Below are 57,512 nucleotides of genomic sequence, written 5' to 3'. Positions count from 1 at the left end.
GGTTGGTGATCGCCCTGCCCGCTTGCCGCATCGCGACGATCTCCGCATGTGCGCTGGGGTCGTGGTCGGCGATGTTGAGGTTCCAGCCTTCTCCGAGCACGCTGCCATCGGCACCGACCAGCACCGCGCCGACCGGGATCTCGTTGAACTCACGCTCGGCCCGCTCGGCCAGCCCCAGCGCGTGGCGCATCCAGTATTCGTCCTGGTCGTGCACCGGCACGCCCAGCGGCGGCGGCGGCGCGAGGCGCTCAACCATGGCCGTTGGCCTTGCGTACGAACGCGTCGAACGCGGCCAGGGTCGCCTCGCTCACGTGATGCTCGATCCCTTCGGCATCGCGGCGCGCCGAATCGGCATCCACGCCCAGCGCCAGCAGGAACTGCTCCACGGTCTGGTGGCGGGCGCGCATCTCCACCGCCAGCTGCTCGCCGGCCGGGGTCAGGAACACGCCGCGGTACGGGCGCTGGATCGCCCAGCCCTCCTTGACCAGGCGCTTGAGCGCCTTGGCCACCGTCGGCTGCGCAACCCCCAGCCGCGTCGCGATATCCACCTGCCGGGCCTCACGGCCATCGGCGATCAGGTCCGCGATCAGCTCCACGTAATCCTCGACCAGCTCGGACCGGCGCGCTTCACGCACCTGCACGAAGCCCTCGACATGCACCTGGGCGTCGATCAGGGGCGAGACGGCTTTACGGGTCGAGGACGGCATGGTGGCTCCAGCAATGGCCGCTGGCGAAGGGCTTCGGCGCCCGGACAGTTTACCTCACGGGGGTTTGCGACTGATCCGGGCGGCCCGGCGGGCGCCGCGCGCGCCGATCTTTCGATAGGCACCGACCAGAATGAAACCCATGTCTCATTCATAGGATCTTGTATTTGACAAATGATTTTTGTTGCCGGATACATACACCACCTACTCAGCCATGGACCCGGCCGAAGGCCAAGGAGCAGCATGGACGCATCCGCATTCCGGAAGTACGGCAGCCTCGCTCTCATCGTTGTCCTGGCCGTGCTGATGACCGCGCTGGCGGTGCAGAACCGGCAGCTCCGCCAGGAGCAGGCGCTGCTGGTGAGCAAGGTCGAACAGATCTCCAAGGCCGCCCACGGCCTTCCCGAGGGCGCCCAGCCCGAGGCCCTCACCACCATGGCACTCGACGGCCAGGCGGTTACCCTGGCCGGCCCGGCCAGCGGTCGCCAGGTCCTGTACTTCTTCTCCCCTGCCTGCAAGTTCTGCCTGGCCTCGGTGCCGCAGATCCAGGCGCTGGACGCGGCCGGTCGCAACAACGGCAACCGCGCCTTCGAGATGGTCGGCATCAGCCTGCCGCCCCACGAAACCGCTGCCGATTACGCGCGCCAGCATGGTTTCGCGTTTCCGGTGGTGAACGATACCGATGACCGGCTCCGGCAGCGCTACACCGCGACCATGGTGCCGATGGTGGTCGTCATCCAGGACGGCAAGGTGATCTACCGCCATGTCGGCCAGCTCAAGGAGCGCTCGGTGGATGCGATCACCGGCGCATTCGTGATCAACGCCGCCCGCAACCAGGCGCCCGCGCCGGCAGGCTGAAGCCATCCCACGTCGCTGCCAAGGCGACGTAACCAGGTCCCTCCGCGCCCGCTCGCCGGGGGCGGATCGACAGTTCCGTCCGTGTTCCCGTTGCATCCGCGTCACCACAACAGGAGAAGCACCATGAAGTCCAGGAAGTTCCTTTCGGTCTTTGGCGGTATCGCTGTTGTCTGCGCCCTGGCGTTCGCATCGAGCCAGGCAGTGGCGACCTCCAGCCAGCCCAAGCAGCTGGATGGCTGTCCCTACAAGCCCGGCTGCACCTATGGCGGGCACAGCGAGATCCGGTGCTGCCAGCCGGTGTAACGCGTGATTGCGTGGCAACACGCGCCCCGTCAGCCTCATCCACAGAAGGAAAGACAGACCATGAAGTCGAAAACGCGGTTGTTGTCAGCCCTCAGCGGCGTCACCCTGATCTGCGCGTTGGCCTTCGCATCCAGCCAGGCGCTGGCCACCTCCAGCCAGCCCAAGCCGCTGGCCGGCTGTGAAGACCAGCCGGGCTGCACCTACGGTGGGCACGGGCTGTATCTGTGCTGCGAGCCGCTGTAAGCACGTCCACCATCCCGGCCCTGCGCCGGGATGGTTCTTTCCGGCCTCAGCGCGGCCGGCGCTGCAGCGCGGTCTCGAAGATCACCGCGCCCTCGATGTTGTGGGCCACCAGTGTGCCGCCATGCGCACGGGCGAACTCGCTGGCGATGAACAGCCCCAGCCCCAGCCCGCGACTGTCGTGGAAACTGGCCTTGAACGGCTCGAACAACCGCGGCAGCAATGCCTCCGGAATCTGACCGGCATTGCGCACCTGCAGCCGCAGTGGCGCGCTGCGCTCGCCTTCCACCCGCACCACCACCGGCGCATCACCGCCATGCAGCACGGCGTTGCCGATCAGGTTGGACAGCAACTGCGCGAGGCGATCGGGATCGCCCTGCAGCTGGGCATCGCCCTGTACCTGCAGCTCGATGGTCGCCTGCGGGTGCGCACGGCTGATCTCGGCCACCACCGCCGAGGCCAGTTCAGCCAGGTCGCACTCGGTGCTGTGCAGGCGCAGGCCGCCGGTACGGATCCTGGAGAAATCCAGCAGCTGCTCGACCATCCGCACCATGCGCTGTGCGCTGTTTTCCAGATGGACCAGGGTCCGCTGGACCTGGCTGTCATCGGGCAGATCCAGCGACAGCTTGTCGGCACACAGCAGGATCGCCGCCAACGGCGTACGCAGGTCGTGCGTCAATACCGCCATCATCGTTTCATTGAGCTTGAGCGCGTGCTCCAGCGCCTCGTTGCGCGCCTTGAGCAGCTGCTTCTGCTGGTAAAGCTCGATGAACACATTGACCTTGCTCATGATCACCTGCGGCTCGATCGGCTTGTGCAGGAAATCCACGGCGCCGGATTCGTAGCCCTTGAAGGCCCGCACCGGATCATTCGGCGAAGCGGTCAGGAAGATGATCGGTACATCGCGGCTGCGTTGCGAGCCGCGCATCAACTCGGCCAGCGAGAAGCCGTCGATCTCGGGCATGTGCACATCCAGCAGGGCCAGCGCGACTTCATGTTCCAGCAGCAGCTCGAGTGCTTCAGCACCGGACAGCGCACACAGGATCTCCAGACCCGGGCGACGCAACAGCGCTTCCATCGCGACCAGGTTCTGCGGGATGTCATCGACAATCAGCAGCTTCACGCAATCGGTGGTGGCAGTCGACCCGGCGGGCTCGATCAGGTTCATCGGGTAAGGCCTTTCATACGCGTGCAGATGGAGGTGAGCGGGAGCACCGCGTCGGCGCCGGCGTGTGCCAGGGCCGATGCGGGCATCATCGAGGAATAGGCCTCCTCAGGGCATTGGATCCAGGCTTCGCCACCGGCCTGGCGGACCGCGGCGACACCGTCGCTGCCGTCACTGCTGGCGCCGGTCAGCAGGATCGCCAACACGCCGCCGCCGAACACATCGGCGGCGCTTTCAAACAGGGGATCGATCGCCGGGCGCGAGAACAGCACCGGTGGATCGACCGACAGTGCCAGCGTGTCACGGTCCTCCACCAGCAGGTGGTAATCCGGCGGCGCGAACGTCACCGTACCGGCCTGCAGCGGTTGTTTGTCCTCGGCCTCGCGCACCGGCAGCGGGCAACCGGCATCGAGCAGGTCGGCAATGCGGCTGGGGCGGTCGCGCGGCAGGTGCAGCACCACCAGCACCGGCAGCGCCAGCGTGGCCGGCAGCGCCGACAGGAGTGCCTGCAGCGCACTGACGCCACCGGCCGAAGCGCCGATGACCACCAGGTCGAACCGGCTGCGCTGGGAGGCCGTGCTCATCAAGCCAGCTTCCGGTACAGGCGCTGGTCGCGCGCGCAGGCTTCGAACAGATCCGCGTGCGCGCCGAACTGCAGCGACTCCTTGCTGCCCAGGCCCAGGAAGCCGCGATGGACCAGGGCCTCATGGAACAGGCCGATGGCGCGGTCCTGCAGCGGCCGCTGGAAATAGATCAGCACGTTGCGGCAGGACACCAGGTGGACTTCGGAGAACACCGTATCGGTGGCCAGGCTGTGGTCGGCGAACACGATGTTGCGCTTGAGGCGGCGATCGAACACCACGCTGCCGTAGCCGCTGCTGTAGTAATCCGAGAGCGAGCCGGTGCCACCGGCCGCCAGGTAATTGCGGCTGAACTGCGCCAGCCGGTCCAGCGCGAAGGCACCGGATTCGGCCGCCTGCAACGCTTCGGGATTGATGTCGGTGGCGTAGATGATCGCCCGGTCCAGCAGGCCTTCCTCGTGCAGCAGGATCGCCAGCGACCACACTTCTTCGCCGGTGCTGCACCCGGCGATCCACAGTTTGATCGAGGGATAGGTGCGCAGCACCGGCGCGGCATGCTCGCGCAGCACCCGGAAGTACGGCGGGTCACGGAACATCTCCGAGACCTGCACGGTGAAGTACTGCATCGCCTGGGCGAAGGTGTCCGGCTCGTGCAGCAGGCGGTGCTGCAGCGCGCCCATGGTCGGGCAGTCGAACCGGGCCATGGCATGGCGCATGCGCCGCCGCAGCGATGCCAGCGCATAGTCACGGAAGTCGTAGTGGTAGCGCTGGTACACCGCCTCCAGCAACACCTTCAGCTCCAGATCGAACAGCTCCGCTTCATTCATCGGCGCGAGCACCACACGCGGCACAGCGACACCAGCTTGTCCACGTCGATCGGCTTGGCGATGTAATCGTTGGCACCGGCCTGCAGGCAGTGCTCGCGGTCATCAGGCATCGCCTTGGCGGTCAACGCGATGATCGGCAGGTCGCGCCAGCGGTTGTCGGCGCGGATCTCGCGCATGGCGGTCAGCCCGTCCATCTCCGGCATCATGATGTCCATCAGCACCAGGTCGATTTCCGGGCGCAGCTTCTCCAGCGCCTCGCGGCCGTTGCGGGCGATGTCCAGGGTGACGCCGAGCGGCTCCAGCACGCTGGACAGCGCGAAGATGTTGCGCACATCGTCCTCGGCCAGCAGCACGGTACGGCCATCGAGCACCGCATCGCGGCGACGCGCTTCGCGCAGCAGGCGCTGCTGGTCGGTCGGCAGCGAGGCCTCCACGCTGTGCAGGAACAGGGTCACCTCATCGAGCAGGCGCTCGGGCGAGCGCGCGCCCTTGATGATGATGCTCTTGGAATAGCGGCGCAGGCGCTGTTCTTCATCGCGGGTCAGTGCGCGGCCGGTGTAGACGATCACCGGCGGGAACGCGACCGCATCATTGCCGGCCATGCGCTCGAGCAGGTCGTACCCGGTGCCGTCCGGCAGCGCGAGGTCGGTGACCATGCAATCGAAGGTGGACCCGGCCAGTTCGGCCATCGCCTCGGTGATGGTGCCCACCGCGGTGATTTCCAGCTGGTCGCGGCCAAGCAGCAGCTGCAGGTTCGAACGCAGCTCGCTGTCGTCCTCCACGATCAGCAGGCGGCGCATGTCGCGCTGGCTGGTGGCTTCCAGCTGCTGGATCGCCCCGACCAGGCGCTCGCGCGTGGCCGGCTTGATCACATACCCGATCGCGCCCAGCTCCATCGCCACCTGCGAGCGCTCCAGCCCGGAGACCACGTGGACCGGGATATGGCGCGTGGTCGGGTCGCGCTTGAGGCGCTCGAGCACGCTCAGGCCGGAGACGTCGGGCAGGCCGATATCCAGCAGGATGCCGTTCGGGCGCAGCTCGGCGGCCAGGCTCAACGCCTCTTCGGCGGTACCGGCCACTACGCAGTCGAAGTCCAGTTCGTGCGCCATAGAGACCAGGGCGCTGGCAAATGCAGTGTCATCCTCGACCACCAGGATCATCCGGCCGGCGCGGCTGCGGCGGCCGCGGTCATCGACCACCTTGTCCTGGGCCGGCGCCGGCGCGGGGGTGGGTTCGCCATGCGCCCGCCCCAGCGGTGCGGAAGCCGGCCGGGACGGCGCTGCTACGGCAGCCGGGCGGACGTCATGCACCACGTGCTGGGCGTTGCCGGTGCCGCCACCGGCCAACAGCGGCAGTTCAAGCGTGAAGCAGCTGCCGCGGCCCGGCTCGCTGGAGACGGTGATGCTGCCGCCCATGCGTGCAGCCAGGTCGCGCGAGATCGACAGCCCCAGCCCGGTGCCACCGTAACGGCGGCGGGTGCTGCCGTCGGCCTGGCGGAACGCCTCGAAGATGACCGCGGTCTGCTCTTCGGGAATGCCGATGCCGGTATCGGAGACGGCGAACTGGATCCGCCCTGCCCCCGCACTGCGCACCTTCAGCGAGACGCTGCCGTGCTCGGTGAACTTGACCGCATTGGCCAGCAGGTTCTTCAGGATCTGCTGCAGGCGCTGGCTGTCGGCCAGCAGCTGGGTCGGCGCCTCCGGGGCAGCGCTGATCTCCAGGGCCAGGCCCTTCTGCAAGGCCATCGGCTCGAAGGTTTCCTTCAGGCGCTGCAGCACGCTGGACACGGCCAGGTTCTCTTCAACCAGCTCCACATGGCCGGCCTCGATCCGCGACAGGTCGAGGATGTCGTTGATCAACGCCAGCAGATCGTTGTTGGACGAGTGGATCGCCTGGGCGTACTTGACCTGCTCGGCGGTCAGCGTGCCGTCCTTGTTGTCGGCCAGCAGCTTGGCCAGGATCAGTGCGCTGTTGAGCGGCGTGCGCAGCTCGTGGGACATGTTGGCCAGGAACTCGGATTTGTAGCGTGAACTGGCTTCCAGCTCGTTGCTGTTCTGGACCAGTTGCGCCTGGGCCAGCAGCAGCGCCTGCTGGCGCGACTCCAGCTCGTGGGTGCGCTCTTCGAGCTGCACGTTGGTCTGCTCCAGCTCGGCCTGCTGCTGCTCCAGGTTGGCCTGGGAATGCAGCAGGCTGCGGCTCTGCTCTTCCAGCTCTTCGTTGGCCACCCGCAGCTCTTCCTGCTGGGTCTGCAGCTCCTCGCTCTGGCGCTGGGTCTCTTCCAGCAGCTCCACCAGCTGCGCATTGAGCAGCGACGCCCGCAGGGCGATGCCGATCGGCTCGGCGCACTGCAGCAGCAGCGCCATTTCCAGGCTGCGCGCGGGCGAGACACCGGCACGGCCCAGCTCGATCACGCCGATCACCACGCCATCGGCCGTGATCGGCCCCAGCAGGCGTTGGTGAACGGTGGTGCGGCCCAGTGGCGTATCGATATCCAGCGGGCTGTCACTGTCCTCCAGGCGACGCGCGCGGCCTTCGCGGATGATCTCGCCCCATTGCCCGGCATGTGCCGGCAGGGTCTCGGGCAGCTGCGACGGCAGCGCGGAGCCGCCGACCAGCACCAACCGCTCGCCCTGCAGGCGGTACATCGCGCCGACATCGGCATTGAGCTGCGCGCACAGGGCGCGCATGGCCTGGTCACCCAGCTCGCGCGGGGTGGGATCGCCCTGCAGGCTGGTGCCGACCACGTTCTCGCCGGCCTGCAGCCACAGCGCATCGGCCGCTTCACGGCGCGCACCGATGGCCTTCATCACGGTCAGCGCCATCATCAGGAACGCGACGCCACCGATGCTGCGATTGACGAAGGAAAACGCCGAATTGCTGCTCGCCGGCGCCACGTTGTAGCCCACCGCAAGAAGGATGCACGAGCCGATCGCCACCAGCAGCGGCACTTCCATGCGACGCTGGAACAGCGTGATCCCGACCGCCATGAAGTAGGTCAGCCAGACCGCATAGCCCAGCGGCACCACCATCTCCGTGCCCAGCGTGGCGGCCATCAAGGCGGCCGACGCAAGCCAGATCCAACGGTCACGGGAGGTAGGCGCAGAATTCATGCCGTGTTCCAGCTCAAAAGGGGCCTGATGGTACCCGAAGCGGTAAACGGGTGTTAAGCGCCAGAAGTCAGCGTGATTGCGGCACGCTCTTGACATTTTCTTCACATCACGGCCCCTACGGTTCGGTCCCTTATCGGGGAGTCGATAACCGTCGTGGTCCAGGCCGTATCCAGCGTTGCACCGCTTGCCGACGAAAGCCGGCAGCTCAAGCTGTTGATCGACAACGTGAGCGATCACGCGATCTATCTGCTCGATACGCAGGGCAACATCTGCAGCTGGAACCGTGGCTGCGAGCGGGTCAAGGGCTATACCGCCGAGGCCGTGATCGGCAAGCATGTCGGCCTGTTCTATACCCCCGAGGATCAACAGCTGGGCGTGCCCCAGCAGGCGCTGGCGTATGCGCGTGACCATGGCCGCTTCGTCGGCGAGGGCTGGCGGGTGCGCTGCACTGGCGAGCGGTTCCGTGCCGGCGAAGTGATCGAGCCGGTCCGCGAAGACGGCTGCCTGCTCGGGTTCGTCAAGGTCACTCAGGATGTCACCGAGCGCTACCAGGCCCAGCGCCTGCTGCAGGATGCGCAGCGCGCGCATGTCCAGCAACGGCAGCTGGACAACGTGGGCCGGCTGACCCGCGGCCTGGCCCATGAATTCAACAACCTGCTGACCACCATCGGCAACGCACTGGACCTGATCGCCCTGCGCCCCGGCGCCGACGACCGCACCCAGGAGCTGGTGGACCTGGCCCAGGCCGCCGCCGACCGGGGCTCGCTGCTGACCCGCCAGCTGCTGGCGTTCTCGGCCGATCAGACCCTGGTGCGCGAGCCGGTGGTCGTGCAGGAGTTCCTGCGCGATGCCCTGCCCGTCCTGCGCCGCGCCTGCCCGGCCGGCATCGAGGTGCAGCTGGAATTGACGGCGGACCTGCCACCGATCGTCACCGATGGCGTACAGTTGCACAGCGCCGTGTTGAATCTGGTGCTCAATAGTGCCGAAGCGATGCCCCAGGGCGGCACGGTCACGATCACGGCCGAGGTCGAACAGCGACTGGCACCGGATCTGTCCCAGCCCATGCGCCGCCACTATGTCGCCATCGCGGTGACCGATGAGGGCGATGGTATGCCCCCGGACATCGCCGAGCGCGCCAGCGAGCCGTTTTTCACCACCAAGGAAGTCGGCAAGGGCAGCGGTCTGGGCCTGAGCCAGGTGTTTGGCTTCGTCTCGCAGTGCGACGGCTTCGTCGACGTACAAACCGCCCCCGGAAGGGGCACCACCGTCCGCCTGTTGTTACCTGTCATTGAGGAAGTCGAGCATGTCTGAGCCCCTACGCGTATTGATGGTCGAAGACCAGCAGGACCTGCGTGAACTGATCGGCCAGGCTTTGCAGGACTTCGGTATCGAAATCCACACGGCCGACGACGGTCCGACCGCCCTGCGCCTGATGCAGGACCCGGGCGGGTTCGATGTGGTGTTCAGCGATATCAGCATGCCCAACGGCATGAGCGGCGTGGAGCTCAGCGAGCACGTGGCCGACGTGCTGCCCAATGCGCGCATGATCCTGGCCTCTGGCTATGCGCGTTCGCAGCTGCCGCCACTGCCGGACCATGTCGAATTCCTGCCCAAGCCCTATCGCCTGCGCCAGCTGGTCACGTTGCTGCAGTCGCCGGACGCACCGCTCTGAGCGAAGGTTCCGCGCAGCCTGCGTGAACGCTTCATCCGCCTCGCCCCTGCTTCACATCGGTTCTGCATTGCCATCGTGATAGTAGCGATGAAGTCGGAACAGGGCGCGGTACATGCTGGACAGACGCAACGATGTTGACCGGATCGCGTTGATCGAAGCACTCAACGTGATGGACCCTGCGCTGGGCACGGCGCTGGACCCGATCACCGAACTGGCGGCCTTCACCTTCGGCGTGCCGATCGCGCTGGTGTCGATCTTCGATGCCGACCACCAGCACCTCATCTCGCGCGTGGGGCTGGCGCTGACCCGCAACGAACGGCATGCCTCGATCTGCGCGCACGCGCTGGGTTCCAGCCAGGTGCTGCAGATAGAGGATCTTCGCCAGGACCCGCGCTTTGCCGGCAATGCGCTGGTCGCTGGCCCCGAGCAGCTGCGCTTCCATGCCGGTACGCCGCTGATCACCAAGGGCGGCGTCGCGCTGGGTACCCTGTGCATCATGGGGCGTGAGCCGCGGCGGCTCTCTGCCGAAGAGCAGGTGCAGTTGCAGACGCTCTCGCGCGTGGTGGTCGCGCAGATGGAACTGAAGATGTCGCTGGGCCGCCGTGATCAGGTCAGCGGCCTGCCCAACCGGCAGCAGTTCCAGGCCGACCTCACCGCCTTGTCCCGCCGCGGTGAAGGCCGGAGGTTCACGGCGGTGCTGCTGGATGTGTTCGACCTGCAGAGCGCCAATGACGCCGGCCAGGCCCTGGGCATGAAACCCGTGGAAACCCTGCTGCGCCAGGCGGCGCTGCGCGTGCAGGACGTGCTGCGCGATGTCACGCAGGTCTACCACGTGGGAGTGACCCGTTTCGCCTTCCTGCTGGCGGACCACTCGCATCACCAGACCGAGGGCCTGCTCGACCGCCTGCGCGTGCGCATGCGCCGGCCGCTGATGGCCGGCAGCATCCCGATGTCACCGCAGTTCCATGCCGGCGTCTGCGACTTCCGCGCGGTGCGGGAGGAGACCGCGGATCTGGTCCGCAAATGCCTGGTCGCCATGCATCATGCCCTGCAGACCGATGCCTGCCTGTGCTGGTATTCGCAGGAACGCGACGATGCCCTGCGCCGCCGTTACCGGTTGGCCTCCGATGCCGGGCGCGGCCTGGCCCAGCACCAGTTCAGCCTGGTTTACCAGCCGCGCTTCGATCTGATCGATGGGCAGCCGGTGTCGGCCGAAGCCCTGCTGCGCTGGACCCATCCGATGCTGGGCCCGATCAGCCCAGGCGAATTCATCCCGGTGCTGGAGCGCACTGCGCTGATGCCCGCGCTCAGCCGCTGGGTCATCGATCACGCGCTGGCCCAGGCCGCGCACTGGCAGAAGACCGTGCCCGGCTTCAGCCTGTCCATCAATCTCTCCCCGCGCGACTTCGATGACCAGTGCGTGTGGAGCGTGCTGTCCGAGCGGCTGCATGCCTACGGCCTCGCCCCGGGCCTGATCGAAATTGAAATCACGGAAGGCCAGTGGCTCAACCACCATCCGGCGGCGCTGCCGCAGTTGCGTGAGATGGCGGCGGCCGGCGTGCGCATCGCGATCGACGACTTCGGCAGCGGCTACAGCAACTTCGGCTATCTCAGCGAGGTGCCGATCAGCCATATCAAGATCGACCAGACGCTGGTGACCGGGCTGGCGCGCTCACGCACCGCCCGGCTGAAGGTGGAAGCCATCATCAAGCTGGCCCGGCAGCTGGGCTACCGCACCGTGGCCGAAGGCGTGGAAAACGACGCCGAGCTTTCGCTGCTGCGGCTGTGGGGCTGCGATGAAGCGCAGGGCTACCAGCTGGCCCGGCCGATGCACCCCGACGCGGTGCTGCACCTGGTCAACGCCTGCCGCGCCGGCCCGTTGCCGGATGCCGGCTGACCCGACCGAACATCACCGCCAACCGGTGCGCGGGGCGATAATGGGCCGCCCGTCTTTGCTACCGCCGCCATGTCCGATCTTTCCCCGCTGCCCACCCTGCCGCTCGGCCACTACCGCCATTTCAAGGGCGGCAACTACGAGGTGATCGGGGTTGTACGCCACAGTGAAACGCTGGCGCCGATGGTGCTGTACCGGCCGCTGGATTCGGATGTCGGCCTGTGGGTGCGTCCGTACGAGATGTTCGTCGCACGGGTGGAGGTGGAGGGGCAATGGCGGGCGCGCTTTGCGCCGGTGGAGGCGGGCGACTGAGACGCCCCACGCCCTCCCTGACGGGCCTTCAGCCCGCCACAGCCCGCGCCCCGTCCACCAGCGCACGCAACTGCGTGGTCACCGCGCGGAACTGCTCCGGCAGCGCGGCCGCGTCGAGCGCGTCGAGCGCGTCCACCTGACGCGAGAGCACCGACAGCGCCTCGGCCATGCTGACCACCGGCTGCCCTTCCCCGGCCGGCGCATCCTGCACATCCAGCTGCGCGCCGATCAGCCCCGCCAGCACCTCGAAGCCTTTCACCGTCGCGGCGTCGAGTCTGGAAGGATTGGGATCCAACGCGCACAGCGTGCCGTGGAAGCCACCATCGCGGCGGAACATGGGGACCGAGATGTAGCTCTCGAACCCATACAGCGCGGGCGTGGGATGGCTGGAGAACACCGGATGGGTGCTGGCCTGGTCGAACTGGACCAGATGGCGATGCTCGCGTATCTCATCGCAGATGGTGGTCTCCAGCACCAGGTCATCGCCCGGGCGCAGACCGAAATCCAGACGATCATGCACGGCGCAGGCGGTCCACCGATCGGCGGTGACACGGGCCACCGCAACGAACCGCATGCCGGTCATCGCACTCGCCAACTCCAGCATGCCCGGCACGGCCGGCATCGCAAGCAGTGCGGCCACATCGTCCAGGCGCGGATCCGTGGCATGGGCCAAGGACGCCGCAGGCGCGCTGCCCGGACCATCGTCATCCAGCGGGTTCTCCATCGCGGCGAGGCGGCGGTCCAGCGCTTTCGCGTTGACCTCGTTGAACAGGCCACGCACCGAGGCCGACAACGCCCTGGCATCGGTGATCGCACCCACGAAATGGAGGCCCTGCCCGACCAGGCGGATCTGCTCGACGCCGTGATCCAGCCGCAATGATGGCCACGCCAGGCGGTGCAGGATGCGCAGCCAGTCAGCGCGCGGGGTGTCATCCAGCAACGCGGTGACAATCACCCGCTGCGAACGGGTCCCCGCCTGTGGGCCGGGCAGATCGAAACCGATAAGGGCAGGAAAGCCTGGACTGGAAGACATCGCAACCTCTCTGGCGGCATCGCGCAGCCATCGACGGGTGGCCTTGAAGCGAAATTGTCGCATGAATGGGCGAGACTGGCCGTGATCGACTAGTGATATGTCGTCTCCGCCCACCGGCCAATGCCGCTGGGCGCCCAATGCGGCCCGGGTGCAAAAGGCTACGGCTATCATTGAGGTGATCTAGCACCTCTCAACGACAGGGAAGTAAGACATGGGTCCTGCGGGTTCAGGGTTTTCGCTGCTGGTCGCGCTCATCGGCGCGCTGCTCGGGTTGTTGTGGCTGTTCGTTCCGTTTGCCATCTTCGGCATCAAGGGGCTGCTGCAACAGATCGTGGCCGAACAACGACGCACCAATGAGATCCTCAGCCGCGTGCACGGCGAGCGCCTTCCGCCGGCGGCGCCCGAGCCGCAGCCGTTCAGGGCGCGGCCGTATCCGTGAAAAGGCGGCGATAGCCAAGCGCGGCGGGCCTGTCCGCACGCTGCGGTACGCTGCTCACGGGGCAGCGCGCACCAGGCAGATCCAGCGTTCCATGGGCCCGGCTGATTAATGCTGCGTCGCAGCAGTACAATGCCGCGCTTCCCCGTTCGACGCGGCCGCCTGCATGAGCTCTTCCTCCGTCCCTCTGGCCGCCCGGCTCTCGCCGCGCGAGCGCACCCTGATCCTGCTGGCCTTGTCGCTGGGCGGCTTTGCCATCGGCACCAGTGAGTTCGCCAGCATGGGCCTGATGCTGGAGATCAGCCGCGGGCTGTCGATCAGCGAAACCCAGGTCGGCCACCTGATCAGCGCCTATGCCATCGGCGTGGTGGTCGGCGCCCCGGTCCTGGCCTTTGCCGGCGCCGGCTTCGCGCGCCGCAACCTGCTGCTGGCGCTGATGGGCTTCTACGCCATCGGCAATCTGGCCAGCGCGCTGGCGCCCAACTACGGCACGATGCTGCTGGCCCGCTTCGTCGCCGGGCTGCCGCATGGCGCCTACTTCGGCGTGGCGATGCTGGTGGCGGCGGCGATCAGCCCGCCAGCGCAGCGTGGCGCGGCGGTGTCCAAAGTGCTGCTCGGCCTCTCCGTGGCGATCCTGGTCGGCAATCCGCTCACCACCTGGCTCGGCCAGCAGGTCAGCTGGCGCACCGCGTTCGCCTTGGTGAGCGTGCTGGCGATCGCCACCGTGGCGATGATCGCGCGCTTCCTGCTGCCCGATCCGGATGAGGTGCGTACCTCGCCGATGCGCGAACTGCGTGCCTTCAATCGTCCCCAGGTGTGGCTGGCACTGGCGATCGGTTCGGTCGGCTTCGCCGGCATGTTCTGCGTGTTCACCTATCTCGCCCCGACGCTGGTGCAGGTCACCGGCCTGGCCGAATCGTGGATGCCGCTGGCCGTGGGCATCTTCGGCATCGGCGCGATCATCGGCAACGTCGCCGGTGGCTGGCTGGTGGACCGCTTCCAGTTCCGCGCCGCCGCCGTCGTGCTGGTCTGGTCGATCCTGGTGCTGCTGGCCTTCCCGCTGGCCGCGCAATCGGTGTGGAGCGTGTTCCCGATGATCATTGCGGTCGGCACCATGGGCGCCTTGGCGGCCGTGCTGCAGACCCGCCTGATGGACGTGGCCGGCGAAGCGCAGACGCTCGCCGCCGCCTCCAACCATGCCGCGTTCAATACCGCCAACGCACTGGGCCCGTGGTTCGGTGGCATGGCGATCGGCGCCGGCTTCAGCCCTGCGGTGACCGGTTACGTTGGCGCTGCCACCGCGCTGGGCGGGTTGCTGCTGTGGTGCGTGGCGATGCTGGTGGACCGCCGCGCGCGCAGCGTGCCGGTGCTGCAGCAGTAACGGTACGCCGCGAACGACCGCTCGATCCGATTCCCCGCCCAGGCGGGGATTTTTTTTATTTCCCCTATCATGGGCATCCGATCAAACCGCGCCACCCATGCTGTTCCGGCCACGGCCGCAACGAGGGCCGCACCTGGAACACCGATGACGTACGAATGGGCCCCGAGCGACTGGGGTCAACGCCTCACGCGATCGCCGCACTGGCGCCTGCGCCTGGAAGACGACCAGCTGCTACTGACCATTGACGGTCATCGGTATCACGCGCCGCTGGATGCACTGCAGGTGTACCCGCGCCTGCCCTGGGCACGACTGAGCCTCCATCGTGAAGGGCACCCACCATTGATCCTCGGCGGCCTGCCCGCCGCGTCCGCGCGCTTGCTGGTGTCGGCACTGGAGGAGCGAAGCGGCAAGCAGCGCCAGCGCGACCATGTCGCCTTGTTCCAGCAGTCCCTCACCGCCATCCAGCACTGGCTCGCCCAGGTGCAGGCGGCTACCGATCTGGCCGACGAGGAATCGCTGTGGCTGACCTGCGAGCAGCAGCAGGCACTGCTGCAGGCACGCCCCACCCTGCCCCTGGATGAGGACGCGCTGTGGACGGTGTTCGATGATGCCGACCTGCGCAGCCAGCTCGATGGCGACCCGGCCGCGATCGAAGAAGCGCTGATGCTGTGGCTGGCCGACTGGCCAACGATGTGGGCGCGCCGCAATGAGGTCCATCAGGCGCGCGAACGGGTCGCCAGCCGTGCGTTGCTGGACCGCGTCGAAAGCCGGCCACTCACCGATGAGCAGGCCCGCGCGGTGATCTGCTTCGACAACCGCGTCCAGGTGGTGGCCGCAGCAGGTTCGGGCAAAACCTCCACAATGGTCGCCAAGGCGGCGTACGCCATCGAACGCGGGCTGGTCGCGCCCGAGCGCATCGTCATGCTCGCCTTCAACAAGGAAGCCGCCACCGAGCTGCAGGCGCGTGCGGACCGCGCGTTCCAGCGCCTCGGCCTGGATCAGGTGCGGGTGGAAGCGCGCACCTTCCATGCGCTGGGCCGGCACATCATCGCCCAGGCCACCGGCCGGATGCCGCAGGTGCCGGACTGGGCGGTCGATGCCACCCAGGGTTTCCATCGGTTGGCCGAGATCATCGACCAGCTCAAGGACCGCTCGCTCGCCTTCCGTACCCAGTGGGACATGTTCCGGCTGGTGTTCGGCCGTGACCTGCCGGTCACCGGCGGGTCGCTGGACGCCGAGGAGTGGGACAAGGATGGGCAGGGGTATGTGCGTACCCTGCAGGGCGAGCGCGTGCGCAGCATCGAAGCGTGCGTGATCGCCGACTGGCTGTTCTACAACGGCGTGGCGTACACCTATGCACGCCGCGATGCATTCGATGCCGGGACCGATGCGTACCGCCAGTACCGCCCGGATTTCTATTACCCCGGCATTGCGCTGTATCACGACCACCTCGCCCCGGCGGGACACGACCGCGCGCCCGCGCCTCGCGCTGGCGAGCCGGGCGCCCGCGATGGCATCGAGCGGATCGAGACCACCCCGCTGCAGTTGCGCACCGGCGAACTGTTCGTGCGGTTGGGCGAGGCCTTGTCGCAGCGCGGTATCGAACTGGACCCGAATCCCGACCGCGACCTGCCCGAGGGCGGCGCGACGCCGATGCCGGACAGCGACCTGATCGGCCTGGTCCGCACCTTCATCAGCCACGCCAAGAGCAACGCGCTGGACGTGGAGGACATGGTCGAGCGCCTGCGCCGCCTGCCCGACGATCACTTCAAGCACCGCTACCGCCTCTTCCTCGCGCTGATCGTCCCGATCCTGGAAGGCTGGGACGATGCGCTGGTGGCCGAGGGCGGGATCGATTTCGAAGACATGCTCAACCAGGCCGCCGAGCACCTCGAACAGGGGCGCTACGTCGCTCCCTTCGACCTGGTGATGGCCGATGAATTCCAGGATGCCTCGCGCGCCCGTGCGCGGCTGTGCCGGGCACTGGTGCAGGCACCGGGAAAACACCTGTTCGCGGTCGGTGACGACTGGCAGTCGATCAATCGCTTTGCCGGCGCGGACGTGTCGGTGATGACCGGCTTCGTGGACTGGTTCGGTCAGGGCCAGGTGCTCAAGCTGCAGCAGACGTTCCGCTGCCCGCAGGCGCTGTGCGATGTGTCCAGTGCCTTCGTATCCCGTAACCCTGCGCAGATCCCGAAGGACGTCCAGTCGGTCACCCCGGCGTACGGCGCGGCGCTGCAGGCCTACCAGGTCGCCTCGCGCGACCGGCTGGCCGGAGCGGTCGAGCAGTATCTGGAGCGATTGCACCAGCAGCTGTTGTCCGGCCAGGCGCCGCCCGGCCGCGATGGCAAGGTCACGGTGTTCGTACTCGGCCGCTACAACGCAGACCGCGCGATGCTGCCGGCCACGTGGCGGGCACGGCATGGCCAACACATGGAGGTCAGCTTCCTCACCGCGCACCGCTCCAAAGGCATGGAGGCGGACTATGTGATCCTGCCCGGCATGCTGGACCGGCGCTTTCCCAACACCCGCGCCGATGATCCCGTGCTCGCGCTGGCGATGCCGGACAGCGATGCGTATCCACTGGGCGAAGAACGCCGCCTGTTCTACGTGGCACTGACGCGCGCGCGCCGCTCGGTGGCGATGTTCACCGTGCAGGGTCGGCGCTCGCCCTTCCTGACCGAGCTGGTCAATGACGGTGCGGTGCGCGTCACCTCGATGGCGGGTGAGACCATCCACGAGCAGGCCTGCCCGGCCTGCAGGGTGGGCGTGATCGTGCCGCGCACCGGGCCGTATGGCGCGTTCCAGTCGTGCTCGGGGTATCCGCGATGCGAGTACAAGCCGCCGAGGCACGCGCAGTGACGGGCTTCCAGGAATAGAAAACAACGATTGCAGACTCGGCAATCACCTACGAGAAAATCGTAGTTTGTGTATGGCGACAGGGCGCGATCCAGCTTCTTATTCATTTGCACGGCAGCCGCCGGCGATTTGGACAGGAACAGGTAACCCGCATGAGCAATGCCGTCAGCGCAGTACGCATCGCCGTCTTGCAGTTCGACCCTCAGGTCGGGGTGCATAACGGTCAGGTCAATCTGGGCAAGAGCCTGTCGCTGGCGCGGGAGGCGGTCGAAAACGGTGCCACGCTTATCGTGCTGCCCGAGCTGGCCAATACAGGCTATCTGTTCGCAGATCGTCAGGATGCCTATGCACATGCCGAGGTCATTCCCGACGGGCCCAGCACCCGCGCCTGGACCGATTTCGCAAGGGAACACCAGATCCACCTCGCCGCGGGACTGGCCGAGCGTGATGGGGTGCATCTGTATGACACGGCTGTCCTGATGGGGCCGGATGGCCTCATCGGCAAGTATCGAAAGGCGCATCTCTGGAACAAGGAAAAGCTGTGGTTCTCGCCAGGAAACCTCGGTTTCCCGGTGTTCGAAACCAGCATCGGCCGGATTGGATTGATGATCTGCTGGGATGTCTGGTTCCCGGAGGTGCCACGCCTGCTGAGCCAGCAGGGCGCCGACATCATCTGCAGCTTGAACAACTGGGTATGGACGCCCCCGCCGCTGTTCGACGACGCGGGAAAGTGCATGGCGTCGTACCTGACAATGACCGCAGCGCACGTCAACAACGTCTTCATCGCTGCCGCCAACCGCGTTGGCAGCGAGTGCGGTGAACGCTTCCTTGGATGCTCACTCATTGCGGGTACCAACGGCTGGCCAATCGCGCCGGTGGCCCCGGCGGAGCACCAGGCCATCGTCTATGCCGACATCGACCTGTCGACCGCCCGCAGCGCTCCCATCTGGAATGCTTTGAACGATCTGCATCGTGATCGACGCACTGATCTCTACGACCCGATGCTGGGCTATCGCCAACATCCCTCTCTGCCGCGGTGAGGCCGGACGAGATGCCGACGCCCTCCACTCTCGACCGGCGTGGCATCTCGGCCTCGCCGTGGGTCTTGATGATCGCCGCCACAGCGATCACGGTAGTGCTGCTCGGCGCGACGGCGCTCGCCCATCGCTCCAGTGGTGCGGGCGACTGGCCGGGCTACGACGACATGATGGCCGGCCTCAGCGCTTCGCCATGGGCAAGGTGGCGTTGGATAGCCGGTGACCTCAGTGAGGTCACCTTCTACAAGCACGAGTGGGCCTCGGCAGGCCTTCTGCTGGGTGCGGCGGTCGGGCATCTCGCCAGTCGCGGCGGACATCGCTGGCAGGGCTTCAGCATCTGCTATGGCAGTGGTTTGTGGCCCTGGGTAGTGTCCAGCTCGCTGCTGGGTATGCTGCTGAGCCATGCACTGTGGGGATGGTCACTCGGTACGGGGACTTGGCAGCCCACCTTTGTCGCCGCTGTTTCCTTGCCTGCCGCCATGGTTCTACTGTTCGGGCGAGGGTGGAAGATCGCTGTCAACGGGGCAGTGCTGGGCGCCGTGCTGGTGACTCCGTCCTGCCTGCTGCTGGTCAACTACGTATGCACCCCGCTCCAACTCCCGGCCGTTGTGGGCAATGTACTCGGCATGGCGCTGGGCAGCGCGGCCGCCTTCTTCCTGTGTCGGCGCATCCCGTGGCTGGTCAGCCCGCCTGCTCCGCAGCGGAAGCTTCCGGTGCCGTCAGCGCCGGTGGTCACGCAACGATATGGCATCACCTGGACCGTTCGTCGTGTACTGGCAGATTTCTCAGAAGCCCCCTTCTTCGGTAACGAATGGGCCAGCATCGGCCTGCTCGCGGGGGTATTTCTCGCGTACGCGCTGAATCCGCTCGCGCCAGCCTATGGCTCGGGCCTGCTGCTCCCTCTGATTGCCGGCCAGGCGCTTGCATCCCTCGTCGGTGTCATCCTCTGGCGCCGGCAATGGATGTCGCACGGCTGGTACCCCACCTATGTCCCACTGGTCTCCGTAGTCCCCGCCGCGGTTCTGACCCACGGCGGCGGAATGGCGGTGGTGATCAGCAGCGCGGTGCTGGGCGCCCTGATCGCCCCGCCACTGGCGAGAGCTCTTTCATCCCGGTTGCCCAACCATGTACATCCGTACCTCGGCAATGTCCTGTCGATGGCTGTCAGCACCCTGCTCGTCGTGCCGTCACTGGGCCTGGTTTTCCGCGGTTGAGTTCCCGGGTCGTCACGAATCCTTCCTGTTCCCTGAGGTCTGCCTTGCCGACACCCCGAATCTCCATCGCCACGCTTGGCGGCACGCTGAGCATGCAGCACCAACAGGGAGGCGAAGGAATCACACCCGCCCTGGCTGGCGACGCCTTGCTTGCCACCGTGCCTGCCATTTCCGATATCGCGCAGATCGGCGTGCAAAGCCTGAGTCTGGTCCCCAGCGCATCGCTGGACTTCAACCTGCTGCTGCAGGTGCTGGCGTGGGCGGACCGTCAGATCGAAGAAGGTGCTGACGGCGTGGTTGTCACCCAGGGCACGGATACCCTGGAGGAGACCGCCGCATTCCTCGATTACCTCTGGACTCACGATGCCCCCCTGGTCGTTACAGGGGCGATGCGCCCGGCGGGACAGGCCGGGGCGGACGGCCCCGGCAACATACTGGACGCCACCCTGGTTGCCTGCACTGCCGACAGTCGCGCACGCGGTGTCCTGGTCGTCATGAACGCCGAGGTCCACGAGGCCAGGCATGTACGGAAGTCGAGCACGCTGGCCCTTCATGCCTTCACTTCGCCCGTGGTGGGTCCCGTCGGCCTGATGATCGAAGGCCGCGCCTGCTTTCTTCGCCCGGCGCGCGCCCGCATGCTGGTGCCCTTGCCAACGCGTACGCACCAGAAGATTGCGCTCCTGGAAGCAACACTTGCTGCCGATACCCTGCTGTTGGAGCAGTTGCTGCCGCTGGGCTACGAAGGCCTCGTCATCGCGGGTTTCGGCGCAGGTCACGTCAGTGCATCCTGGTCCAACGTCCTGGCGCGCATTGCCACGAAGATTCCGGTCCTCGTGGGCACGCGTACGGGGTCGGGACCGACCGCACAGTGCACCTATGGCTTTGAGGGTGGCGAGATCGGTCTGATCCGCAATGGTCTCCGGATGTGTGGGCTGCTGTGTCCGCGCAAAGCCCGGCTGCTTCTCTGGCTGTTGGCAGGTAGCGGCCGACAGGACGACCTCGTCGACTACCTCCGCGAGTACACCTTGCCCACGCCAGGCCGACCCAGTTGAGCAGCAGATCGATACGGCGGCTCAGCTCAACCCAGCGCAGCCACCCCCTCCGCATCCATCTGCGCAAGCAGTGCACGGCGGCCCTCCACACCCGGCATCACCCGCACCAGGTTGCGCAGCATCCGTAGATCCTGCTGCCAGCCCAGCTGATCGCCCAGCGTGTGCAGTGCCCGCGCCTGTCGGCCCGGGCGGCTGCGCTTGATCGAGGCAGCCAGCGCGCTGTCCAGCGTTGGCAGTGCTTCCAGCTGCATGCGCAGGCGGCGTACCCGCCGGCGCCAGCGGTGCAGATCCTCGGTATCGCGGCTGCGTGCGGCGCGCTTTTCCGCCTTGGCGGTACGCCGCTCACTACGCGCCAGCCCCTTGCGCAGGTCACGCCTTCCAAGGGACTCCCATGGCTGGGCCTGGAGATCCCGCACGATACGTCCCAGTGCCGCGTGGCGGCGTGCAAACGCCGGGTCGCGTGCGAGCGCCTGGGCAAGGCGTGCGTCGCGGCGCACCGTCAGCCGTCTGCCGACCTCCGCCCATGGCAGGGCGGGCTGCCGCGCGGCCAGGCGCTGGCAGGTGTCCACCACCACGTGGGCATCACGCAATGCCGACAGCCCTTGCCCGAGGCGCCGCAGGGCCGCATCAGCCTGGTCTGTCTCAAAATGGCTGTTCTCCAGCAGTGCGAGCAGCGCGCGCAGGCGCCGGATGGTCTTGCGCGCGCGATGCACGGCATCGTGGACATCGGATTGGGGCGAAAGCGCCTCGGCGATGGCCGTGCACTCACGCGCCGCCAGTGCGCGGGCGGCCGGGCCGATTGCGGGTGGCGACATGGTGGTTTCCCCCGGAGGCGTCGGGGGATTGTACCCAGGCTGCGGGCGAAGCCTGTCAGCCCGGGTTGAACATCTGCCGCACGCCCCGCAGCAGTTCGTTGACACTGAACGGCTTGGGCAGCAGGGACATCCCCTGCCCGAGGAATTCATTGCGGACAGCGGCGCTTTCCGTATAGCCGGTGACGAACAGCACCGGCAGGTGCGGCCGCAGGGCCCGGGCCGCATCGGCAAGCTCGCGGCCGTTCATGCCGGGCAGGCCGACGTCGGACAGCAGCAGGTCCAGCTCACGGTCCGAATGCAGTTCCAGCAGCGCCTGCTGCGCGTTGATGGCCTCGACCACCTGGTATCCGGCTTCGACCAGCATCTCCCGGACCATCATCCGCACCGAATCGGTATCGTCCACCAGCAGGATGCGTTCGGCGCTGCCACGGGGCAGCTGTGCCGGTACCGATGCCTGGGTGACCGGCTGAAGCCGGCCCTCCGGCAGCAGCAGCTCGATTTCCGTCCCCTCGCCACGCTCGCTCGCGATGCGTGCGCTGCCACCGGACTGACGCGCGAACCCGTAGGTCATCGACAACCCCAACCCGGTGCCCTCGCCCTGCGGCTTGGTCGTGAAGAACGGCTCGAACACCTTGGTCAGCAGCTCGGTGGGAATGCCCACCCCGTTGTCCAGGACGGTGACCGTGATGTAGTGGCCCGGGGCCAGTTCGTGGTCACGCTCGATCTGCGCACGCCCGGCGCGGATGCGGATCAGGCCTTGGCCGGCCAGCGCATCGCGGGCGTTGATGACCAGGTTGAGGATCACGTTCTCGAACTGGTTCGGGTCGGCCACCGCGATCAACGGCTCCGGGCCCAGCTCCAGTTCAAGCTCGATGTTCTCCCCGATCGAGCGCTGCAGCATGTCTTCCAGCGAGCGCACCCGCGCAACGACGTCGAAGGTCTGCGGGTCCAGCGGTTGTTTGCGCGCGAAGGCCAGCATGCGCTGGGTCAGCGCCGCGGCACGGTGCGCCGAGCCGGTGGCGATCTCGACGTAGCGCGAGGCCTTGTCCCATTTACCGCTGGAGGCGGCGATCTCGATCATGTCCAACCCGGAGATGATCGTGGTCAGCAGGTTGTTGAAATCATGCGCGATGCCGCCGGTGAGCTGGCCGAGCGCATCCATCTTCTGCGCCTGCATCAGCTCGATCTCGGTGCGCTCGCGTTCGGCGATCTGGAAGGCCAGTTCGGACGTGGCGCTTTCCAGCTCCTGGCGCTGCTCGTTGGCACGCGCATGGTGCTCGGTCGTGTCTTCGATCAGCACCAGCCCCTGGCCGGCGGCCTGATAGGGAGTCACCCGCCACTCGGTCATGCGGATCGCACCGCCGACGCGAAGGCTGAAGGTTCCCTGCCAGCGCTCGCCCTCGGCGAGGGCGACCTTCAACGCACTCAGCGGCGCGGCCTGATCCTGAAGCAGCTGATCGAGTTGGCCCGGACCGATCTGCTGGCCCAGTAGACGGGTGAACGCGTCGTTGGCGTCGTGCGCGTTGAGGTCGGCATCGAGCACCGCGATGGGCGCATTGATATGGCGGAAGATTTCGCGGAAGCGCGCTTCAGTCTCGCGCAGCGCTTCCTCCGCGCGGCGGGCGCGCAGCAGGCTGCGCAGCGTGGCCAGCAGCACATCCGGGTCCACCGGATGGATCAGATACGCATCAGCGCCTGCGTTGAGGCCGGTGATCATGTCGCCGGTCGCGATCGAGGCCGCCGAGACATGCACCACCGGCAGCAGCTGCAGGCGTGCGTTCTCGCGCAGCTGGCGGACCACATCGAAGCCACTCATGTCCGGCAGGTTCACATCCAGCACCAGCGCATCGAAATCATGCTCGGCAAGACGTTCCAGCCCCTCCCCGCCGGTACCGGCTTCCTCGACATGGAACCCGTGATGCTCGAGCACCCGGCGCACCGCATAGCGGGTCGCTACGTTGTCGTCCACCACCAGGATGCGATCAGGGTTCGCCATTCGCGGCCTCCGTGGCCAAGGTCAGCGGCAACACCACATAGAAGTCCGAGCCTGCGCCGATTTCACTTTCGACCCCGACGTGCCCACCAAGCAGCTCGGCAAAGCGCTTGCACAGTGACAACCCCAGCCCGGTGCCGCGCAGGCGTTTCTGCAGCGGTGTATCCACCTGCACGAAATCCTCGAACAGGGTGGACTGCAGTTCGGCGGGGATGCCGATGCCGGTATCGCGCACACTGAAGCGCACGGCGCTCTCCCCTTCCAACCGGGTCGACACCACCACCTGCCCATTGGGCGTGAACTTCAGTGCGTTGGAAATGAAGTTGCGCAGGATCTGCGCCAGCTTCTTGTCGTCGGTGTACAGCAACGGCATCACCGGCGGATCTTCGAACACCAGGTCCACCTGGTTGCCTTCCACCAGCGGGCGGAACATGCCGCGCAGGGCCGAGAACAGGTCCATCAGGTCGAACCAGGCCGGTGAAATGGTGATCCGCCCGGCCTCGATCTTGGCCAGGTCCAACAGGTCGTCCACCATCTCGCGCAGCTCGCTGGTGGAGGCGCTGATGAAGCGCACCTGGCGGCGCTGCTCGTCGGTCAGCGGGCCGTCCATGCCGTCTTCCAGCAGCCGCGTCATGCTCAGGATCGAGCCCAGCGGCGTGCGGAACTCATGACTCATGTATGACAGGAACCGGCTCTTCAGCTCGGAGACCTCGCGCAGCTGCTCGGCCTGCTGATCCAGCTCGGCATACAGCGCGAGCACGCCCTGATTGGTTTCATCCAACTCGGCACGCAGCGCATCGGCTTCCAGTCGCAGCCGCTGCAGTTCCTCATCATTGGGGGTGACGCTCAATGCAGATCTCCAAGACGCAGGGCAACAATGCCGGCGTCATCCCGGCCACGATCAAAATCACGCTGCAGCACCGCCACGATCACTGCTGGATGACGGTGGAACAGGCCGGGGTAATCACGCAGGCTCCAACGCGCCTGTAGTCCATCGCTGTGCATGACCAGCAGCGTGCCTGTGGCCGCGTGAAAATGGAATGGTTGTGCCTTGCGGTACTGCACACCCACGATCCCCGGGTGCGAGGCCAACCCACGCGAACTGGTGGGCTCGCACAGGCTGGCGGCGATGTTGCCGATGCCGGCGAACTCCACCTGGCCCGTCGCCACATCCACGCAGGCCACCGCTGCCGCGCCACCCCGGGTACCGGACATACCGGCATGCAGCACGCCGATCAACGCCGGTGCGCCGCCCGCGGCAGAATGCGCGACCGCATCCACACCGGCCCACGCAGCATCGGCCGCAGGAAGCCCGTGGCCGAGGCCATCGATCACCGTGAGCGACACGGTCCGTGCGTCTGCGCGGATATGCCATGCATCGCCGCAGGCCAGCTCGTGGCGCATCGGCAGGCGCAGGGCGCCGTAGGCCACGTCGATGTCGCGCGGGGTGCGGCTGGCGTAGATCCGCGCCACGACCACCGCCCCCTTGGCATCGGACCAGGCATCGAGCACGCTGGCCTGGCGCTGGATCGCGCCCAGCCCGAGGCCCTGGGTGCCGCCGGTCGAATACCCGTCCGGAAGGCACTCGGCCAGGGAAAAGCCCGGGCCGGCGTCCACGGTGCACAGCTCCACCCCGTTGCCGCCGCGGCCGCAGACCACGGACAGGTACATGCGGCCACCGCGCCCATGTTTGAGCACGTTGGTCGCCATTTCGGTCGCCACCAGCGCCGCGCGGCCGGCGTCCATTTCATCCAGGCCGACATGATCGGCCAGTGCCAGCGCTTCGCGTCGCGCCTGTCCGACCTGTGAGGTTTCTTCGACCACCACGACCCGCGTTACCTGGCCTGCGAAGTTCAGCTCCATTTGGTGATCGTGATGCGGGTGCCCTGCCCCGGCGCACTCTCCAGCTCGAATTCATCCACCAGCCGGCGTGAGCCGGACAGCCCCAGGCCCATGCCCGAGCCGGACGACCAGCCATCGGTCAGCGCCTGCGCGACATCCGGAATGCCCGGCCCGTTGTCGGCGAAGACCAGCCGCACGCCCTTGCGCAGCCCCCTCTCGACCACGTCCCAGTCCATCGTCCCGCCGCCACCGTAGATCACGGCGTTGCGGGCCAGCTCACTGGCGGCAGTAACCAGCTTGGTCTGGTCGATCAGGCGCAGCTTGCAGGCCACGCACACCTGGCGCGCGGCCTGGCGGGCCAGCACCACATCCTGCTCGATGCGGATCGGCAGCGAACCACTGTTGGCACTCATGAGGCCGCTTCGTCTTCGTCGGTGCGCTGCAGCAGCTTCATGCCGCGCTCCACGTTGAGCGCGGTGCGCACGCCGCTGAGGGTGAGGCCGAGCTCCACCAGCGTAATCGCCACGGCCGGCTGCATGCCCACCACCACCGTGGTGGCATCCATGATCCGGGCCAGCGACGAAATGGTCGCGATCATGCGGCCGATGAACGAATCGACGATATCCAGTGCGGAAATATCGATCAGCACGCCGCGCGCGGAGGTGCTGCGGATCTTCTCGGTGAGGTCATCCTGCAGGGTCAGCGCGAGCTAATCGTGCATGTCCACCTGGATGGTCACCAGCAGCAGATCGCCCATCTGCAGGATCGGGATGCGTTCCATCTCAGCGGGCAGTCCGGGTCACGGTCTGGCCGGTGCGCTTGAGCGCCAGTGCCAGTGCGTCGGCGAGGTTGGCCTTGGTCACGATGCCCTGCAGGTCCAGCCCGAGGTGCACGATGGTCTGGGCGATCTGCGGCCGCACGCCACTGATGATCGCATCGGCACCCATCAGGCGGATGGCGGTCACGGTCTTCAGCAGATGCTGTGCGACCAGCGTGTCCACGGTGGGCACGCCGGTGATATCGATGATCGCGATTTCCGAACCGGTATCCACGATGCGCTGCAGCAGCGATTCCATCACCACCTGGGTGCGCTGCGAATCCAGCGTGCCGATCATCGGCAGCGCGAGGACGCCTTCCCACAGCTTCACCACCGGCGTGGACAGCTCCAGCATCTCTTCCTGCTGGCGCTGGATCACGTCTTCGCGCGTCTTCTGGAACACGCTGACCGTGTGCAGTCCCAACTGGTCGATCAGCTCGGAGATCGCCCACAACTGGTCGCCCAGCTGCGCCGGATCATTCACGTAGCCCTGCTGGATCACCTCGAACAGCGGTCGCTTCAGCGAGAAGATGAAGCTGGCGGTCTCCGACGAGTTGAAGCCCTTCAGCACGCGCTCGCGGGAAAGTTCCTCCAGGAAGCGGCGGATGTCCTGCCACTCGACCCGTGCGATGGAGCTGACCTCCGTAGCCGACAGCGCCTCCAGGAACAGACGCCAGAACTCGCGGACCTGCTGGTCCAGCTCGCGGGAGGACAGGCGGCCGTCCTGGGCCTGGCTGGAACCGGCCAGATTGCCGGCCCATGCGGCCAGCAGGGGCTCTTGATGGCTGCGAATGAGATCGATCGTGCGCTGCTGCAAAGCCGCCATGGAAAAGGTCCTGAAAGAAGGGAAACACCGGGTGGACAGACGCCCCATCACCGATATGAATGGGGGTCGCAATCGTCCAAGCTTAAATGAATTCAGGAAGATTGGGCATTACGGCAGATGCTGATGGCGTGAAGGTTGTTTGCACTTCCCTGACTCATTCAGAAAGACCGGACCTGGGCTGTTCACCTCGCCAGTTTCCCGGCCGGGCCGCCACAACGCATCAGGCCGCCCGAAGGCGGCCTGATGGTGGAACGGTCAGCGCAGCAGCGCGAACAGGAGCAGCAGCGGAATCGGAATGCCGAGCATCCACAGCAGAATGTACTTCATGGTGTTTCCTCCCTTGGGATGGTCAGGTTCACAGGTCGCGGCGACGGCCGCCCCAGGTGGCACTCAGGCTGGCGATGAAGGCACCGATCAGCAGCGTGATGAACAGCCACAGCGCGGCATAGGCGGTCGCCTTGCGGGCATCGTCGGCCGCCTCCTTGGCCTGCTGCTTGGCGTTGTCCAGCGCAGCGCGCAGGCGGGTCTGGACATCGGTCACGCGGGCCTGTGCCTCGGCCTGGCTCATGCCGGTCTGTGCCGCCACCAGCTGGCCCAGGTACTGGGTATCGGCCGGGTCCATGGTGTCGGACTTGAGGCTGTTGACGATGATGCGATTGACCTCGGTACGCACCTCACGGCTGTCCGCACGACGGTCGGCACCCGGCATCGGGCGCGGCGGCGGCGGTGCGCCGTTGACCGGCGGTGCCGGGGGCGCCGCTGCATCGGCCGGACCCACCGGCGGCGCGGGCTGCGCTGAGGTCGGGTTGGCACGGAACAGCGAATCCACCCAGTACTGCACGTCACCCTCTTCGTTGCCCATTGCGGCCGAGCCTGCGCCCGCTGCGGCAATACCGCCGGCAGTGGACGCCGCCGCACCTGCGGTGGCACCGGCCACCTTGGCGCCAGCGCCGAGAATGCCGCCGATCGCGGAGGTCAGCAGTGCGGCGGTCAGCAGGGTGGCCACCGCCCACGACACGAAACCATGTGCGGTATCGCGGAAGTAGGTCTCATCGCCGTGCAGGTTGCTCCACTTCGTGCGCAGGCGACCGGCCAGATAGCCACCCAGGCCGGAGGCCGCGATGGCGGTGAAGGTCAACCAGGCAATGCTGGACCAGCCGAAGGTCTCGGCAGTCACGCCCTCAAACGACCACGGCGAGACCGACGACAGGCCCAGGCCCACGCCGAGAATCACCAGGATCAACGAAAGCGCGGCTGCGGCGATGGCACCGGCCAGGATCGCGCCCCATGACACGGCGCTCTCGCGTGGAAGATCCACCACCGGCGGTGGGGTGACCACGGCCACGGTCGCGGCAGCGACGGGCTCGGGGTGGGCGTAATCGCCTCGGGTATTCATAGCGGATGGCACTCCTTTTCATGCGCTGCGGATGCAGCTCGCATCGGCAGGCTGCGCTTCAGGTCGTGAAATACGCGAGACGCTGAAAACAAGACCGTGTGGACGGCCGCGCCAGACTCACACCCGCCGGCCAAGCAGCATGACCACGCCGACCAGGCCACCCAGCGCGCCGACAACCGCCAGCTCGATGGACGGCTCACGCAACCGCAATGCCATGACCATGCACAGCGCGCCCAGCCCGATGATCACCGCACCGATGGCCGCCGCACGCGCCGAGCCATAGAAGTGAGTACGCCGGATCGGCTCGCTGGGCGCAGGCTGCCTGCGTTGCCAAGCCTCCAGTGCGTGTTCGAATTCGCGCAGCAGGCGGTCACGGCTCTGCAGATCGGCTGCACTCACCATCAGCGTCGTGCGGCCCGGCCGCACCAGTTTCAGGTAGTCATCGGTGCCCCAGCTGGACAACTGATCGAAGGGCACCGCGTCACGTCGCGAAAACATCAGGCCATCGGCCATGACCATCACTTCATTGCGCGTCGGAAAGCCCTGGAAGGCCAACAACGGCGGCAGCACCAGGCACAGCAGTGCCACCACGATGGCGATACCCACCGGACCGCGATTGAGCACGATGAACATGAAACTGCCCGCGGCCAACAGGAATGCGAGCGGGACGGCCAGCTGGTGCCAGCGGGTATAAACCGAGACCTGGATACCTTCCCTTGGCTTCACGATGGGTTCCCTCCTTAGTATCGGCGCGGGGCCGGGCGCCTCGAGCACCATGGTCTTCGATGCAGGCCACGGCGGCAAATGCGCTGATGTCAAAACGGTTATCAGCCTGCCATCGTCGCGCCGGTGAATATGCTGATGAACATGCGTTCCAAGCCACGATGAACTTTTACGACATTCACGTGGCAATAATCCAGTCACGCCACGGATGGCACGTGACCGGCCAGGGATGGCCTTTCAGCGGATGCAGTGGAACGGGGGCTGCATCGCCGGCGACTTGGCGCGTCCAAGGGGATTATCTGGAAGCACTCTCATGACACTGGCATTATCCGGTCGCGTCGTCGCGGCCCTGTTCCTCGCCTCAAGCCTGTCCTTGGCCCTGCCTGCAGCGGCCGCAGCCACCGCCCCATTTCCTGCCGAAGGCGTGTGGCGCGGCGAATTCAATATCGATGGCGATCCCATTCCGTTCAACTTCGAAGTAAAGGGAAAGCGTTCGCAGGACGCGACCTTTACCCTGCTCAACGGCAGCCGCACCGACAGATTCAAGGTCACCCCGCGCGATGACGGGACCTTCTCGGTGCGGATGAACACCTACGATGCGGTGCTCGAAGGCAAGGTCTCCGAGGATGGCAAGCACCTGGTCGGCCAGTACAAGGACCTGGTGCCCAGCCGCAACGGGGCGCGCAACCTTGCCTTCACCGCCGAACAGGGCGCGGCATGGCGCTTCGTCAAGCCCGGTCAGGACGAGGCACCGGCGGCGGACCTCAGCGGCAAGTGGGCCGTGCAGACCATCGACAAGGCCGCCCGCCAGGACAAGCGCAACCAGGTCGCCCTGCTCAAACAGGAAGGGAATCGCCTCTCCGGCGTGTTCATGACCGTGGTGGGTGATACCCGCGAGCTGGAAGGCACCGTGCAGGGCAACCGTTTCTACCTGTCCGGCTTCAGTGGGCCCAGCCCGCTGCTGATCCGCGGCACGATCGATGAAGACGGCAACATCCAGGGCGCGTTCGGCAGCGGCATCTACAACGTGGTGAAGTTCGAGGCCGAGAAGAGCGACAAGGTGGAGCTGCCGGATCCGTACAAGCTCACCTTCCTCAAGGATGGCCAGGAACGCATCGATTTCAGCTTCCCCGACCTGCAGGGCAAGCAGGTCTCGCTGCGCGACGACAAATACCGCGGCAAGGTGGTCATCGTTGAAGTGATCGGTACCTGGTGCCCGAACTGCACCGACCAGACCTATTTCCTGGCCCCGTGGTTCAAGCAGAACCAGCACCGTGGCGTGGAGGCGGTGGCGGTCGCCTTCGAGCAGGAAGACAACTTCGATTACTTCAAGAAGACCCTGACCACGTTCAAGGACTACTTTGATATCCGCTACGACATCGTGTTCGGCGGCATCGCCGACAAGAAAGTCGCTACCGAGAAACTCAAGGGCCTCAATTACATGGCCGCCTTCCCGACCACGATCATCATCGGCCGTGACGGCAAGGTCCGCGAGATCTACACCGGCTACACCGGCACCGTGACCGGGGAGTATCACCAGGATTATGTGGCCCGCTTCAACAGCCTGCTCGATGGACTGATTGCCGAGCCCGATCCGTATGCGGCAAGCGCCGCGACCGCAACCACGACGCCGGCACTGGCCGTCGCCCCGTAACCCTCCGCGGCGGCCTGCCCGCCCGCCGCGGCCATCCCTCCTGCGCTGCACGCCCGCACGGCCTCCCCGCGATGCCGCGGGCGGCTGCGCGCCACGACGAAGAGACCCGCCCCATGCGCACCACCGTGCTGTTGACCCTGCTCACCGCTGCCACCGCACCTGCCGTGGCGATCGCCGCGCCGGTGACCTACCAGCTCGACCCGACCCATACCGACGTGCTGTTCACCTGGAACCACAACGGCTTTTCTTTCCCGACCGGCCGCGCCGCGATCAGCAGCGGCACGCTGGTCTACGACGCCGCCAGGCCCGCCGCCTCGCAGGTACAGGTCGAGCTGCCGCTGGCCGAGCTGGCCACCCACGTGCCGAAACTCGACGAGATCGTGAAGAGCGACAAACTCTTCGATGTCGCCAGGTTCCCGCAGGCTGCCTTCCGCAGCACCTCGGTCGTGTCCCAGGGCGCCGGCCGCCTGAAGATCACCGGCGAGCTGACCCTGCATGGCGTCACCCGCCCGGTCGTGCTCGACGCCACCCTCAACAAGGTGGGCGAGCATCCCAGCCGCAAGGTGCCGACCATCGGCTTCAACGCCACGGGCGTGATCCGCCGCAGCGAGTTCGGGCTGGATGCGTTCCTGCCCAACATCGCCGACGAGGTGCAGCTGCGCATCACCACCGAGGCGCAAGGGGGCAAGGAGTGAGGTACGGCATCCTTCCCCTGGGCGTTGCGTTGCTGCTGAGCGGTGGCAACGCGATCGCCGCCGATACGCCAAAGGTCGCCCTCAAGCCGCGGCTGGAGGCCGCGCCCGACGGGTCCCGCGAGCTGGTCATCGATGCCCGCATCGAACCGGGCTGGATCCTGTACGCCTCGGACTTCGAGCAACCGCAGATCGGCCCGCGCGCGGCGCGGGTGATCCTGGCGGACGGGGCGCAGACGCAGGGCCCGCTGCGCTCGGTCGATGCCCGCGAAGGCCACGGCCGCAGTTTCGCCGGTGACTACCGCTACACCTATTTCAGCGAACAAGGGCAGCTGCGCCTGCCCGTGGCGGCGGGCGGCACGCCGGTGAACGGCACCCTGCGCGCGCAGGTCTGCTTCGAAGAGAGCGGCCTGTGCGAGCTGGTCCAGCAGGAGATCGTCGCGCGTTGAGCGCGGCGCCCGCCATGCCACGCCCTGCCCTGTCCCTCTCCCTGCTTGCGGCACTGGCCGGCGGCGCGTTCCTGGCGCCGGTGCTGTCCGCCGATGCGCCGACCTACGACGGCGATCTGTCCGACAACCCGCGCGCCCAGCTGGGCCGACAGCTTTTTTTCGATCCCATCCTGTCGCGTGACCGCACGGTGTCGTGCGCCAGCTGCCATCAGCCGGCCCGCGCCTTCGCCGATGACCGCGCGCTCAGCCTGGGCGTGGACGGTCGCCTGGGCACCCGCAACACGCCCAGCGTGATGAACAGTGCCGGGCGCACCCGCTTCTTCTGGGATGGCCGCAGCGAGACCCTGGAGGAACAGGCGCTCGCGCCGATCGCCAACCCGCTGGAGATGGACCTGCCGGTGGATGACGCGGTGGCGCGGCTGCGTGCCGATCCTGCGTGGGTGGCACGCTTCCAGGATGCCTACAGCGCCGCTCCCAGCGCGCGCACGCTGGGCCGCGCCCTGGCCGCCTACCAGAAGACTCTCAACACCGTGGACAGCCCGTACGACCGCTACGCGCTGGGCCAGGAGGACGCGATCAGCGACGCGGCCAAGCGCGGCCGCCTGCTGTTCATCACCAAGGCCCAATGCGTGAGCTGCCACGCCGGGGAGGACTTCACCTCGGACCGCTTCAAGAACATCGGCATCTACAACGGCCGCGAGTTCAACGACGAAGGCCGCGGCGGGATCACCGGCGATCCGGCGCAGAAGGGCGAGTTCAAGGTGCCGGGCCTGCGCAATGTCGCGCTGACCGCGCCCTACATGCACAACGGGATGTTCAAGAGCCTGCGCGAAGTGATCGTGTATTACGACGACCCCGGCAAGGTCATCCCCGATTCGATCGGCCGGGACGCGCAGCTGCGCGATCCGCTGCACCTGACCGAGGCGGAGATCGACGACATCGAGCAGTTCCTGCACACCCTTACAGACGACCGCTTCGCGTCGCGCGCGACTTCTTCGACGGCCTCACCTCCATGACCTCTTCCGCTTTGCGCCGCCTGGCGCTGCTGGCTACCGTGCTGATGATCGCGCTGCCCATGGCATCGTTCGCCGCCCCGCCCACCACGGCCGCGCCTGCCGGCCAGGCGGCACCGGCCCTGCACTGGACCGACCTCGGGGGTGCCCCGGCGTCGCTGGCGCAATGGCGCGGCCGCCCGGTGCTGCTCAACTACTGGGCCAGCTGGTGCGGCCCGTGCCTGAAGGAACTGCCCGACCTGCAGGATTTCTCGCAGGCGCAGACCTCGCGGCCGAACGGCGTGCACGTGGTTGGTGTCGCGCTGGATGATGTGGAATCGGCCAAGGCCCTGCGCGACCAGCTGCGCCTCACCTACCCGCAACTGGTGGAGGGCGACGGCCCGCCCGGCACCGCCGCCGCGTTCGGCAACCGCATCGGCACACTGCCGTTTTCGGTGCTGATCGATGCGCACGGCACCGTGCTGCAGGTCCACAACGGCCCGCTGCATCCTGCCGACCTCGCCCGCTGGGCTGCCGCCGCCGGCGGTGCGCCATGACCGGCACCGGACGTGCCGCCGCCGCTGCCGAGTGCTGTTGCACGGGTACGCCAGCCACCGGCTGATCCGGTCCATCCGCCCTCGCCTGCCTGCCGCATGCCGCTGTGCATCGGCCCTCCTTCTCCTGGGGATCTTCCATGCTGTCCACGCACCATCGCCTGCCGTTGGTTGTCGCCGTCCTGTCCGCGTTGTCCCTGCCCCTCGCCGCATACGGCGCAGCCGAGGTGGAGGTCGCCACCAGCGTGAGCACCGCCACCCTGGATACGGTCACCGTGACCGGCACCCGTGCACAGGGCCGCACCGTGCGCGAAAGCGCGGCGCCGATCGATGTCCTGTCCGCCGAGGACATCCGCGCCGCCAACGCAACCAGCCTGCTGGATGTGCTCAACACCACCGTGCCCAGCTTCAACCTGCCGCTGGAAACCGGGGATCTGAACAGCATGGTGCGTGCCGGGCAGCTGCGCGGCCTCAATGCCAGCCACGTGCTGGTACTGGTGGACGGCAAGCGCCGCCACGCCACCGCGCTGCTGGGCGCGGGTGGCTTCGGTGGCGCCGCGCCCGCCGATCTCGCCCTGATCCCCACCGGTGCGATCGAACGCATCGAAGTGCTGCGCGATGGCGCCTCGGCGATCTACGGTTCGGACGCCATCGCCGGGGTCATCAACATCGTCACCCAAAAGGCTGCCCGCGGCGGCAACGTCTCCTACCGCGATGGCACCTACTTCGCCGGCGATGGCCGCGCGCGCGTGGTGCAGGCCGATGCCGGGTTCGGGCTGGGCGACGGCGGCTATCTGCACCTGGCGGCGCAGCTGGACGACCAGGAAGCCACCGACTACACCAGCCCCGCACGCGATACATTCCTGTACTACTTTCCGCGCAACGCGGCCGGCAATGCGATCCGCCCCGGCGGCAACCAGGCCAGCAACCCGACGCTGCCACCCGTCGCGACGCCGGATCCGCGCGAGGCCACGCGCGACAACAATGCCTGGCGCAACCGGGGCATCCGCGCGTTCCGCACGAAGACCGCCACGGCCAATGCCAGTATTCCCCTCGCCGCGACGGTGGAGGCCTACGGGCTGCTGACCCTGGCCCAGCGTGATGCCTGGGCACCGCAGAACTTCCGCCAACCGCTGCGCAATGAGGTAGTACGCGCGATCGATCCGGATGGCTTTGCACCGACCGAGCACATCGACGAGAACGACGGCGCGCTCACGCTGGGGGTACGCGGCCAGTTCGGCGAGTGGGACTGGGACCTGAGCAGCGGCTACGGGCGCGATGCAATGGATATCAACCTGCACAACAGCATCAACCCCACCTACGGCCTGGACAGCCAGACCGATTTCTACATCGGCGACCTGCGCTACAGCGCCTGGACCCATAACCTGGATCTACGCCGCCAGCTGCAGACGGCGTGGCTGGCCGCGCCACTGGAACTCAGTGCAGGGGCGGAGTATCGCGACGAGCGCTACCGGATCGGCGCGGGCGACGTGCAGTCCTACACCCATGGCGGGCAGCGGGTGCTGGACGGCCCCTACGCGGGTACCGTGCTGGGGATCGGCCTGGGCGGCTCGCAGGCGCTGCCCGGCTACCGGCCCGAGGACGCGGTCGATGTCAGCCGCAACAGCGGTGCGCTGTACCTCGGCGTCGCGGCCGACCTGGGCGCGCGCTGGCGCGTGGACCTGGCCGGCCGGCATGAGCGTTACTCGGATTTCGGCAGCGAAACCACCGGCCGCCTCTCCACCCGTTTCGCGCTGCATCCCCGGCTCGCCCTGCGCGGCACGATCAGCAACGGGTTCCAGGCGCCGTCCCTGGCCGCGCAGGCGTACCGCAACACCTCCAACGGCAATTTCTACACCGACCACATCCTGCAGGCCGGTTCGCCGCAGGCCATCGCACTGGGCGCGCAGCCACTGCGCCCGGAAACCTCGCGAAGCCTCAGCCTGGGCATCGTGGCCGAGCCATGGCAGGGCGCATCGCTGACGGTGGATGCCTACCGCATCGATGTGGATGACCGGATCGCCCTGTCCACCACCTTCCGCGAGGGGCTGTATCCCGGCTCCGGCGTGCTGGTCACCTCGGTGGGACTCGGCGCACAGGATGGGGTGCGCTACTTCATCAATGCCGCCGATACCCGCACCGATGGCGTGGAAGCCACGCTCGAAGGCCGCGTCGATCTGGGCCGCAGCGGCACCCTGCGCTGGACCCTGGCCAGCAGCCATAACCGCGCCAGGATCACCGGCCTGGCCCCCACCCCCGCCGTGCTGGCCGCCTTCAATGTGCCGGTGTTCAGCACCGGATCGCAGAACGAGCTGCTCTACAAGGCGCCCAAGTCCCGGCAGGTGCTGGGTCTGGACTGGAGCCTGGGCCGCTACCGGGTCGGCCTGCGCCAGAGCCGCTATGGCGACATCCAGCGCTATGGTTCGCCGACCACGGTCGCCAGCAGTGGGCCGTATGCCGGCCAGGCCGAGATCGCCTATGACATCGGCGGCCTCTGGATCACCGATCTGCAGCTGGGGGCCACCCTGCCCGGCGGCTGGGACGTGGCGCTGAACGCCAACAACGTGTTCGACCGCAAGGTCACCAGACTGCCCGAGCCGCTGCTTGCCGCGAACGAATACTACCGGTATGCCAATGGCGGACCGGTCGATGGCTCGGGGGGGCTGTGGTCAGCCACCCTTCGTTACCGCTGGGACTGATCCGCGCGCAGCGCAAGGAACACCGTCGCATCCTCACAGATCCGGGCGCACGCCTATGCAAAAATAAGGGAACTGTGGCACACCGCGTCGCAGGTGACGGCGTGTGCTCCTGACAACCAGGCGCAGCCGTGCCATTCGTGCGGTGGCCAGTACTGGTAAAGATCAGGAGTCAATGAATGTCCTCGAGGAATTCCGGCGCAAGCGCCTTGGATCTGTCCAGCTGCGCGCGTGAGCCGATCCGTACCCCCGGTGCCATCCAGCCGTACGGATTGATCCTGGTCCTCGATCACACGACATTGACCGTCAACGCCCGCGCGGTGGCCGAGCCGGGCCTGCTGGAGGCGCTTGGCGATCCGCTGGGCCAGCCGCTGGATCAGGTGCTGGCCGGCACTCTGGCGCCATGCAGGCCGGTGCTGGAGGCATTGCAGGAGGGTGCCTCGCATTTCCTGGGCGCGCACCCGGTGGGCACAGCGGGCAACCACCACACCGTGGCCCACCGGATCGGTGATGACGTCATCATCGAGCTGGAGGCCCCGGTGCCGGGCGAACCGGGCTCGCTGGAGGACCTGTATCCGTCGATCCGCCGCTTCATGGCCGCGATCGAGCACGCGCCGACGACCCAGGCATTGTGCGAACTCGCTGCCACGCATATCCGCGAGCTGACCGGCTTCGACCGCACGATGATCTACCAGTTCGACAAGGACTGGAACGGCGCGGTGGTGGCCGAGGACCGCAACGACGTGCTGCCCTCCTACCTCGACCTGCGCTTCCCGGAATCGGACATCCCCGCCCAGGCGCGCGATCTGTACCGGCAGAACCGCGTCCGCCTGATCGCCGACAGCCATTACAGCCCCGTGCCGCTGGTGCGCGTACCGGCCCTCGCCGATGCGGCGCCCATCGATCTGGGCCCGGCCATGCTGCGCAGCGTCTCCCCGGTGCACCTGCAGTACATGCGCAACATGGGCACGGGTGCCTCGATGTCGGTCTCGGTGCTGTCCGAGGGCGAGCTGTGGGGCCTGATTTCCTGCCACAACCAGGTCGCCCGCCGGGTGCCCTACCACGTACGTACGGCCTGCGAGTTCATCGGCCAGATCCTGTCGCTGCAGATCGCGGTGAAACAGCGCGCGGTACTGGTCGAAGAGCGCATCGCACGCCGCGCGATCCAGGTCCGGCTGCTCGGGCGGATGGCCGGTGATACCGACTTCATGGCCGCACTCGGCCGCGACCAGCAGAGCCTGCTCGCGCTGACCCAGTCCACCGGCGCAGCGATCGTGCACCGTGGCGAGTGCATCCTGCATGGCCAGTGCCCCGGCCAGCGCCACGTGATGCAGCTGGTGCAATGGCTGACCGCGCAACAGATCGAGGGCGACATCTTCTGTACCGACACTCTGCCGCTGGATTGGAAGGAGGCCGAAGCCTTCGCCGGCGTGGCCAGCGGCGTGCTGGCCATCTCGATCTCGCAGATCCACGACAGCTTCGTGATCTGGTTCCGTCCCGAAGTGGTCCGCACCGTGCGCTGGGGCGGCGACCCGCGCAAGGAAGAGACCGGACAGCCCCTGTCGCCGCGCACCTCCTTCGAGGGCTGGAAGCAGACCGTGCGCCAGCAGTCGCTGCCCTGGAACGACGTGGACCGCGATGCTGCGCTGGAACTGCGCACGGCCATCGTGGATATCGTGCTGCGCAAGGCTGAAGAGATGGCGGCATTGAACGAGCAGCTGTTGCGCAGCAACAAGGAACTCGAAGCGTTTTCCTATTCGGTGAGCCATGACCTGCGCGCCCCGTTCCGGCACATCGTCGGTTACTCGGAACTGCTGTGGTCCTCGGCCGGCGAAAGATTGAACGATTCAGAAAAGAGATTTCTCGACACCATCGTGGAGTCGGCAAAATCGGCTGGGACCCTGGTCGATGACCTGCTCAGCTTCTCGCAGATGGGCCGCTCGACGATGGGCCAGATCGCGATGGACATGACCGCCCTGGTGGAAGACGTGCGCCACAAACTCGACATGGAGTACGCCGGGCGCGCCATCGACTGGCAGATCGCGGGGCTGCCCAAGGTGCAGGCCGACCCCGGCATGCTGCGGCTGGTCTGGCAGAACCTGCTGGCCAACGCGATCAAGTTCACCCGCGACACGCCCGAGCCACGCATCGAGGTCGGGCATGAACGCAACGACACGGAGGACATCTTCTTCGTGAAGGACAACGGCTGTGGTTTCGACATGCGCTACGTGGACAAGCTGTTCGGCGTGTTCCAGCGGCTGCATCACGTCGATGAGTACGAAGGCACCGGTATCGGCCTGGCCAACGTGCACCGCATCATCACCCGCCATGGCGGCCGGACCTGGGCGAGAGGCCAGGTCGGCGCCGGCGCGACATTCTATTTCACCATTCCCTTTGCTACTGGAGACCACCTATGAGAGATCTGCGACCGATCCTGCTCGTAGAAGACAACCCGAAAGACGCTGAATTGACCATGGCCGCGCTCGCCCGCTGCCAGTTGCTCAATGACGTGACCCATGTGCGCGACGGCGTGGAAGCGCTGGAGTATCTCCGCTGCCAGGGGCGTTATGAAGGGGCCATGCATGGCGGCCCGGTGGTCGTGCTGCTGGACCTGAAACTGCCCAAGCTCAACGGGCTGGAAGTGCTCAAGGAAATCCGTACCGACCTTGCCCTCAGCAGCACCCCGGTGGTGATGCTGACCTCCTCGCGCGAAGAGCAGGACCTGATCCGCAGCTACGAGCTGGGCGTCAACGCGTTCGTGGTCAAGCCGGTGGACTTCAAGGAATTCCTTGAAGCGATCCAGGGCCTGGGCATGTTCTGGGGCATCACCAACCAGCCGCCACCGCACGGCACGCTGTTCGGCGGGAAGAGTAGACACGATGGCTGAGGCCGCCACAGCAAAGACCATCAGGATCCTGATGGTCGAAGACAGTGCACTTGATGCAGAACTGATCACCGCGCAGCTCAAGCGCGCCGGGGTGCCGTTCACCGCCGAGCGCACCTGGTCGCACCAGGGCATGCTCGATGCCCTGACCACGACGCCGTTCGATGTGATCCTGGCCGACCACGTCCTGCCGGGCTTCGATGGTGATGCCGCGCTCGCCCTGGCCAGCGAGATCGCCCCCCAGATTCCCTTCATCTTCGTCTCCGGCACGCTCACCGAAGAACTCGCAGTGCAGGCGCTCAAGCGCGGTGCGCGCGATTACGTGGTCAAGTCACGCCTGCAGCGCCTGCCCGATGCCGTGCTCAGGGCCATCGGCGAAGCGCAGGAGCGCCGCCGGCTGCAGCGCATGGAGGCCGAGCTGCATGAGAGCCACCAGCGGCTGAGGCTGATCACCGATTCGCTGCCGGCGCTGATCGCCTACTTCGGTCACGACCATCGCTACCGCTTCGCCAACAACGCCTATGTCGAGTGGCACGGCCGTACGCCGGAGAGCCTGATCGGCCGGCACACCCGCGAGGTGATCGGCGAGGACACCTTCAACAGCATCCAGCAGCACCTGGACCGGGTCCTGCTCGGTGAGAAGGTGAGCTTCGACCTGCTCTCGCTGCGCAGCGATGGCACGCCCCGCCACGCGCAGGTGGACTGCGTACCCGAGCTGGCGCCGGACGGCGCGGTGCTCGGCTATTACGCGATGGCGCGCGACATCAGCGAGCTCAAGCACGCGCAGGCGCTGCTCAGGGCCAACAACGAATCCCTGGAACGCCAGGTCGACGAGCGGACCTCGGCGCTGCACCGCAGTGAAAGCCGGCTGCAGGCGCTGTTCGAATCCAGCTTCCAGCACCAGAACCTGCTGACCCTGGATGGCCACATCATCGACACCAATTCGGCGTCGCTGGCGGCCATCCTCGCCGACAAGGAAGACGTCCGCGGCAGCCTCTACTGCGAGTCTGCCTGGTTCGCCGATACCCCCGGGGTACCTGGCGTGGTCTGCACGGCCATTCTCGAGGCGGCGGCCGGTACCGCTTCCCGCCATGAACTGGAGCTGCGCCTGCCCACCGGCAAGCGGACCTTCGATTTCTCCTTCCGCCCCCTGTTCGACCATCAGGCGCGGATCACTGCGGTCGTCTCCGAAGCGGTGGAAACCACCGCGCGCCGGCAGGCCGAAGAGGCGCTGCGGCACAGCCAGAAGATCGAGGCCGTCGGCCAGCTGACCGGTGGCATCGCGCACGACTTCAACAACATCCTGACCGTGATCGCCGGCAACATCGAATACGCCAAGATGCTGACCGACCGCCTGGGTGACGCCGCGGGCAATTCCTCGCGCTCGCTGGACAACGCGATGAAGGGCGTGATGCGCGCGGCCAACGTCACCCAGCGCCTGCTGGCGTTCTCGCGCCGGCAGCCGCTGAAGAACATGCCGGTGGACCTGAACGAAGAAATGCGCGGCATGCAGGACATGCTCAAGCGTTCACTGGGCGAGCTGGTGCAGATCGACATGCTGCACAGCCCGGATATCTGGTGCGTGGAGATCGACCCGAACCAGCTGGAGGCCTCCATCCTCAACCTGGCGGTCAATGCCCGCGATGCCATGCCCGAGGGCGGGCGCCTGACGATCGAGATCGACAACATCCATCTGGACAAGGACTACGCAGCGCAGCACCCGGATGTGCCGCCCGGCCAATACGCCATGATCCGGGTGCGCGACAGCGGCCAGGGCATGTCCGCCGAGGTGATGGGCCGGGTGTTCGAACCGTTCTTCACCACCAAGGAGGTCGGCCGCGGCACCGGGCTGGGCCTGTCGATGGTGTACGGCTTCGCCAAGCAGTCCGGTGGCCATGTGCTGCTCGACTCCATCGAAGGCAGCGGCACCACGATCACCCTGCTGTTCCCGCGCTCGGCCTCGGCCCTGCCCGGCACCCGCCAGGCCGAGGCGCAGGAAGCCAACGCCTACGAGGTGGAGGAGGAAACCACGGTGCTGGTGGCCGAGGACAATGACGATGTCCGTGCCTACACCGTGGATACCCTGCGCCAGCTGGGCTACCGCGTGCTCGAAGCGCATGACGGACCCTCCGCCCTGCGCCTGCTGGAGCGGCCGGACGTGAGCGTGGACCTGCTGTTCTCGGACATCGTGATGCCGGGCATGTCCGGCTGGGCACTGGCCAAGCAGGCGATCGGCCGGAAACCGGGGCTGCGGGTCCTGTTCACCTCGGGCTATCCGCGCGATATCGACGCAAGCGGCACGGTCGGCCGGACCATCGCGCTGCTCGCCAAACCGTTCACCCGCACCGATCTGGCCCGCTCGATCCGGGCCTCCCTGCAGGACGAGAGCCCCGCCCAGGGCGGTGAGACCTTGGACCGAGGGTAATGAAGGAGGCTGCCGTCATCGGCGCCTCCCGGGGATCATGACGCCGGGCTGGCGCGCGATGCACGGCCGGCTAACGCGCGCGGGCGCTAAGGTGGAGCTCCGCACAGGTGGCTGCATGCCACGAGGATCCGCGTCCGCAATGACCGCTGCCAGTTCCCACCCACGATGCCGCGTGCTTCTCGTCGAAGACGATGCGCCCATCCGGGAGATGACCAAGGACATCCTCAACGACGATGGCTTCGAGGTCCTCGACGTTGCCGACGCCGAGGCCGCGCTGGGGTGCCTCAGGCATGACGGCCCGTTCGACCTGCTGGTCTCCGATGTCGGCCTGCCCGGAATGGACGGCCGCGACCTGGCCACGATCGCCACCACGCTGCACCCGGCCATGCCCATCCTGCTGGTCACCGGCTATGCCGGGGCGGCCGGGGCCCGGCCGGACTTTCTCGGCGAGGACATCAAACTGCTGCGCAAACCCTTCACGCTCAAACAGCTGGTGAGCTCCGTCAGGTCCCTGCTCTGAGCGCAGCCAACACCGTCACTGGCTGCTGCCTGCAGTCGCCAACAGCGCGCGCGCACGCCGCTCCAGTTCGGCAGTGGTGAAGGGTTTGGTCAGCACTTCCATCCCCTCCTCCAGCTGCCCGGCGCCCACCGCCGCCGACGCCGCATAGCCGGTGATGAACAACACCGGCAGCCCGGGCCGCACTTGGCGCCCTGCATCGGCGACCTGCCGGCCATTGAGCCCGCCAGTGAGGCCAACATCGGTGATCAGCAGGTCGATGGGCTGCCCGGAGTGCAGCAGCTCGACCGCCTGGCCGCCCTCCGGCGCCTCCAGCACCCGATAGCCGGCGCCGCCCAGCACCTCGCTGAGCAGCGCGCGGATCGCCCCCTCGTCTTCAACCACCAGGATCGTCCCGACGCTGGGCGTGGATGTGGCGGGCGCATCCTGCTCGGTCTCCTGCACCGCATTGGCCGCGGTTTCGCCGATGAAGCGTGGCAGGTACAGCTCCACCGTCGTGCCCTGGCCGACCTGCGAATCAATCCGCACCTGGCCGCCGGACTGGCGAGTGAAGCCATAGATCATCGACAGGCCCAGGCCGGTGCCCTGCCCGATCGGCTTGGTGGTGAAGAACGGCTCGAAGACCTTCTCGATCACCGCCGCCTCCATGCCGGTTCCGGCGTCCTTGACGGCCAGCCGCACGTAATCGCCCGGGGGCGTATCCAGCGCTGCCGCAGCCTCGCCCTGCAACGTCACGTTCGCCGCACTGATGGTCAGCGGGCCGCCCTCGGGCATCGCATCGCGGGCATTGATGCACAGGTTCAACAGCGCATTCTCCATCTGCGGCACATCCACCAGCACCGACCATGGATCGGAATCGAGCTGCGTGGCGATCGCGATCGACGGCCCCAGCGTGCGCGAGATGATGTCCAGCATCCCGCGCACCAGGGCATCGGCCACCACCGGCGTCGGCGCCAGCGTCTGCCGGCGGGAGAAGGCCAGCAGCCGCTGGGTCAGCGCGGTGGCGCGCGACGCGCTGGACTGCGCCATCTCCAGGTACCGGCCCACATCATCGTAGCGACGCTGATCGATGCGCAGCTCCAGCAGCTCCAGGCCGACCGAGATGGCGGTCAGCAGGTTGTTGAAGTCATGCGCCAGGCCGCCGGTCAACTGGCCCACGGCCTCCATCTTCTGGCTTTGCCGCAACCGCTCTTCAGCCACCTGCAGCTCGGCGCTGCGCGCCTGCACCCGCTCTTCCAGGGTCAAGGTCAGCTCGCGCAGCTGGTCTTCGGCCAGGCGCCGCTCGGTCACGTCCGAGGCAGTGCCGAACCATTCGGTGATCTCGCCGTTGCCGTCCAGCAGCGGCACCGCGCGCATCTGCACCCAGCGCACGCTGCCATCGGCGAGCAGGCTGCGGTGTTCCAGCGCCAGCGGCTCCCGCTGCGCCAGCGCGCGGGCGATGGCCTGCTCCAGCAGGCCCAGATCCTCCGGATGTACGTAGCGCTCCTTCCAGTCGCTGAGCGCGGGCAGGTTGTCGTCCTGCGCGACCGGTCCAGTGGCCAGAATCTGGCGCATCTCGCGCCAGTCGGCGGTGACCGCATAGAGCGACTGCGAGGAGGCGCTCACCAGCGCGCCGAGGCGTCGCTCGCTATGGGCCAGTGCATCGCTGGCGCGGCGCTCTTCTGTCCGGTCGCCCAGCACCTTGACGAAGCCCAGCGCGGCGCCATCTTCATCGCGCAGCACGGTCATGGCGCCGCTGGCCCAGAACCGCCCGCCGGATTTGCGTGCCAGCCAGCGCTCACCGCTGACCCCGCCCGATGCGATCGAGACGCTCTGGTTGTGGCGCAGGCGGTCGGCCAGGATGTCCTCCTGGGTATAGATCCGCTCCACCTTCTGGCCCAGCATCTCGGCCTCCGTCCAGCCGAAGATGTGCTCGGCACCGGCATTCCACAGGGTCACGTTGCCCTGCAGGTCCGAGGCGACGATCGCGTAGTCGCTGGCACTGTCGATGATCTGGCGATTGCGCGCCTCCACCTGCCGCATCGTGCGCTGCAGCTCGATGTGGGAGGTGACATCCAGGCCCTGCACGAACACGCCGGCAGTGCTGCCGTCTTCGCCGGCCACCGGCTGGAAGACGAGATCCAGCAGGCGCCGGGCCGATGAGGGATCGGACGGGAACGGCGCGTCGTAGACCATCTCGCTGCCGATGTACGGCTTGCCGGTGCGGTACACCTCGTCCAGCAACGGCATGAAACCCTGGTCGACGATTTCCGGCAGCGCCTCCCGGATCGACTTCCCGAGCACGTGGCGGTTGCCGACCAGGCGTTGGTAGCCCGGGTTGGCCAGCTCGACGCGATGCTCCGGCCCGCTGAGGAAGGCCATGAACATCGGCGACTTGTCGAACAGCGCGATCAGGCGCTCGTTCTCCTTGGCCAGGCGCTGCTGCGCCACGATGATGCTGGTCACCTCGTTGGTCACGCAGAACGCGCCGCCGACACTGCCATCGTCCAGGAAGATCGGCGAGAAGGAGAATGTCCACCAGGTCTCTTCAGGCACGCCCTGGCGGCTCATCGAGACCGGCAGGTTCTCGTAGCGGGAGGACCCGCCTGCGAAGGCAGCCTCGATCGGTGCGCACACGGCGTCCCACGCATCCGCCCACAGCTGCCTCAGCGGCGCCCCCAGCGCCCCCTGCAGGCGCGGGCCCAGGATCGGGCTGTAGGCATCGTTGAAGAAGAACGTCAGGTCATCGCCCCAGACCACGTACATGCTCTCGGGCGAGGCCAGGATCAGGTTGACCGCATTGCGCAGCGCACTGGGCCAATGGTCGATCGAACCCACCGGCGTCGCCTGCCAGTTCCATCCACGCACCTGCTCGGCCATCGGGCCGGTGCTGCCGGGAAAACGCCCCACCCCTGCACTCATGCGCGCTGCTCCAGGACGGCCGGGGCACGCGCGCCGCGCAGCCGCGCGACAGACCAGGGAAGGACAGACATCATCGGGTCACCGAACCTTGAACTGAAAGGCATCGCAGCAGCAGGGGGAACGGCAGGCAGCGGTCGGCCGGCCGGTAGGGGGAGAGCAATTTAATCCACGCGGGGCCAACTCCATGTCAACGCCCGCAGCCGTAACAGATCGCTGCCCACGGCCACGGATTGTCCCGCGCCACGGGCGGCGGGTACAGCCCCGGCCGCTCAGCGCCGCACTGCCGCCCGGCCTGCCAGGCCCGGACGTGCACGCGCCCGGGACGCGCCGTTGGCGATGATGCCGCACCCTCCCCACCCCCGCCTCCGCCATGGCCAAGCCGACTGGCTCCCGTCTCGTGATCTATGCCGCGCTCGCCGGCAACCTGGCCATCGCCATCGCCAAGTTCGTCGCCGCCGGCATCTCCGGCAGTTCGGCCATGCTCAGCGAGGGCGTCCACTCGCTGGTGGATACCATCAACGAGCTGCTGCTGTTGTATGGCCTGCGCCGGGCCGAGCAGAAGCCGGACACCCTGCATCCCTTCGGCCATGGGCGGGAACTGTACTTCTGGAGCTTCATCGTGGCGCTGCTGGTGTTCGCCGCCGGTGCGGGCGTCTCGGCGTATGAAGGCATCCAGCACATCCGCAACCCGGAGCCGGCCACCAACCACCTCATCAGCTACATCGTGCTGGGCATCTCGCTCGTGTTCGAAGGCACCTCGTGGTGGATCGCGCTGCGCGAATTCCGCGCCACCAAGGGTTCATTGGGCTACTTCGAGGCATTCCGCCGCAGCAAGGATCCCTCCACATTCACGGTGCTGCTGGAAGACAGCGCCGCCCTGCTCGGCCTGGGCTTCGCGCTGGTCGGCCTGCTCGCCGCGCAGCTGCTGGACATGCCCATCCTTGATGGCGTCGCTTCGCTGTGCATCGCCGGTGTGCTGGCGGTCACTGCCTTCCTGCTTGCACGCGAAACCAAGGGGCTGCTGGTGGGCGAACCGGCGCACCCAAGCGTTGCCAAGCGCATTCTCGCCGTGGCCAACACCGATGCCGACCTGCGCCGCGCCAATGGCGTGACCACCATGCAGATGGGACCCGAACAGGTCGTGGCGATGCTGAGTGCCGAGTTCGAAGATGATCGCACCACGCCGCAGATCGAGGCGTGCATCACCCGGATCGAGAAAGCGGTGAAAGCCGAGTATCCCGAGCTGGTCGCCCTGTTCGTCAAGCCGCAGACGCCAGAAGTGTTCCAGGCGCGGCGGGCCGCGTTGGCCGAGCCGCATCCGGACACATGAGCGCCGTGCACAGCAGGCAACGCCCGGGTGAGCAACGCCTGCGCTGCCTACGAGGCCGTCACGGATATCGTCGGATGCTCGGCCCATGCGCCGTTTCGCACAAGCCATCGCCGACACCGAGTCACTTCCCGCCGGACTGCCTGCCGCGCTGGCGCGGACGCTGGCTGCCGGCCCGGACCACTACAACATCGCCAAGGGCAGCGTGGCCACGGTGCTGGCGCGCGACCACGACGGCTCCATTGCCGTGGCCGACATGGTGTGGGGGCTGGTGCCGCGCTGGTCCAAGGAACCGGCCACGCCCTATACAACGGTGACCGCACGGCTGGAGCGCGCGCCACGCAGCCGCATCTACGCGCAGGCCTGGGCACAGCGCCCGTGCGTGCTGCCCATGACCGGGTATTACAAATGGGACCGCGCGCGCCGGCCGCCATGGCCGCTGTTCGTGCAGCGCAAGGACGGGCGTGTCCTGCTCGCCGCCGGCCTATGGGAACACTGGGAAAGCGAGGATGGCCAGCAGCTGGACAGCTTCACGGTCCTGACCGGGCCGAACCACGCGATCCCTGCCCCGCTCACGCCAGATGGACCGATCTTCATTGCACCGGCCGCCGCACTGGACTGGTTGAGCGGCGCCTTCAAAACGCCCGCGGCACTGAACGCCCGCGCCACTACGCCCGCACTGGAGGCCTATCCGGTCAGCCGCGCGTTTCGTGATCCCGCGCGCAACGATTACACGCTGTTGGAACCTGTCGATCCGGATGCCGCCGCAGCCACCACCGAACCACCGCAATGGGATGGCGATGCGTGGGATGAGCGCGATGCGGATGAATGACGTGCAGCGCGCGTGAGCGTCAACCTTTCCGGCGCTTGAACGGATTCCGCATCACCAGCGAATTTCACCTTCGCGCCACTGCCGTCCCGTCAGGGTGGAGATGCCCAGCAACACGGGGCCTCTCTCTAACTACATTGTGGAGTCAACCATGGACAAGAATCGCACTGAAGGCGCCAAGAACCAGGTCAAGGGCACCGTAAAGGAAGTCGTGGGCAAGGTCACCGGCGACAAGACGAAGGAAGTGGAAGGCAAGATCCAGAAGGGTGTGGGCGAAGTGCAGAGCGACGTGGGCAAGGCCCGCGACGACGCGCGCCGCTGAGTCTCATCCCACGGCTCTCTGACCGCATCAGCGGCAGAGGGCAGTGGGAGGTCAGCTGAGCGCAGTATCAGGTCAGCTGAGCGCAGTATTACGGGTGTTCTTACTCTGCCATGCCTTCCATCAGCCGTGTTCTCCACCGGCGTAGGCGATCCGCCCCCCGAGACACAGCGCGGCATGGAACAAAGCCCGGCTGCTCCAATCCCGCTTCTTCCAACAACGCGACACCTTCCTCGGGCGCTATCCCAACAGCCCCATCAAGGAGTGATGCACCGCCACGCCCGCCAGCGCGCCCTCGCCCGCTGCCAGCGCGATGCTGCCTGCCATCCGGGCCGCGTCGCCGCAGGCAAACACGCCCGGTACCGTGGTCTGCTTGGCCGAATCGGTGGTGATGCACCCGCCATCCTTGAGCTCGCAGCCCAATTGCTCGGCCAGATCACTGGACAACCGCGAATGCGGTGAAATGAACAGCGCATCCACCTCCACCCGGCGCCCGTCGGCGAGCACCACGGTAGCGCTGTCTTCCACCGCGCGTACGCGGGTCGATTCGACCACGACGCCGCACGCGTCCAGCCGTGCACGCTGTGCGGGATCGATCCTCGCGGAGGCTTCGCTGCAGAACAGCGTGATGTTGCCCCAGTCGCACAGCAGCAGCGCCTGGGCCGCGCCACCATCCTTCGCGCAGCCGATCACCCCGATGCGCCCTTCGAACACCTCGTAGCCGTGGCAGTACGGGCAATGAAAAACGCTCCGGCCCCAACGTTCGCCGATGCCCTGGATGTCGGGCAGATCATCGGTTACGCCGTACGCCAGGATCACCCGATCCGCCAGAAACGCCTGGCCGGCGTCCACCTCGACCCGGAAGGTCCCGCCGTCTTCCGATGCCGTTGCCGTAGCAGAACGGGCAACACCGGCGAGCCAGGTCAACGTGGGATAGCGCAGCAGTTCGTCGCGGGCCTGGGAAGCGATATCTGCCGGCGGCAGCCCCTCCCGCCCAAGGAACCCATGCGCGACGCGCGCATTCCGGTTGCGCGGCGTCCCCCCGTCGATGATCAGCACCTTGCGGCGGGCGCGCACCAGCTGCAGCGCGGCGGACATGCCCGCGTAGCTGCCACCGATGATGATGACGTCGTAACGATGGGGAGGCAGATCGGCCATGGCGCTGTCCCGGGCGTTGGGAGAGTGACGAATGCGCCAGAGTGCGGGAGCCTGGATCAACGCCGTGCGTGCTGCGCGTGAGCCTGGGCATCACACCGCCCGCACGATCCGGCAGGCTGGAGGGACCGGCATGTTCTTCGACTGCTACTGCCCACGCCGTGATCGCACGGCTTCGGCTCGCGCACGCCAGGTTGAATTCCGGGGGCTGAAGCCGCTACGTTGTCGGTGCGTTCACCAGGGAAGATGACCCATGCACGGAAGGCCAATACGACCCATAGCAACCCGGGCGGCAACGCTGACGGCCGCCCTGTTCGCCGCCGCCGCGGCTGCCGCCGCCAAGCCGGCCAGCTTCTTCACCGCGCTGGATGCCTACGGCAACAACGACTACGCCGCCTGCAGCGCCACCTTGAGTGACCTGTACACGCACGGCATCCCCTTCCCCGACGGAGGCGAGCTGCTGCTGATCGAATGCACGGCGGCAGCCGGCGACCATGCCGCGGCGTTTGCGTACGTGGATGCGCTGCTCGCCAGTGGTCGCCTGCCACTGGAGGACCTGCGGACCAAACAGCGTCCCGGGCTGAATGCGCTGCGCGCCGATCCCGCATGGCCAGCGGTGCTGCAGCGGGTCATCGCCGAAGAAAAGAAGCACGAAGCGCTGCGCGATGCGCCGTTGAGGCAGGCCTTGCTCGCACGCGAGGCGAAGGACCAGACCGCGCAACATGCCGCCATCGCCGCTGGTGGCGGCGATGCGTGGCGGCAGACGGCGCCGGTGAGCGAAGCCAATGCAACGTGGTTGAAAGCCGTGATCGCCGAGAAGGGGTGGCCAGGCACCACGCGGGTCGGCCGCGACGGGGCCAAGGCCGCATGGCTGATCGTGCAGCACGCCGATCATGACCCCGCGTTCCAGGCGCAGGCGTTGGCGTTGATGCAGACCGCCGCCGAGACCGGCGATGCCGACGCCGCGGATGTAGCGCTGTTGACCGACCGGGTGCTCATCGCGCAGGGCAAGCCGCAGCGTTACGGCACGCAGTTCAAGAGCGCCGCCGACGGCGTGATGGAGCTTCAGCCCACCGAAGACATGCAGACCCTCGACGCCCGGCGGCGCGCGGTGGGACTCCAGCCTCTGGAGGCCTACAAGGCAATGCTCTCGGACAGCTACGGAAAACCGGTGAGATAGTTGGCCGGCCACCGGCGGTAAATCGACCCGGCGCGCCGCCGCCAGTACTTCTACCTAGGCCGCGGCCCGTCTATTTTCGGGTGCCAACACAGACCCCGCTGGCCACACTGGGGCCTCAGTCCATCGAGGCGTGACCATGAGCCAGGAACTCCCCGGCAGCATCCTTCCGATCCCCGACCAGGCCTACCAGGGCCCCCTGTCGTTCGATGCGAAAAAACTTGGGGTCAAGCTTCCTCCCATCACGGCAAAGCGCCCGCCGGACGGCGCACCCAATGTCCTGCTGATCATGTTCGACGATGTTGGCTTCGGTGCCGCCAGCGCGTTCGGCGGCCCCGTGCATACGCCCACTGCCGATCGGCTGGCCAATAGCGGCCTGCGCTACACCCGCTTCCACACCACCGCCCTGTGCTCGCCCACGCGCGCCGCGCTGCTCTCCGGTCGCAACCACCACGCGGTGGCCATGGGCCACATCACCGAGACCGCCACCCCCGCGCCGGGCTATCGTTCGACACGGCCCAATTCGGTCACGCCGCTGCCGGAAATCCTGCGCCAGAACGGCTACAACACCGCCCAGTTCGGCAAGTGCCACGAAGTGCCGGTGTGGGAGTCCGGACCGACCGGCCCGTTCGACCATTGGCCGGCCTTCAGTGGCTTCGAGCGTTTCTACGGCTTCATCGGCGGTGAAACCAACCAGTGGACGCCCGCACTGGTCGATGGCGTCTCTGCCGTGGAGGCGCCGCTGGATCCGGACTACCACCTGATGCCGGACCTGGCCGAAAAGGCCATCGACTATGTCCGCCTGCAGAAGAGCCTGACGCCGGACAAACCTTTCTTCGTGTACTTCGCACCGGGAGCGACGCACGCCCCGCACCATGTCCCCAAGGACTGGATCGCCAAGTACAAAGGCGCGTTCGATCAAGGCTGGGATGCCATGCGTACCGCTACCTTCGCGCGCCAGCGCGAGCTGGGTGTCATCCCCGCCGATGCCGTGCTCACCCCGCGGCCGGAGGGCATTCCGGCGTGGGAGGACATGCCGGCCGAACTCAAGCCGATCCTCGCGCATCAGATGGAAGTCTATGCCGCCTTCCTCGAGTACGCCGACCACCATACCGGCCGCGTGATCGACGCGCTGGAGGAACTTGGCGTTCTCGACGACACGCTGGTGTACTTCATCATCGGCGACAACGGCGCCTCCGCCGAGGGCGGCATCAACGGCGCCTTCATGCTCACCACCGCCTCCAACGGGGGCGCCGAGTACGAGACCGCAGCATTCTGGCAGCAGCACCTGGACGAGGTGGGCGGACCCACGGCCTACAACCACTACGCCGTCGGTTGGGCGCATGCGTTGTGCACGCCCTACCAGTGGACCAAGCAGGTGGCATCGCACTACGGCGGCACGCGCAACGGCACCATCGTGCATTGGCCGGCCCGGATAACCGGCAGTGGCGAACTGCGCAGCCAATGGCACCACGTGATCGACGTGGCGCCGACCATCCTGGACCTCGCCGGGCTGGCACAGCCGCATACGGTCAACGGTGTCACCCAGGTACCGATGCACGGCGTTTCCATGGCCTACACCTTCAACGACGCCGATGCCGAGGAGCGCCACCTCACGCAGTACTTCGAGATCATGGGCAACCGCGGCATCTACCACAACGGGTGGACCGCGCAGACCAAGCACCGCACCCCCTGGAATGTGGTGGCCAAGGGCGTGGATTTTTCGCAGGACGTCTGGGAACTGTATGACACCACCCAGGACTGGACCCAGGCCGACAACCTGGCCGCCGCGCAGCCGGACAAGCTGGCCGAGCTGCAGCAGCTGTTCCTGATCGAGGCGGTTCGCCACAACGTCCTGCCGATCGACGATCGCGCCGCCGAACGCATGAATCCCGAACTTGCCGGACGTCCCACGCTGACCACCGGCGACAGCCTGCGGCTGTACCCCGGCATGACCCGCCTGGGCGAGAACGTAGCGATCAACGTCAAGAACCGTTCCTACGCGGTAACCGCCGAGATCGAAGCGCCCGCCAGTGGCACGCTCAACGGCGTGATCGTCGCCCAGGGCGGACGCACCGGCGGCTGGTCGTTCTTTGCCGAAAACGGCAAGCTGGGCTACCACTACAACCATTGCGGACTGCTGCGGAAGACGGTGCTGTCCGAGGCCGACATCGGCACCGGCCGCCATCAGGTGCGGGTGGAATTCGCCTACGCGGGCGGCGGCATCGGGCGCGGTGGCACGGTCACCCTGTACATCGACGGGAAAGCCTCAGGTACCGGCGAGGTGGAGCGTACCCATCCGCTGTACTACTCCTTCGATGAGGGCCTGGACGTGGGCATCGACACCGGCATGCCGGTGTATGAGGGCTATGTGACCGAGCGCGGCAGGTTCAACGGGGCCATCCACTGGGCGGAGATCCAGCTGGACCAGGATGACCACTCGCACATGATCGATCCGGAGGCGCATCTGGAGGCGGTGATGCGGCACCAGTAGCGGCCGAACTGACAGGGCCGTCAGGGACCGCCCGGCGCCCGGCGGGAGGCCGGGCGTGGGTGTGGGAGCGAGTTGTTTGTGGACCCGCGCATGCTCCTCGGGCTGCGTGCGAACGAACGACTACGTTGCCTTGCGCCGGACATTGGCGAGGAGCGCCTCCTGCTCCTTGGCGGACATCCTGCTGAACTGGCGGATGAGCTCCGCGAGGTCATTCGTCTCCGCGTACAGATAGGCAACGGAAACCCCCAGCACAGACGCGATCCTCTGCGCTGTCTCGATATCGCAATTGTGCACGGCCCGTTCGTATCGGTTGATGCGAACGCCCGCCACGTCTTCCGGTAATCCCACAAGCACCCCCAACGCGCGTTGAGACAAGCCCTGATCTACCCGGCACGCCTTCAAGCGGCGGGCGAATACAGAGCGGATCGAGGTAGGTGTGCGGGTCATGCCAACAAGCATGACCCGGACCTACGCTGAACGTAAATTACGTTCAACGTACTCCGGGTGCAAGGCCAGAAACGTCATCGGCGCCACTGCTTTTCTATAGCGCCCCTCGGACATCGACCTTCCGGTCGACGATGGTCGACGTGTCGATACTTCCCGTGAGGAAGCCCTTCCCAGGACAAGGGTCAGATCCTGATGTTCATCTCCCCGGATGCTTCGTTCCGACCCATCGGTGAACGCGGTATGTGCAGGGACACAGGCGGATGGGACCCGCCGTCAACAGCCATCGTCGACATCTCTGGAGAAACCGTGCTGCTCTGTTGAAAGCCTTCCTGCACCGCTGCAAGCAATCGGCTGGCACAGCGCACAGCGCTTCCCAGGGCCGGGTCCAGCCCGACGAGGTAGACGAAGCAGCCGTCGAACTTCGCCGACGCGGTTTCCAGGCCCTCCGAGTACATCATCTCCCGCTTGAGCGCCTTGAACCAGCGCTTCGGTGGCTCGGCGGCCAGCTCGATCACGACGGCGGCTTCGCCGAAGCCCAGCGGCATCGCTTCGATCCTCAGCACCTGGGGGTTTGACGGGGTCTTTTGTCTGGCGGCCATTGCCCTTCTCCTCTGGAACAATGACGGAAAAGTATCCTCAGCAGGCGCCAAGAGCGCGTCAAAATTTGCTGACCGCCGCCAATATCCTGATGCCGTCACTGGTACGACGCAATGCGTCGCCAATGTGGGGCACACCCTCAACGCGTGGCATCCTGCCTGTTCGCGCAGGAGCACAACGATGCGGACGACGGGAAATCTTCTTGCAGCAGCGGCTGTCACGCTGAAGATCGGCGTGGTGTTCTGGGTGCTGGTGGCCTGGCGGACACCCGGCGGCGAGCCTTGGGATGCGCCGGCGTTCTGGACCGTCGTCTATCCCATCGCACTGGCTATTGCCGCGGTTCTAGGCGCCTGCTTCCCCCGCAAGGCGTGGCTGTGGGGACTGTTGCTCATGGCGCTGCAGGTGCCGGTGGTGGCCGTGGTCTCGGGCGTTGGCCCGTTGTTGCTGGCCGGACTGGTGTATGCGCTGGTGCTGGCGTTGCCTGCGATGGCCATCGCGGCAGCGGCGGGCGCGCTGCGTCGCCGCCTGCATGGGAGGGTTTGAGACGCTCAGCGCTTGGCCGGCTGCCACCCTGCCCGCACTGCGTCGGCAGGGCTGCAGAACATGCGCTCGCCGCGGCTCGTGTCGATACTCGTGCGCGCGTAGTCCCACTGGCCCGGCACGTGGTAGATCTTCTTGCCTTGGCGGGAGATGTTGCCCTTGATTTGGCATCCGCCCGGCGCCGGCTGCGTGGCCGCCGGGGCGTGTCGCGCGGCCTGGTCACGCTTGCTGCGACGATAGTCGGCTGGCATCTGGAACGGCCCCTGCCAGAGGTTCCGCTGGTGCTGGCGCGCGTCGGCTTCGTCTGCAATGAATGCCGTAGCGTACTGGCGGTACGCCACCGCCCAACCGGAGCGCACCATCCACCGATTGACCGACGCCCCCTGGACAAAGCACTCCGCCACCACCCTGCCGTAGCGGTCCGTGTCCTTGGGCTGGCAACGAACGGTTTTTTCCAGCAGATAGCCGTCCAGCGCGGCGGCTGACCGACGCCCGCAGGGCCAAGTGCGCCCATCTTTACCGGTGCATTGCTGCGCGCTTTCCGGCGCATCGATGCCCCACAGGCGGATGCGCTGCTTGGCCACGGTGAGGGTGTCCCCGTCCGTGACCGTCGCGCGGCCAACCAGCTCTGCTGCCACACCAGAAAACGACGCAGAAACCAAAAACAACACCGCCAGACCTTTCACCACCATCAACAACAACGTCCTTCAAGTGCACGCTCGGGAGCGAGCGCCAGTTAAAACAGGGCCGAGCACTTTAGCGGAAGCGGAGACAGGACGCCGACTACATCGACAGTCCTTCACTCCCGACGTGCATTCCTGGTGTGGTCGCCTAGATATGAAACGCCGGACCTGCCGACAACGCCGCCGAGCTCACCCTGACCCGGAGCGCGATGAGCAGGCTGGCGAGGAGCATCACCGCTGCGGCAACGGTAAGGACTGCAACGATGCCGCCCAGCCCGAACACCACGCCACCCAACGCGGCGCCCGCTGCGATGGACGACTGCACCGCAGCGACCACCATCCCGCCGGCACTCTCGGCCTGGTCAGGCACCGCACGCGCGACCCAGCTCGACCACGCAACCGGCACGCCGCCGAAGGCCAGACCCCACAGTGCTACCAGGATCGACAGCCCGCCGACGCCCACCGGCAACAGGAGCATGCCCAGCGCGGCTACGCCAACCAAGGCAGGCATGAGCACCAGCGTGACTTTCAGACTGCGCTCCATGAGCCAACCGGCCAGGAGAGTGCCAACGAAATTCGCCACACCGAATCCAAGCAGGATCAGCGCCAGGCCATCGGCGCTCATCTGCCCCAGGCTCTCCAACGTGGGGCGGATGTAAGTAAAGAGCGAGTACTGACCGGTGTGCGCCAGGACGCAGCCCAGCATGCCGACCGCAACGCCCGGGCGGCGCAGCAGCGCCACCACCGACTCGGGGACAGCCGCCTGACGCGGGGCCATCCGGGGCAGCGTGAACCACTGGAACGCAAACGTGAGTCCACCCACCGCCGTCGCCGCCCAGAAGGCGCTGCGCCAACCCAGCAGCCCGCCGAGGTAGCTCCCCAACGGAACCGACACCACCGTGCCGACCGCAATCCCGCTGAAGATGATCGAGAGCGCGCGAGGCACGCGCTGGGGCGGCACCAACCGCATGGCCACGGCCGCTGCCATGCTCCAGAAACCGCCCAGCGCGATGCCCAGAAGGACGCGCATCACCAGCAGAACGCCCATGCTGGACGACAACGCCACCAAGGCGTTGGAGAGAATCATCAGGGCCGTGAAACTCAACAGCACCAGGCGCCTGTCCATCAAACGGGTCAGCCGCGGCACCAACAGCCCAGCGAACAAGGCCACAACCGCAGTGACCGTCACCGCTTGCCCGGCCAGCGCCTCCGACACCCCCAGGTCCCCCGCCATCGGCGTCAGCAGGCTGGCAGGCAGATATTCCGCGGTGAGCAGCCCGAAGACCCCCATGGCCAGCGAAAACACCGCCACCCACGCCGATGAAGAAGGCTCCCCGCTCCCCCTGTCCACAGAATCAGGCGTGTTCGCGGCATCAACTACGTTATTGCTCATCACAGATCCCAGTGCATTCGTGCAGCCGAGAGTCTAGGGAGCCCAGCCAGGATGATCTATGATTGTCCGACCTGTATTTTTGATCGAAACCCCGGACCGTCTCCATGAGCCACACGCCACTCCAGCCCACCGACCTGATCAGCGAACTGCTGACCGGCATGCGGCTGCATGGCGTTCAATACCGGCGCATTCAGACCGGGCCGACCTTCGGGCTTGGATTTCCCCGGAAGCCAGGCCATGCCTACTTCCATTACCTGGCAGTGGGCACGGCGATTCTTCGTGGCGCAGACGGCAGCCAACGCCGTCTATCCGCCGGGGATGTCGTGCTTCTTCCCCGCGGAGACGAACACGCGTTGCTGTCGAGCGAGGACCATCCCGTCCAGTGCCTGGAAACGATCGACGCAGCCCCGTTAGGCGACGCAGTGAGCGGGATAGACACGTGCCCGAGCACACATGCCGTGCCCAGCGCCGTGCTCTTCCACGGCTGCATGGTGTTCGATCTGGGCGGCATGCAAGGGTTGAGCAAGGTGATGCCGGCGGTGATGTTGTGCGATGGCAACGCCACGCAGTTCCCTGGGCTGTTGCCGATGGTCGACGCGATGAAGCGCGAGGTGTGTTCCGGACGCATTGGCTATGCAGGCATACTCGCGCGGCTGGCGGATGCAGTGGCCGCCATGATTGTCCGTGACTGGGTCGAGCGTGGTTGCGACGGCGCCTCCGGCCTGGTCATGGCGATGCGCGACCCTCGTCTATCGCTGTCGTTGCTTGCGCTGCACAGAGACCCTGGGCGGGACTGGACTGTCGAAGCATTGGCTGCGGAATCGAACATCTCGCGTTCCGTGTTTGCAGACCGGTTCCAGACCGTAATTGGAACCGCGCCCCTGCGCTACGTGACTGAGCTGCGAATGCACTTGGCCAGCCAATGGCTGAGCCACCAGAACCTCTCCATCGAGGTGGTGGCAGAGCGTCTTGGGTACGCTTCGCAGGCGGCTTTCAGTCGGGCTTACAAGCGTGTTATGGGGTACTCGCCTGGTGCGACTCGGCGGGGGCGTGTCGCTTAAAGGGGGTGGACGGTGGACGTGCGGATGCTGGTCTCGAACTGGGCCGCGCTTGCTAAATGCCGCTGATGGCGGCTACCTATCAAGTTCACTCATAAGCGATCTCAGGTCGAAGACTTCAACAGAGACTTCCAACTCGAAGTTATTTGCATACTTGCGAACCATCGAGTCCACATCAATCGAGTCTTCAGACTCTTTTATTACAACTACGAGCGTGGGCGCACCATGCCCGCCAGACCAGAGGCGGGCATGAAAACACGAAAGCACGTCACAGCTTGCTGCTGTGATAACTCTTGCCGGTGACTATTTCTGCCGCCTGAGACCACCCGTTTCCGTCAGAGAAAGTCACCACGCCGTTATGTAGCTGCAAGCTGGTAAGGTCGTGCTCGCGCGTGATTTCCTGGTCCGAATTGCCGTCTAGTGAGACCTTCTCGCCAGGCTCGCGCGCCGTCGACCAGTAGTGCTTGTAGCTCCAACCATACGTATCCCCATATAGGTGGCTGCGGTATGCAATTACGTAGTCCTTGTAGCCTTCGCCGCCAAAGTCTTGGCCCACAATGGCATGCGAACTTTCGGCGAAGCTGCTGTTGTAACGACTCATGTCCTCAATGATGGCAGCGCTAGCTTCTTCGTCCGTCA

53 protein-coding genes (2 of these 53 running past the window's edge) are annotated in these 57,512 nt (G+C 66.7%); 30 read left to right on the top strand and 23 right to left on the bottom strand.

Translation table 11 applies throughout. The features are described 5' to 3' along the window. Both tadA and mntR read right to left on the bottom strand, forming a co-directional pair. Positions 1-256, bottom strand: the 5' end (the start) of a protein-coding gene (gene tadA / locus POS15_RS05410) for a tRNA adenosine(34) deaminase TadA (RefSeq protein ID WP_070425351.1). It extends 269 nt beyond the left edge of the window; 256 of the gene's 525 nt are visible here — the first part of the coding sequence; its start codon is at positions 254-256; its stop codon lies beyond the left edge, outside the window. Further along, on the bottom strand, positions 249-707 hold the full coding sequence (mntR, locus tag POS15_RS05405) for a manganese-binding transcriptional regulator MntR (RefSeq protein WP_019184155.1): 459 nt from the start codon (positions 705-707) through the stop codon (positions 249-251). Before mntR ends, tadA begins: the two co-directional genes overlap by 8 nt. Before the next feature lie 240 nt (positions 708-947). On the opposite strand from mntR, the gene POS15_RS05400 reads away from it, so the two are divergent. The 3 genes from POS15_RS05400 to POS15_RS05390 all read left to right on the top strand — a co-directional run bounded on the left by POS15_RS05400 (position 948) and on the right by POS15_RS05390 (position 2,108). Beyond that, a complete protein-coding gene (locus POS15_RS05400; protein ID WP_019184156.1) occupies positions 948-1,562 on the top strand; it encodes a TlpA disulfide reductase family protein in 615 nt (204 codons plus the stop codon). A gap of 123 nt (positions 1,563-1,685) precedes the next feature. After that, a complete protein-coding gene (locus POS15_RS05395) occupies positions 1,686-1,865 on the top strand; it encodes a hypothetical protein (protein ID WP_019184157.1) in 180 nt (59 codons plus the stop codon). Between the two features lie 60 nt (positions 1,866-1,925). Further along, entirely contained in the window at positions 1,926-2,108 is a 183-nt protein-coding gene (locus POS15_RS05390) for a hypothetical protein (RefSeq protein WP_019184158.1), read from the top strand. Positions 2,109-2,154: 46 nt separating this feature from the next. Here POS15_RS05390 and POS15_RS05385 read toward each other — a convergent pair whose 3' ends face one another. From POS15_RS05385 to POS15_RS05370, 4 genes are read right to left on the bottom strand one after another with little or no spacing between them, the layout of a single operon-like run. Continuing rightward, positions 2,155-3,273, bottom strand: a complete 1,119-nt coding sequence (locus tag POS15_RS05385; RefSeq protein ID WP_284129165.1) for a hybrid sensor histidine kinase/response regulator — start codon at positions 3,271-3,273, stop codon at positions 2,155-2,157. Continuing rightward, positions 3,270-3,854 carry a chemotaxis protein CheB gene (locus POS15_RS05380; protein WP_019184160.1) on the bottom strand — a complete coding sequence of 195 codons (585 nt, stop codon included), beginning with the start codon at positions 3,852-3,854 and terminating at the stop codon, positions 3,270-3,272. The genes POS15_RS05385 and POS15_RS05380 overlap by 4 nt, the downstream gene beginning before the upstream one ends. Continuing rightward, a complete protein-coding gene (locus tag POS15_RS05375) occupies positions 3,854-4,702 on the bottom strand; it encodes a CheR family methyltransferase (RefSeq protein WP_019184161.1) in 849 nt (282 codons plus the stop codon). Before POS15_RS05375 ends, POS15_RS05380 begins: the two co-directional genes overlap by 1 nt. Beyond that, positions 4,675-7,788, bottom strand: coding sequence for a response regulator (locus POS15_RS05370; RefSeq protein ID WP_284129164.1), 3,114 nt, complete (start codon positions 7,786-7,788; stop codon positions 4,675-4,677). Before POS15_RS05370 ends, POS15_RS05375 begins: the two co-directional genes overlap by 28 nt. A 153-nt stretch (positions 7,789-7,941) precedes the next feature. Here POS15_RS05370 and POS15_RS05365 point away from each other — a divergent pair, with 153 nt between their 5' ends. The 4 genes from POS15_RS05365 (at position 7,942) to POS15_RS05350 (ending at position 11,666) form a co-directional block, all read left to right on the top strand. After that, entirely contained in the window at positions 7,942-9,099 is a 1,158-nt protein-coding gene (locus POS15_RS05365; RefSeq protein WP_284129163.1) for an ATP-binding protein, read from the top strand. Next, the gene (locus tag POS15_RS05360; protein ID WP_019184164.1) at positions 9,092-9,460 is read left to right on the top strand and encodes a response regulator; all 369 of its coding nucleotides are present in this window, start codon (positions 9,092-9,094) and stop codon (positions 9,458-9,460) included. Before POS15_RS05365 ends, POS15_RS05360 begins: the two co-directional genes overlap by 8 nt. Positions 9,461-9,572: 112 nt before the next feature. Next, positions 9,573-11,357: an EAL domain-containing protein gene (locus tag POS15_RS05355; RefSeq protein WP_284129162.1), complete on the top strand. Its 1,785-nt coding sequence runs from the start codon at positions 9,573-9,575 to the stop codon at positions 11,355-11,357. A gap of 69 nt (positions 11,358-11,426) precedes the next feature. Then, positions 11,427-11,666, top strand: coding sequence for a DUF1653 domain-containing protein (locus POS15_RS05350; protein WP_019184165.1), 240 nt, complete (start codon positions 11,427-11,429; stop codon positions 11,664-11,666). Between the two features lie 28 nt (positions 11,667-11,694). On the opposite strand, the gene POS15_RS05345 is transcribed toward POS15_RS05350, so the two are convergent. Beyond that, the gene (locus tag POS15_RS05345; RefSeq protein ID WP_235318930.1) at positions 11,695-12,699 is read right to left on the bottom strand and encodes a GAF domain-containing protein; all 1,005 of its coding nucleotides are present in this window, start codon (positions 12,697-12,699) and stop codon (positions 11,695-11,697) included. Positions 12,700-12,910: 211 nt separating this feature from the next. Between POS15_RS05345 and POS15_RS05340 the strand changes: the two genes are divergently transcribed. From POS15_RS05340 to POS15_RS05315, 6 genes are all read left to right on the top strand, one after another. After that, on the top strand, positions 12,911-13,138 hold the full coding sequence (locus POS15_RS05340) for a hypothetical protein (RefSeq protein ID WP_046273396.1): 228 nt from the start codon (positions 12,911-12,913) through the stop codon (positions 13,136-13,138). 163 nt (positions 13,139-13,301) lie between these two features. Beyond that, positions 13,302-14,516 (top strand): MFS transporter, encoded by a 1,215-nt coding sequence (locus tag POS15_RS05335; protein WP_019184168.1) that lies wholly within the window; start codon positions 13,302-13,304, stop codon positions 14,514-14,516. A gap of 144 nt (positions 14,517-14,660) precedes the next feature. Continuing rightward, positions 14,661-17,378, top strand: a complete 2,718-nt coding sequence (locus POS15_RS05330; RefSeq protein WP_284129161.1) for a UvrD-helicase domain-containing protein — start codon at positions 14,661-14,663, stop codon at positions 17,376-17,378. Between the two features lie 149 nt (positions 17,379-17,527). Next, positions 17,528-18,415: a nitrilase family protein gene (locus POS15_RS05325; protein WP_284129160.1), complete on the top strand. Its 888-nt coding sequence runs from the start codon at positions 17,528-17,530 to the stop codon at positions 18,413-18,415. An 11-nt stretch (positions 18,416-18,426) separates the two neighbouring features. Then, complete coding sequence (locus POS15_RS05320; RefSeq protein WP_284129159.1) at positions 18,427-19,626, top strand: hypothetical protein; 1,200 nt, start codon at positions 18,427-18,429, stop codon at positions 19,624-19,626. Positions 19,627-19,670: 44 nt separating this feature from the next. Continuing rightward, positions 19,671-20,678: an asparaginase gene (locus POS15_RS05315; RefSeq protein WP_284129158.1), complete on the top strand. Its 1,008-nt coding sequence runs from the start codon at positions 19,671-19,673 to the stop codon at positions 20,676-20,678. Between the two features lie 26 nt (positions 20,679-20,704). On the opposite strand, the gene POS15_RS05310 is transcribed toward POS15_RS05315, so the two are convergent. The 9 genes from POS15_RS05310 to POS15_RS05270 all read right to left on the bottom strand — a co-directional run bounded on the left by POS15_RS05310 (position 20,705) and on the right by POS15_RS05270 (position 29,093). Beyond that, entirely contained in the window at positions 20,705-21,493 is a 789-nt protein-coding gene (locus POS15_RS05310; protein WP_284129157.1) for a CHAD domain-containing protein, read from the bottom strand. A gap of 55 nt (positions 21,494-21,548) precedes the next feature. After that, a complete protein-coding gene (locus POS15_RS05305; RefSeq protein ID WP_019184171.1) occupies positions 21,549-23,489 on the bottom strand; it encodes a response regulator in 1,941 nt (646 codons plus the stop codon). Further along, positions 23,476-24,336 (bottom strand): ATP-binding protein, encoded by an 861-nt coding sequence (locus POS15_RS05300; RefSeq protein ID WP_019184172.1) that lies wholly within the window; start codon positions 24,334-24,336, stop codon positions 23,476-23,478. The genes POS15_RS05305 and POS15_RS05300 overlap by 14 nt, the downstream gene beginning before the upstream one ends. Further along, positions 24,333-25,349, bottom strand: a complete 1,017-nt coding sequence (locus tag POS15_RS05295; RefSeq protein WP_046273392.1) for an ATP-binding protein — start codon at positions 25,347-25,349, stop codon at positions 24,333-24,335. Before POS15_RS05295 ends, POS15_RS05300 begins: the two co-directional genes overlap by 4 nt. Next, entirely contained in the window at positions 25,340-25,741 is a 402-nt protein-coding gene (locus POS15_RS05290; protein WP_046273391.1) for an anti-sigma regulatory factor, read from the bottom strand. The genes POS15_RS05295 and POS15_RS05290 overlap by 10 nt, the downstream gene beginning before the upstream one ends. Then, on the bottom strand, positions 25,738-26,031 hold the full coding sequence (locus POS15_RS05285; RefSeq protein ID WP_284129623.1) for an STAS domain-containing protein: 294 nt from the start codon (positions 26,029-26,031) through the stop codon (positions 25,738-25,740). Before POS15_RS05285 ends, POS15_RS05290 begins: the two co-directional genes overlap by 4 nt. Before the next feature lie 79 nt (positions 26,032-26,110). Then, on the bottom strand, positions 26,111-26,971 hold the full coding sequence (locus POS15_RS05280; RefSeq protein ID WP_046273390.1) for an STAS domain-containing protein: 861 nt from the start codon (positions 26,969-26,971) through the stop codon (positions 26,111-26,113). Between the two features lie 355 nt (positions 26,972-27,326). Then, entirely contained in the window at positions 27,327-28,367 is a 1,041-nt protein-coding gene (locus tag POS15_RS05275) for a hypothetical protein (protein ID WP_046273389.1), read from the bottom strand. Positions 28,368-28,484: 117 nt separating this feature from the next. Further along, a complete protein-coding gene (locus POS15_RS05270; protein WP_284129156.1) occupies positions 28,485-29,093 on the bottom strand; it encodes a hypothetical protein in 609 nt (202 codons plus the stop codon). Positions 29,094-29,403: 310 nt separating this feature from the next. Here POS15_RS05270 and POS15_RS05265 point away from each other — a divergent pair, with 310 nt between their 5' ends. The 10 genes from POS15_RS05265 to POS15_RS05220 all read left to right on the top strand — a co-directional run bounded on the left by POS15_RS05265 (position 29,404) and on the right by POS15_RS05220 (position 41,956). Beyond that, the gene (locus POS15_RS05265) at positions 29,404-30,744 is read left to right on the top strand and encodes a TlpA disulfide reductase family protein (protein WP_284129155.1); all 1,341 of its coding nucleotides are present in this window, start codon (positions 29,404-29,406) and stop codon (positions 30,742-30,744) included. 113 nt (positions 30,745-30,857) lie between these two features. Then, entirely contained in the window at positions 30,858-31,439 is a 582-nt protein-coding gene (locus POS15_RS05260) for a YceI family protein (RefSeq protein WP_019184180.1), read from the top strand. Continuing rightward, positions 31,436-31,885 carry a protein-disulfide reductase DsbD domain-containing protein gene (locus POS15_RS05255; RefSeq protein WP_284129154.1) on the top strand — a complete coding sequence of 150 codons (450 nt, stop codon included), beginning with the start codon at positions 31,436-31,438 and terminating at the stop codon, positions 31,883-31,885. Before POS15_RS05260 ends, POS15_RS05255 begins: the two co-directional genes overlap by 4 nt. Positions 31,886-31,899: 14 nt before the next feature. After that, a complete protein-coding gene (locus POS15_RS05250; protein WP_070474589.1) occupies positions 31,900-32,901 on the top strand; it encodes a cytochrome c peroxidase in 1,002 nt (333 codons plus the stop codon). Beyond that, positions 32,898-33,434: a TlpA disulfide reductase family protein gene (locus POS15_RS05245; protein ID WP_284129153.1), complete on the top strand. Its 537-nt coding sequence runs from the start codon at positions 32,898-32,900 to the stop codon at positions 33,432-33,434. Before POS15_RS05250 ends, POS15_RS05245 begins: the two co-directional genes overlap by 4 nt. 137 nt (positions 33,435-33,571) lie before the next feature. Then, on the top strand, positions 33,572-36,130 hold the full coding sequence (locus POS15_RS05240) for a TonB-dependent receptor (protein WP_284129152.1): 2,559 nt from the start codon (positions 33,572-33,574) through the stop codon (positions 36,128-36,130). Between the two features lie 176 nt (positions 36,131-36,306). Beyond that, entirely contained in the window at positions 36,307-38,544 is a 2,238-nt protein-coding gene (locus POS15_RS05235; protein WP_284129151.1) for an ATP-binding protein, read from the top strand. Further along, entirely contained in the window at positions 38,541-39,014 is a 474-nt protein-coding gene (locus POS15_RS05230) for a response regulator (protein ID WP_284129150.1), read from the top strand. Before POS15_RS05235 ends, POS15_RS05230 begins: the two co-directional genes overlap by 4 nt. Next, complete coding sequence (locus POS15_RS05225) at positions 39,007-41,436, top strand: hybrid sensor histidine kinase/response regulator (RefSeq protein WP_284129149.1); 2,430 nt, start codon at positions 39,007-39,009, stop codon at positions 41,434-41,436. Before POS15_RS05230 ends, POS15_RS05225 begins: the two co-directional genes overlap by 8 nt. Before the next feature lie 139 nt (positions 41,437-41,575). Then, entirely contained in the window at positions 41,576-41,956 is a 381-nt protein-coding gene (locus POS15_RS05220; RefSeq protein ID WP_046273383.1) for a response regulator, read from the top strand. A gap of 15 nt (positions 41,957-41,971) precedes the next feature. On the opposite strand, the gene POS15_RS05215 is transcribed toward POS15_RS05220, so the two are convergent. After that, on the bottom strand, positions 41,972-44,854 hold the full coding sequence (locus tag POS15_RS05215) for a PAS domain-containing protein (protein ID WP_284129148.1): 2,883 nt from the start codon (positions 44,852-44,854) through the stop codon (positions 41,972-41,974). A gap of 370 nt (positions 44,855-45,224) precedes the next feature. Between POS15_RS05215 and POS15_RS05210 the strand changes: the two genes are divergently transcribed. The 3 genes from POS15_RS05210 (at position 45,225) to POS15_RS05200 (ending at position 47,332) form a co-directional block, all read left to right on the top strand. Continuing rightward, entirely contained in the window at positions 45,225-46,184 is a 960-nt protein-coding gene (locus POS15_RS05210) for a cation diffusion facilitator family transporter (RefSeq protein WP_046273381.1), read from the top strand. Between the two features lie 85 nt (positions 46,185-46,269). Further along, positions 46,270-47,013 (top strand): SOS response-associated peptidase, encoded by a 744-nt coding sequence (locus tag POS15_RS05205; RefSeq protein ID WP_284129147.1) that lies wholly within the window; start codon positions 46,270-46,272, stop codon positions 47,011-47,013. 148 nt (positions 47,014-47,161) lie between these two features. Next, positions 47,162-47,332: a CsbD family protein gene (locus POS15_RS05200; RefSeq protein ID WP_019184192.1), complete on the top strand. Its 171-nt coding sequence runs from the start codon at positions 47,162-47,164 to the stop codon at positions 47,330-47,332. Positions 47,333-47,569: 237 nt separating this feature from the next. Here the strand turns inward: POS15_RS05200 and POS15_RS05195 are convergent, their stop codons facing one another. After that, a complete protein-coding gene (locus tag POS15_RS05195) occupies positions 47,570-48,487 on the bottom strand; it encodes an NAD(P)/FAD-dependent oxidoreductase (RefSeq protein ID WP_284129146.1) in 918 nt (305 codons plus the stop codon). A 250-nt stretch (positions 48,488-48,737) separates the two neighbouring features. On the opposite strand from POS15_RS05195, the gene POS15_RS05190 reads away from it, so the two are divergent. Both POS15_RS05190 and POS15_RS05185 read left to right on the top strand, forming a co-directional pair. After that, positions 48,738-49,664, top strand: a complete 927-nt coding sequence (locus POS15_RS05190; protein ID WP_284129145.1) for a DUF6624 domain-containing protein — start codon at positions 48,738-48,740, stop codon at positions 49,662-49,664. A gap of 136 nt (positions 49,665-49,800) precedes the next feature. Beyond that, entirely contained in the window at positions 49,801-52,155 is a 2,355-nt protein-coding gene (locus POS15_RS05185; protein WP_284129144.1) for an arylsulfatase, read from the top strand. Positions 52,156-52,275: 120 nt separating this feature from the next. Here POS15_RS05185 and POS15_RS05180 read toward each other — a convergent pair whose 3' ends face one another. Both POS15_RS05180 and POS15_RS05175 read right to left on the bottom strand, forming a co-directional pair. Beyond that, positions 52,276-52,602 carry a helix-turn-helix transcriptional regulator gene (locus tag POS15_RS05180; protein ID WP_284129143.1) on the bottom strand — a complete coding sequence of 109 codons (327 nt, stop codon included), beginning with the start codon at positions 52,600-52,602 and terminating at the stop codon, positions 52,276-52,278. Between the two features lie 182 nt (positions 52,603-52,784). After that, positions 52,785-53,201, bottom strand: a complete 417-nt coding sequence (locus POS15_RS05175) for a hypothetical protein (RefSeq protein ID WP_070474567.1) — start codon at positions 53,199-53,201, stop codon at positions 52,785-52,787. A gap of 178 nt (positions 53,202-53,379) precedes the next feature. Between POS15_RS05175 and POS15_RS05170 the strand changes: the two genes are divergently transcribed. Then, on the top strand, positions 53,380-53,742 hold the full coding sequence (locus POS15_RS05170) for a hypothetical protein (RefSeq protein WP_284129142.1): 363 nt from the start codon (positions 53,380-53,382) through the stop codon (positions 53,740-53,742). 5 nt (positions 53,743-53,747) lie between these two features. Here the strand turns inward: POS15_RS05170 and POS15_RS05165 are convergent, their stop codons facing one another. Then, on the bottom strand, positions 53,748-54,431 hold the full coding sequence (locus POS15_RS05165) for a thermonuclease family protein (RefSeq protein ID WP_046273409.1): 684 nt from the start codon (positions 54,429-54,431) through the stop codon (positions 53,748-53,750). 139 nt (positions 54,432-54,570) lie between these two features. Further along, a complete protein-coding gene (locus tag POS15_RS05160) occupies positions 54,571-55,815 on the bottom strand; it encodes an MFS transporter (protein ID WP_046273371.1) in 1,245 nt (414 codons plus the stop codon). Positions 55,816-55,919: 104 nt separating this feature from the next. Between POS15_RS05160 and POS15_RS05155 the strand changes: the two genes are divergently transcribed. Continuing rightward, positions 55,920-56,876 (top strand): AraC family transcriptional regulator, encoded by a 957-nt coding sequence (locus tag POS15_RS05155; RefSeq protein WP_046273370.1) that lies wholly within the window; start codon positions 55,920-55,922, stop codon positions 56,874-56,876. A 265-nt stretch (positions 56,877-57,141) separates the two neighbouring features. Here the strand turns inward: POS15_RS05155 and POS15_RS05150 are convergent, their stop codons facing one another. Then, on the bottom strand, positions 57,142-57,512 hold the final stretch of the coding sequence (locus POS15_RS05150; protein WP_284129141.1) for a hypothetical protein. It continues 496 nt past the right edge of the window; the window shows 371 of its 867 coding nt (coding positions 497-867); its start codon lies beyond the right edge, outside the window; its stop codon occupies positions 57,142-57,144.

The sequence above is a fragment of the Stenotrophomonas sp. BIO128-Bstrain genome, assembly GCF_030128875.1.
GTDB classification, from domain to species: Bacteria; Pseudomonadota; Gammaproteobacteria; order Xanthomonadales; family Xanthomonadaceae; genus Stenotrophomonas; species Stenotrophomonas bentonitica_A.
This window is presented reverse-complemented; position numbering and strand designations above follow the sequence as displayed.

Bases quoted from the DNA above. Each gene is read 5' to 3' on its own strand.
- POS15_RS05380 (WP_019184160.1), bottom strand. From the start codon at position 3,854: ATGAGCACGGCCTCCCAGCGCAGCCGGTTCGACCTGGTGGTCATCGGC.
- POS15_RS05235 (WP_284129151.1), top strand. From the start codon at position 36,307: ATGTCCTCGAGGAATTCCGGCGCAAGCGCCTTGGATCTGTCCAGCTGC.
- POS15_RS05325 (WP_284129160.1), top strand. From the start codon at position 17,528: ATGAGCAATGCCGTCAGCGCAGTACGCATCGCCGTCTTGCAGTTCGAC.
- mntR (WP_019184155.1), bottom strand. From the start codon at position 707: ATGCCGTCCTCGACCCGTAAAGCCGTCTCGCCCCTGATCGACGCCCAG.
- POS15_RS05310 (WP_284129157.1), bottom strand. From the start codon at position 21,493: ATGTCGCCACCCGCAATCGGCCCGGCCGCCCGCGCACTGGCGGCGCGT.
- POS15_RS05295 (WP_046273392.1), bottom strand. From the start codon at position 25,349: ATGGAGCTGAACTTCGCAGGCCAGGTAACGCGGGTCGTGGTGGTCGAA.
- POS15_RS05385 (WP_284129165.1), bottom strand. From the start codon at position 3,273: ATGAACCTGATCGAGCCCGCCGGGTCGACTGCCACCACCGATTGCGTG.
- POS15_RS05340 (WP_046273396.1), top strand. From the start codon at position 12,911: ATGGGTCCTGCGGGTTCAGGGTTTTCGCTGCTGGTCGCGCTCATCGGC.
- POS15_RS05260 (WP_019184180.1), top strand. From the start codon at position 30,858: ATGCGCACCACCGTGCTGTTGACCCTGCTCACCGCTGCCACCGCACCT.
- POS15_RS05390 (WP_019184158.1), top strand. From the start codon at position 1,926: ATGAAGTCGAAAACGCGGTTGTTGTCAGCCCTCAGCGGCGTCACCCTG.
- POS15_RS05170 (WP_284129142.1), top strand. From the start codon at position 53,380: ATGCGGACGACGGGAAATCTTCTTGCAGCAGCGGCTGTCACGCTGAAG.
- POS15_RS05230 (WP_284129150.1), top strand. From the start codon at position 38,541: ATGAGAGATCTGCGACCGATCCTGCTCGTAGAAGACAACCCGAAAGAC.
- POS15_RS05290 (WP_046273391.1), bottom strand. From the start codon at position 25,741: ATGAGTGCCAACAGTGGTTCGCTGCCGATCCGCATCGAGCAGGATGTG.
- POS15_RS05210 (WP_046273381.1), top strand. From the start codon at position 45,225: ATGGCCAAGCCGACTGGCTCCCGTCTCGTGATCTATGCCGCGCTCGCC.
- POS15_RS05215 (WP_284129148.1), bottom strand. From the start codon at position 44,854: ATGAGTGCAGGGGTGGGGCGTTTTCCCGGCAGCACCGGCCCGATGGCC.
- POS15_RS05190 (WP_284129145.1), top strand. From the start codon at position 48,738: ATGCACGGAAGGCCAATACGACCCATAGCAACCCGGGCGGCAACGCTG.
- POS15_RS05305 (WP_019184171.1), bottom strand. From the start codon at position 23,489: ATGGCGAACCCTGATCGCATCCTGGTGGTGGACGACAACGTAGCGACC.
- POS15_RS05220 (WP_046273383.1), top strand. From the start codon at position 41,576: ATGACCGCTGCCAGTTCCCACCCACGATGCCGCGTGCTTCTCGTCGAA.
- POS15_RS05205 (WP_284129147.1), top strand. From the start codon at position 46,270: ATGCGCCGTTTCGCACAAGCCATCGCCGACACCGAGTCACTTCCCGCC.
- POS15_RS05240 (WP_284129152.1), top strand. From the start codon at position 33,572: ATGCTGTCCACGCACCATCGCCTGCCGTTGGTTGTCGCCGTCCTGTCC.
- POS15_RS05250 (WP_070474589.1), top strand. From the start codon at position 31,900: ATGCCACGCCCTGCCCTGTCCCTCTCCCTGCTTGCGGCACTGGCCGGC.
- POS15_RS05355 (WP_284129162.1), top strand. From the start codon at position 9,573: ATGCTGGACAGACGCAACGATGTTGACCGGATCGCGTTGATCGAAGCA.
- POS15_RS05195 (WP_284129146.1), bottom strand. From the start codon at position 48,487: ATGGCCGATCTGCCTCCCCATCGTTACGACGTCATCATCATCGGTGGC.
- POS15_RS05280 (WP_046273390.1), bottom strand. From the start codon at position 26,971: ATGGCGGCTTTGCAGCAGCGCACGATCGATCTCATTCGCAGCCATCAA.
- POS15_RS05180 (WP_284129143.1), bottom strand. From the start codon at position 52,602: ATGACCCGCACACCTACCTCGATCCGCTCTGTATTCGCCCGCCGCTTG.
- POS15_RS05330 (WP_284129161.1), top strand. From the start codon at position 14,661: ATGACGTACGAATGGGCCCCGAGCGACTGGGGTCAACGCCTCACGCGA.
- POS15_RS05345 (WP_235318930.1), bottom strand. From the start codon at position 12,699: ATGTCTTCCAGTCCAGGCTTTCCTGCCCTTATCGGTTTCGATCTGCCC.
- POS15_RS05155 (WP_046273370.1), top strand. From the start codon at position 55,920: ATGAGCCACACGCCACTCCAGCCCACCGACCTGATCAGCGAACTGCTG.
- POS15_RS05335 (WP_019184168.1), top strand. From the start codon at position 13,302: ATGAGCTCTTCCTCCGTCCCTCTGGCCGCCCGGCTCTCGCCGCGCGAG.
- POS15_RS05360 (WP_019184164.1), top strand. From the start codon at position 9,092: ATGTCTGAGCCCCTACGCGTATTGATGGTCGAAGACCAGCAGGACCTG.
- POS15_RS05370 (WP_284129164.1), bottom strand. From the start codon at position 7,788: ATGAATTCTGCGCCTACCTCCCGTGACCGTTGGATCTGGCTTGCGTCG.
- POS15_RS05175 (WP_070474567.1), bottom strand. From the start codon at position 53,201: ATGGCCGCCAGACAAAAGACCCCGTCAAACCCCCAGGTGCTGAGGATC.
- POS15_RS05245 (WP_284129153.1), top strand. From the start codon at position 32,898: ATGACCTCTTCCGCTTTGCGCCGCCTGGCGCTGCTGGCTACCGTGCTG.
- POS15_RS05225 (WP_284129149.1), top strand. From the start codon at position 39,007: ATGGCTGAGGCCGCCACAGCAAAGACCATCAGGATCCTGATGGTCGAA.
- POS15_RS05400 (WP_019184156.1), top strand. From the start codon at position 948: ATGGACGCATCCGCATTCCGGAAGTACGGCAGCCTCGCTCTCATCGTT.
- POS15_RS05350 (WP_019184165.1), top strand. From the start codon at position 11,427: ATGTCCGATCTTTCCCCGCTGCCCACCCTGCCGCTCGGCCACTACCGC.
- POS15_RS05275 (WP_046273389.1), bottom strand. From the start codon at position 28,367: ATGAATACCCGAGGCGATTACGCCCACCCCGAGCCCGTCGCTGCCGCG.
- POS15_RS05185 (WP_284129144.1), top strand. From the start codon at position 49,801: ATGAGCCAGGAACTCCCCGGCAGCATCCTTCCGATCCCCGACCAGGCC.
- POS15_RS05200 (WP_019184192.1), top strand. From the start codon at position 47,162: ATGGACAAGAATCGCACTGAAGGCGCCAAGAACCAGGTCAAGGGCACC.
- POS15_RS05165 (WP_046273409.1), bottom strand. From the start codon at position 54,431: ATGGTGGTGAAAGGTCTGGCGGTGTTGTTTTTGGTTTCTGCGTCGTTT.
- POS15_RS05265 (WP_284129155.1), top strand. From the start codon at position 29,404: ATGACACTGGCATTATCCGGTCGCGTCGTCGCGGCCCTGTTCCTCGCC.
- POS15_RS05160 (WP_046273371.1), bottom strand. From the start codon at position 55,815: ATGAGCAATAACGTAGTTGATGCCGCGAACACGCCTGATTCTGTGGAC.
- POS15_RS05395 (WP_019184157.1), top strand. From the start codon at position 1,686: ATGAAGTCCAGGAAGTTCCTTTCGGTCTTTGGCGGTATCGCTGTTGTC.
- POS15_RS05320 (WP_284129159.1), top strand. From the start codon at position 18,427: ATGCCGACGCCCTCCACTCTCGACCGGCGTGGCATCTCGGCCTCGCCG.